Source organism: Halopseudomonas xinjiangensis, from assembly GCF_900104945.1.
GTDB lineage: Bacteria > Pseudomonadota > Gammaproteobacteria > Pseudomonadales > Pseudomonadaceae > Halopseudomonas > Halopseudomonas xinjiangensis.
The window spans coordinates 1,947,398-2,004,698 of sequence record NZ_LT629736.1; the positions used below are offsets into that span (position 1 = coordinate 1,947,398).

Below are 57,301 nucleotides of genomic sequence, written 5' to 3' on the forward strand. Positions count from 1 at the left end.
CCGGAGCCGCGCGTCGGCTGGGCCGCGCGTGCCCGCGCGGCGAAGAAGGCCATCCTGCCCCTGGGCTTTCCGGTGGTGGTGGTCGGCGGGATCTACGGCGGCTTCTTCAGCCCGACCGAGGCAGCCGCGATCGCGGTGCTCTATGCGCTGGTGCTCGAGATCGTGATATTGCGCGCTGTGAAGCTGCGCGAGCTGTGGGACGTTGCACTCTCGACCGGCCTGATAACCGCCGTCGTGTTCATCCTGGTCGCCGCGGGTACCGCCTTCACTTATGTCATCTCCTTTGCCGGCATACCGCAGGCTATCCTCGATCCGGTTATCGCCTCGATCGGCGACAGCCCGACCATGGTGCTCGGCCTGATTGCGATTTCCTTCTTTATAGGATGTATGTTCGTTGACCCGATCGTCGTCATCCTGATCCTGACGCCGCTGTTCATGCCCGCTGTGAATGCGGCCGGCCTGGATCCGGTGCACGTCGGGGTGATCGTCACGCTGCAGGCGGCGATCGGCTCGGCCACACCACCGTTCGGGTGCGACATCTTTACCGCCATGGCGGTGTTCCGCCGTCCGTACTTCGATGTCATCCGCGGGACACCGCCGTTCATCCTGATTCTGCTCTTTGCAACCGTGCTGCTTATCCTGTTTCCCCAGATCTCCCTCTGGCTACCCTCTCTGGCCGGCTAACCGACTATCCGTATAGGCCATTTTGCCGTGCAAAATGGCCGAAGAAGCCTATAGGGTTTTCCCCACCCCAGCCGATAACCTTGACGAGGAAAGGAATCTTCGTGTTCCGCCGTCAACGTACTCAACCTATAAAAACAGATATTTCGTCCCATGCGCATCGAGGGTAGACATGAACACCACGGAATTTTCGGTGAAGCCGACAGCCGCTCCGGCAGCTGCGGCCGTTTCGTCCAAGGGAATCTGGATGGCGCTGGTTGCCTGTCAGCTGTTTTTCGTCGGTAGCCTGCTCTGGCTGTCCGAGGGTCCACTATTGTGGATCGCTGCGCTACTGGCCCCCGCGACGCTGTTTCTGTCGTACCGTGCAGTCTCAAGGGGAGCGGGCAGCGGCTCACTCGAACAGCACCTGACTGATGCAAACGGGCCGCAGATCGATCTGCGTATACGCTGTCAGGCCGACACCGACCGGGACAAAAGCAGCGCCTTGTTCGATCAACTGAACGACCGCTTGCGCGCGGTTATGCTTGAACTGCAGAACAACAGTCTGCGGACCGCTCTCGCATCGGCAACCAGCCGCCTCCTGGCTGAGCAGGCCGCGCGCGACGCCACCCAACAGCAGCAACTTTCCGAACTGATCTTCCATGCCAGTGAACAGACCACCACGGCACTGCAGGATATTTCCTCTCGGGCCAGCGGCGTCACCGCAGTGAACGCGCGTAATCTGGAGGTCGCCCGCAGCTCCAAGGAGCAGATGGGCGATGCGCGCCAGAAAATGCAGCTGATCAGCCAGTCGATGGAAGGTTTCAAGAACAACGTCAACGCCCTGAACTCGACATCCGGCAAGATTCGCGACATCCTCACGACCGTCCAGGATTTTTCCGCGCAGACCAACATGCTTGCGTTGAACGCGGCCATCGAGGCGGCCCGCGCCGGGGAACAGGGCCGCGGGTTCGCTGTGGTAGCCGATGAAGTGCGCAACCTCTCCTTCAAGGTCGGCAGCGCGGCAGATCAGATCAGCCAGCTGATGGAACAGATGACCCAGGCCATGGCCGGTGCCGAGCAACAGACCCGCGGCATGCTCGAGCAAACCGAATCGACCGGTGCTGCGGTGAGCAGCGCAGCCGACCAGTTCGATGCAATGGTCGAGGATTTCCAGGGCGCCAACGATGATCTGCTGATGGTCAGCGCCGCGCTGGAAGAGCTCAGCGCAACCAATGCCGAGACCTTCAAGCATGGCGGCGAGATTCGCGAACTGAGCATCACCATCAGCAAGCACATGGAGCAGACCTTCACCCAGGCCGACTCTCTGCGTGACAACACCAATCTCACCCTGCGTTCGCTGGCTGGATTCCGTCTGGGTGAAGGCCAGATGGAGGCCGTTACCCAACTGCTGATGTCGCGTCGCGCCGAACTGGAAAGCCGCCTGAACGAACTGGCCGACACCGGCGTGGACTTTTTCGACCAGCGCTATACGGCCATCCCCAACACGAACCCGCCGAAGCACGACGTCAGCTGGGCAGATCCGTTCATCAAGCGTATCCGGCCACTGCTCGACGAATGGGACAAGGGCGGCAAGGATGGCATCGTCTACATGGCTGCGGTCAACGAAAAAGGCTATCTGGCGACCAGCCGCAGCGCATCGTCGCAGCCACCTACCGGTGATCCCAAAGTGGACGCCGCACGCAGCAACTACAAGCGCTTCGCCGTTAGCAATCAGGCCGATCTACGGATCATGTCCAGCTGCACCTATTTGAACCTGGGCACATTCGTCATGCCCGGCTCGACGGTGATCGTCTTCGTTCTGTATGTGCCGATCGAGGTGAAAGGAAGGCGCTGGGGCACCATGTCGGCTGCAGTGCTGCCGGCAGCCATGGGCTTGTAATCAGCGAAGCGTAGCTGTACAAAATCGAACGCTGGCGTCAGCCGCCTGCTCGACCAGTATCTGCTGGCTCAGACCGCTGGCCTTCAGCGGCCTGAAGTCATGATCACCAGTTTCCAGCCACTCGACCCGTACCTTCCCGCCCAACATATAGCCTGAGACTTCGTCGGGCTTGCCGAACGGGTCACGGGTGCCCTGCACTATCAGGGTCGGGGTGGCTATATGCTGAAGATGCTCGGTGCGCATGCGCTCCGGTTTTCCGGGGGGATGGAACGGGTAGCCGAAGCACACTATTGCCGCGGCACCGACCTCGTCGCCAAGCATGCTCGCGACCCGGCCTCCCATCGACTTTCCTGCCAGCACTACGGGACCGTCAAGTGAAGCGGCTGCCTCCCGAAACGCGTCCTTCAGTCGAGCCATGGGGTTCGGCGGGCGCTTGCGTCCATCCTGCCGACGATCGGCCATGTAAGGAAATTCGAACCGCGCTATTCTCATGCCTCGTTCGGCGAGCGCACTGGCGAGACTGTCCATGAAAGGGCTGTCCATCGGCGCTCCGGCACCATGCGCCAGCAGCAGGGTCATGCCGGCCGTGTCTCCCTTCGGCTCGTTGAATCGCAGCGAAATGGTCATTGATGCCTCGCCGGAAAAGATGCGACAAGATGCCACAGCCGTTCGCTCCGCTACAACTTCACATCAGCAGACCAGGGGATTACCCTTGCTGCTAGCCGGACCACCGCTGTAACAACTCCTATTAGGTTCGGCCGCTCGCCAGCAGTTTCCTGTCGGCAGGCTCCATTCTCGCACCATGTTTGATGCGCTATGTAATCCGCCCCAATTTGCCATTGGAGAGTTGGGAAACACGCGTCAAAAAGCGCGCTCCAGAGAGGCCCGAATGCACTGTTTCCATTGACTTGCGTCATTGCAAACGGACCGGTGTTTCCTCATACTTGCGGCCGTTTTGAACCCCTTAAACCCATTGCTATCCGTGGAATCTCGCATGAGCACAGCTACCACTCCGACAGCTTATAACTACAAGGTAGTACGCCAGTTCGCCATCATGACGGTGGTCTGGGGTATCGTTGGCATGGCCATGGGCGTCTTCATTGCCGCTCAGCTGGTCTGGCCTCAACTCAACTTCGATCTGCCCTGGACCAGCTTCGGACGCCTGCGCCCGCTGCACACCAACCTGGTCATCTTCGCGTTTGGTGGCTGTGCTCTTTTTGCCACTTCCTACTACGTGGTACAACGCACCTCTCAGGCGCGCCTGATTTCCGACAAGCTTGCTGCCTTTACGTTCTGGGGCTGGCAAACGGTCATCGCTTGTGCCGTAATCACTCTCCCGCTAGGTATGACTAGCAGCAAGGAGTACGCCGAGCTGGAGTGGCCGGTTGACATCCTGATCGCTGTCGTCTGGGTGTCCTATGCCCTTGTGTTCTTCGGAACCATCACCAAGCGCAAGATGAAGCACATCTATGTCGGGAACTGGTTTTTCGGCGGCTTCATCCTGACCGTCGCCGTGCTGCACATCGTTAACAGCATGGCCATGCCGGTAACCCTGTTCAAGTCGTACTCGATATATGCCGGGGCAGCGGATGCAATGGTTCAGTGGTGGTACGGTCACAACGCGGTGGGCTTCTTCCTGACCGCTGGCTTCCTCGGCATGATGTACTACTTCGTGCCGAAGCAGGCCAACCGTCCGATCTACTCGTATCGCCTGTCCATCGTGCACTTCTGGGCACTGATCTCCATTTACATCTGGGCCGGCCCGCACCACCTGCACTACACCGCGCTGCCAGACTGGGCGCAGTCGCTGGGCATGGTGATGTCTTTGATTCTGCTGGCGCCGAGCTGGGGCGGCATGATCAACGGCATGATGACCCTGTCGGGTGCATGGCACAAACTGCGCACCGACCCGATCCTGCGCTTCCTGGTGGTATCGCTGGCGTTCTACGGCATGTCGACCTTCGAAGGTCCGATGATGGCGATCAAGACCGTCAACGCGCTGTCACACTACACCGACTGGACCATCGGTCACGTCCACGCCGGCGCTCTGGGCTGGGTTGCCATGATCTCTATCGGCTCCCTGTATCACCTGATTCCGAAAGTGTTCGGTCGTGAGCAGATGCACAGCATCGGCCTGATCAATGCTCACTTCTGGCTGGCGACAATCGGTACCGTACTGTACATCGTCTCCATGTGGGTAAACGGCATCACCCAGGGCTTGATGTGGCGCGCCGTGAACGTCGATGGCACGCTGACCTACTCGTTCGTCGAGGCACTGGAAGCCAGCCATCCAGGCTTCGTGGTTCGCCTGATAGGTGGCGCATTCTTCCTGACCGGCATGCTGATCATGGCTTACAACGTCTGGCAAACCGTACGTCAGTCGAAGGCTGCTGAAGCCGACGCTGCCGCACAGATGGCCTGAGGAACATCTAGATGAAACACGAAATTGTAGAAAAGAACCTTGGCCTGCTTGTCGCGTTCATGGTCCTGGCGATCAGCTTCGGCGGCCTGACGCAGATCGTTCCACTGTTTTTCCAGGAAGAGACCACGACCCCGATAGAAGGCATGCGTCCTTACAATGCGCTGGAGCTGGAAGGTCGTGATATCTACATTCGCGAAGGCTGCGTTGGTTGCCACTCGCAGATGATCCGTCCGTTCCGCGCCGAAACCGAGCGCTATGGTCACTACTCGGTTGCTGGCGAAAGCGTATGGGATCACCCCTTCCTGTGGGGCTCCAAACGTACTGGCCCGGATCTGGCTCGTGTTGGCGGTCGCTATTCGGACGACTGGCATCGCGCACACCTGATCAACCCGCGGGACGTCGTCCCCGAGTCGAAGATGCCGTCGTACCCGTGGTTGCAGGAACAGGTTCTCGAAGGCGATCACACCGCCGGCAAGATGGAGGCGCTGCGTAAACTCGGCGTCCCCTACACCGACGAAGACATCGCCGGTGCCCGTGAAGCTGTTGAAGGTGTGGCCGAAATCGACGCCGTCATCGCGTACCTGCAGCACCTGGGTACTGCCCTGTCGGACCGCAGGTAAGACCATGGATATCAACACTCTCCGAGGCATAGCCACCATCTTCGTGATGCTGGCCTTTCTGGGTGTCGTCTTGTGGGCCTACAGCTCCTACAAGAAAAAGGACTTCGATGAGGCTTCTCAGTTGCCCTTTGCCGATGAAACCGAAAGCGAAAGAAAAGCCCGCGAGCAGAAAGAAGAAGACGCTAGGAGTAAGAAGAAATGACTAAATTCTGGGGCGGGTACATCATCCTGCTGACCCTGGTCTGCCTGGGTCTGATCGTCTGGTTGCTGTTCGCTACCCGCAAGGGACAGCGGCCTGACCAGACCGACGAAACCGTCGGCCACTCGTTTGACGGCATTGAGGAATACGACAATCCATTGCCGCGCTGGTGGTTCATGCTTTTTCTCGCCACGCTGGCTTTTGGCGCGGTCTACCTGATTCTGTACCCGGGTCTGGGTCAGTATCGCGGGCTGCTCGGCTGGACTCAGATTGATCAGTACGAGCTGGAAGTTGAGCGCATGCAGGAGCAGTTCGCGCCTATCTTCGCTCGTTACACCAGCATGCCGGTCGAGGAAGTTGCCAAGGATCCCGAGGCAATCCGCATCGGTCAGCGGCTATTCGCCACCAACTGCTCGGTCTGCCACGGTTCCGACGCCCGCGGTGCATTCGGCTTCCCCAACCTGGCGGACGATGATTGGCTATGGGGCGGTACGCCGGAGCGCATCAAGGAAACCATCACCCTCGGTCGTCAGGCAGCCATGCCGGCGTGGCTCGCGGTGGTTGGCGACAAGGGTGTACGCGACGTGTCCGGTTATGTGCGCAGCCTGTCCGGACGTGACAGCGAAAAGGCGGATCTGGAAGCAGGCAAGACCATCTTCCAGACCAACTGCGTGGCTTGCCACGGTCCCGAAGGCAAAGGCAACAACATGCTGGGCGCGCCCGACCTGACCGACGAAGTGTGGCTGTACGGCAGCAGCATGCTGCAGGTCCAGCAAACCGTCCGCTACGGCCGTAACGGCAACATGCCCTCCCAGGCCCATCTGGGCGAGGACAAGATCCACATGTTGGCTTCCTACGTCTACAGCCTGTCGCAGGAAGAAGGCGAAACCGTCGACGTCGGCGCCCACCGCAGCGAGCAGTAATCGCACCGCGACGCCAGGTCGCATGGTGTCACAAGGTCTACGCATATAGTCTTCATATGCGGCAATACTCCGGCCGGAGCTCTCCGGCCGGACTCCCTCCCCCCTCTTCTATGACCAAGGCTGCCATGAGCGAACAGATTCCTGTCAGAGATGTAACCCCGGGGACGGTCGAGACATACGACCTGTACGCCAAGCGCGAGAAGATTCAGACGCGCTCGTACAAAGGATTCTTCAAGAACATACGTCTGGCTGGCGTGGCCTTCCTGTTCCTGCTGTATTTCGGAACGGCCTGGCTGCAGTGGGACGGTCGCCAGGCTGTGCTCTGGGACCTGCCGGCCCGACAGTTCCATATTTTCGGCGCTACCTTTCAGCCGCAGGACTTCTTCCTGTTGTCCTTCCTGCTGATCATCTGTGCCTTCGGCCTGTTCTTCATCACGGTGTTTGCCGGACGCGTGTGGTGCGGCTACACCTGCCCGCAGACCGTCTGGACGTGGATTTTCATGTGGGCCGAACGGGTAACCGAAGGCGAACGCAACGCCCGTATCAAGCTGGACAAGGCGCCAATGAGCGCCAACAAACTCGCCCGTCGCACAGCCAAGCACTCCATCTGGATAGCCGTCTCGCTGGTGACTGCGCTAACCTTTGTCGGCTATTTCACGCCTATCCGTGGGTTGGTGGCGGACCTGTTTACGCTTGAGATGGGCGGTTGGGCGCTGTTCTGGGTGTTTTTCTTCACCGCTGCGACCTATATGAACGCCGGCTGGTTGCGCGAACAGGTGTGTACCCATATGTGCCCCTACGCGCGCTTCCAAAGTGTAATGTTCGACAAGGACACGCTGATCATTTCCTATGATGAAAAGCGCGGCGAGGATCGCGGCCCACGCAAGAAGGGTGTGGAACCGGCATCGGTTGGTCTTGGCGATTGCATCGATTGCAGCATGTGCGTGCAGGTGTGCCCGACCGGCATCGATATCCGCGAAGGGCTGCAGATGGAATGCATCAGCTGCGCCGCGTGCATCGATGCCTGCGACACCGTCATGGACAAGATGAACTATCCGCGCGGATTGATCAGCTACACCACCGAGCACAATCAGTCAGGCGAGAAAACACAATTTCTGCGTCCACGGTTGATCGGCTATGGCCTGGCCCTGATCACCATGATCGGCCTGTTCATCGCCACCGTCGCTGGCATGGCAGAGGTGGCTGTGGAGGTCGAGCGCGATCGAAACGTTCTGTATCGCGAGGCGCGTGGTGGCGACATCGAGAACGTGTATATCATCAAGATATTCAACAAGACGTCCGAGCCGCGCAGCTTCGATCTTGCGGTCGAAGGTCATCCGGAGCTTAATCTGGAGATGCCAGCCAATCGACTCGCCGTCGGACCCAATGGCATGTTGCAGCTTCCGGTAACCGTGCAGTTGGATCCAGCGTTCATCGAAGGGACCAACATGGCAATCGAGTTCCGCGTCACCGCAGAAGATGATCCCGACATCTCGGCTACGTCCGAAAGCCGGTTCATGGGCCCCACACTCAGGTAAACATATGCTCGAAGAAGACCAAGGCGGTCCCTGGTACAAGCAGATATGGGCATGGTTCATCATCGGCATTCTTGTCCTGTCGGTGGTGCTGGGCATCGGTTTGCTGATCGTCGCGATGAGCAATCAGGACAGCATGGTGCGCGACAACTATTACAAGGAAGGCCGGGCCATCAACATGCACCTTGGTCGCGACCAGCTCGCGCGCAAGTACAGTCTGAATGCCACGTTCGAAATCGACGACCTGACCGGCGAGATAAGGCTGGAGCTGGATGGGGATCTTGACGTACTCCCAGGCCAGCTGCGTCTGGACTTCATCTCGCCCAGCCATGCCGAGCGCGATCAGTCGGTAACCCTGGGCCGCGTTGGTCGTGAGCAGTACGCGGGCCAGCTCGAGTCCGGTATCACCGGCCGCTACTATCTCGATCTCAGCGATCCGCAGCAGCCTGGCGACGAAGGCTGGCGACTGACCGATGAGGCGCAGATAGCGCCTGGCCAGCAGTATCAGCTCACCCACCGCTGACATGCTCCAACCCACCCGTTGCTATCACTGCGGCGAGCCGGTCCCAACCGGTGCGCCGTGGACATGCGACATTCTTGGCCAGACCCGGCCAATGTGCTGCCCCGGCTGCCAGGCCGTGGCCGAGTCGATCGTCGCGGGTGGACTGGAATCGTATTACCGCCACCGGACTGAAAACTCTGCCAATCCCGAAGCGCTGCCGGCTGTCCTCCAGGACGAGCTGGAGATGCTCGATCGCAGCGACGTGCAGCAGCGTTATGTGAGTGCCAGCGGCGATCAGCGGGAAATACAGCTGCTGATAGAAGGCATATCCTGCGCGGCCTGCGGCTGGCTTATAGAGCAACGTCTGACCAAGCTGTCAGGCGTCAGTCACGCCAGCCTGAACCTGGGCAACCATCGCCTCAGCGTGACCTGGGATGCGAGCCAGACGCGCCTGTCAGCGGTAATGGCCGAGCTCAAGCGCATCGGCTACGGCGCGCACCCTTACGAAGCGGACAAGGCCAGCGCGCAGATCGCCAGGGAAAACCGCCAGTACCTGCGCCGTCTCGGGCTCGCCGGCTTGATGTTCATGCAGGTAATGATGGCAACCATGGGGCTGTATGAGGAGTTCAATCAGGACCTGACGCCGGAAATGGCAACGTTGCTGCGCTGGGCCAGCCTGCTCATGACTACCCCGGTGGTGTTCTACAGCTGTACGCCGTTCTTCAAGGGCGCTTGGCGGGATTTGCGCACACGGCGCCTGACCATGGACGTCTCCGTATCGCTGGCTATCGGCGGTGCGTATCTGGCGGGTATTTGGGCGACAGTGACCGATCAGGGTGAGGTGTATTTCGATTCGGTCACGATGTTCGCTTTCTTTCTACTGGCGGGCCGTTATCTCGAGCGCCGTGCGCGCCAGCGTACCGTCGAGAGTACTGCGCGGCTGGTCAATCTGCTTCCGCCAAGCGCCGTACGGCTCGATGCGGATGGCCAACGTCAGCGGATCATGCTCGAGGAAGTTCGCACCGGCGACGTGCTCGAGGTTCGCCCCGGTGAGAGCGTTCCAGCGGACGGGGTGATTACCGAAGGGGTCAGCAGCATTGATGAATCGGCGCTATCCGGTGAGTATCTGCCGCTGGCCAAGGTTGCCGGTGATCGCGTCGTCGCTGGCACGTTGAACGTCGAGGGGCCGCTGCGCATCCGAGTCGATGCGATAGGTGACGCTACCCGGCTGTCGGCTATCGTCCGTCTGCTCGAGCGCGCGCAGTCGGACAAGCCTCGTCTCGGCCGGCTGGCCGACCAGGTTGCCCAGTATTTCCTTGTATGCGTATTGAGCGCGGCAATCATTGTTGGCGCCGCCTGGTGGTGGTACGCCGGGGGTCAAACTGCGTTCTGGATCGTCCTGGCGATGCTGGTCGCAACCTGCCCCTGCGCGCTTTCACTGGCTACACCCACCGCTCTGACCACGGCGACCGGGAGCCTGCACAAGCTCGGCCTGCTGGTGACTCGCGGCCACGTACTGGAAGGCCTGACCAAGGTCGACAGCGTGATCGTCGACAAGACGGGGACGCTGACCGAGGGTCGCATGACCCTTGAGCGCATACAGCCATTCGACGGACACGACGCCGATCAGGCCCTGATCTGGGCGCGCATGCTTGAAGCTCGCTCGGAGCACCCGGTCGCCCGAGCCTTCGGCCGCTCGATCGAGCTTGCTGACACGGTGCAGGCCTACCCCGGTCAGGGACTGGAAGGTCAGTGTCACGGCAACACGCTGCGCATCGGCAAACCGGATTTCGTCTGTGCACTCTCGGGCCACCCGGTTGTCGATTACCCACAAGAGAGCGGCCAATGGCTGCTGCTTGGCGGCACTGGCGGCCCTATCGCCTGGTTCGTGCTGAACGACCGCCTGCGCGCCGATGCACGGCAGCTCATCGATGGCCTGAAGTCGCGCGGGCTCAAGGTCACGCTGCTTTCCGGCGACCACAGCAGTGTCGTCGCCAGCGTGGCGGCGAAATTGGGCATCGAGGAGGCAATAGGCAATGCCAGCCCCGACGACAAGCTTGCGATCGTGCAACAGCGCCAGGCTGAGGGCGCGACCGTGCTTATGCTTGGCGATGGGGTAAATGACGTACCGGTCCTGGCCAGCGCGGACATCTCGGTCGCCATGGGCGGCGCCTCGGATCTGGCCAAGACCAACGCTGACGCCGTGCTGCTTAGCGGGCATCTGCAGGTGCTGCTGGATGCGCTCGATGGCGCGCGCCGTACTCGTCGCGTGATGGTGCAGAATCTGTTCTGGGCCAGCGCGTACAATGCCGCTATTCTGCCGCTCGCCGCGCTCGGCCTGGTCACCCCCGCCTGGGCTGCGATAGGCATGTCGGCCAGTTCGTTGCTGGTCGTGCTCAACGCACTGCGGCTGGTTCGCGTTGCCCGCAAGCGCCCAGTCGCGACCCACCCTTCCCCCTTCGTGGAGGAACCCGCATGACGATTCTCTACGTTCTCGTTCCGGTCGCTATGCTGCTGGTGATCATCGCAATATGGGTATTTACCTGGGCGGTCAACAACGGCCAGTACGACGACCTCGACAGCCCTGCCCACAGCATCCTGTTCGACGATGAAGATCCGGCTCACCTCGCCGCGCAAAAAGGCGAAGACAAAGACGAGGCGGCACGGCCTGTGGCCGAAGCTGAGCCTGGCGACGATCGGCAGGAGCCGCCGCGCTCGTGAGTGAGCTCGTTCCGCTGTTACTGACCGCTCTGGCGCTGGGCCTGCTCGGCGGGGGGCATTGTATCGGCATGTGCGGCGGACTGATGGGCGCACTGACGCTGGCGATTCCGGCAGAGCACCGCCACGGCTGGCGGTTGTGGCGGGTGCTGATCGGTTACAACATTGGACGCATCAGCAGCTATACCGCCGCCGGCGCGCTGTTGGGCAGCCTCGGCTGGCTGGCCAGGGACGCGGGCCTCGGGCCTGCCCTGCGGGTGGTGGCCGGCCTGCTGATGATCTCCATGGGTCTGTATCTGGCCAACTGGTGGTCAGGTCTGACGCGTATCGAAGCGGTGGGCCGCGGTTTGTGGAAATACCTGCAACCTCTCGCCCGCCGGCTGATGCCGGTCAGTCGCATGCCACAAGCCATTGCGCTCGGCGCCGTCTGGGGTTGGCTTCCATGCGGGCTGGTCTACAGCACTCTGATCTGGGCCAGCAGCCAAGGCAGCGCGCCGCTGTCTGCCGGTCTCATGCTCGCTTTTGGTCTCGGCACGCTGCCGACGCTCCTGGCCACCGGCCTGGCTGCGCAAAGAATGCTCGCCTTGCTGCGCAAGCGCCCTGTACGCATCACCGCTGCGGTACTGGTCATCGTGTTTGGCATCTGGACCATCCCGGGACCGCACAACGCGTGGGTAATGGGCTCGGGTCACTCCGGTCACCAGCACGGTGATGTCGATTCGACGGCACCAGTCGTTCAGCCGGAAGACGCTACGCATCACCAACATTGACCGTGGCGGCGAGTGTCCTCCGAGACAATCTGACCTGTACAGGATGGAACACTTGTCACCCATCGGTTAACCTTGCCTCAACGAGTACCTGCTCCGGAACGCTTTCTCCCATGAACGATGCCATCAAACTTCGCGCGCTTCCCGAGGCGCATTGCAAGGATTGCTCACTATCGAGCATGTGCCTGCCCCTGGCGCTGCAAGCCGAGGAGATGGATGCGCTCGACGACATCGTCAAGCGTGGCCGCCCCTTGAAAAAGGGTGACATGCTGTTTCGTCAGGGGGATCCCTTTGCATCGATCTACGCCCTGCGTTCCGGCGCAGTCAAGACGTTCAGTCTGTCGGATTCGGGCGAAGAGCAGATCACCGGCTTTCATCTGGCCAGCGAGTTGATCGGCCTGTCAGGCATGGATGACAATGCCTACCCGGTCTCGGCCGTGGCGCTGGAAACTACCTCGGTGTGCGAGATTCCATTCGAACGACTGGATGATCTGACCGCAACCACGCCGCAACTGCGTAAGCAATTGATGCGCCTGATGAGCCGGGAAATCCGCGACGATCAGCAGATGATGCTCCTGCTTTCGAAGAAGACCGCAGACGAGCGCATCGCCACCCTGCTGATCAACCTGTCGGCACGCTTTCGCGCCCGCGGCTACTCGGCCAAGGCATTTCGCCTGGCGATGTCACGTAATGAAATCGGCAATTACCTCGGACTGGCTGTCGAAACGGTATCGCGCGTGTTCACCCGGTTTCAGCAACAGGGTCTGATCGCAGCGGAAGGCAAGCAGATCGAATTGCTCGACCACACACAACTTTGCGCACTGGCTGGCGGCCAGGGCGAATAAGACCAAGAGCCCGCACATGATTTTCGATGAGTACACCATCAAGTCTCTGATCCGTCCGGTACCGGATTTTCCCAAGCCGGGTATCGTCTTTCGCGACATCACACCGCTTTACCACTCGCCGCGAGCGATGCGCATGGTCGCCGACAGTCTGATTCAGCGCTACGTTGAATCGCCGGTCACTCACATTGGCGCAATCGATGCCCGCGGCTTCCTGCTCGGTGCGGTGCTCGCATACGAACTGAACAAGCCGCTGGTGCTGTTTCGCAAGGTCGGCAAGCTGCCCGCCGAAACCCTCTGCGAAGCCTACGAAACCGAGTACGGCGAAGCGCATTTGGAGGTCCACAAGGGAGCCCTTGGCGAGGGCGATCAGGTACTGCTGCTCGACGACCTCATCGCCACCGGCGGCACCTTCCTCGCTGCTGCAAGCCTGATCAAGCAGATGGGTGCCGAAGTGTACGAAGCCGCGGCGATCATCGATCTGCCGGATCTGGGCGGCTCACGAAAGATGCAGGACGCCGATATCCCGGTATTCACTCTGTGCGCCTTTGAAGAAAACGAGTAGCTGCACACGTATCGAGGCAGGCTCGGCAGATTACCGCAGAGCCTGCCTCGCATTGGTCGTCGCCTCGCTGGTCATCTTTGCCAATCTCTACGCCATCCATCCGCTTCTTCCGCAGATCGCCAGCGAATTCGGCGTCAGCGAACTGCAGGCCGGTAGCGCCTTCACCGTAACGAGTTTTACCCTCGGGCTCTCGCTGCTCATTCACGGTCCCGTTTCAGATGCCGTCGGACGGAAGCTGCCGCTGCTGATCGGTCTTGCCGGAACCAGCCTACTGACGTTGGCGATGGCCTTCGTCGAGGATTTCGCAACGCTGATCGCCTTGCGCGCCGCGCTGGGTTTCGCACTCGGCGTGCTACCGGCAGTAGCCATCGCATACCTTGGCGACACCATGACGCGAGCAGCGCTGGTCGGTGCGGTCGGCCTGTATATCAGCGGGAACACGCTGGGCGGCTCCGGTGGTCGCCTGCTCGGCGGCTTCATCGGCGATCACTTCAGCCTCAGCACGGTATTTGTCTGCATGGGCAGCGCCGGTCTGCTGGGGCTGATAATCGTTGCCCGGCTGTTACCAAAGGAAAGGGATTTCTCGCCCGGGCCGCTGTCGCTGGCAGGCAGCGTTCAGGGCTTCGCCATGCATATGCGCAACCCGGCGCTGCTGCCTGCGTTCGCCCTCGGCGGGCTCAACTTCATGATTTTTCTGAACCTGTACACCTACCTTACCTTCAGACTGAGCGGGCCGCCCTGGTCGCTTGGCTCGGGTTGGCTTGGCCTACTGTTCCTGACCTACCTCGCCGGCACCTTTTCGGCAACTCTGTCGGGCCGTGTGCCCTTTCCCAACATCATCCGCGGCATGGCGGCAGGCGTGGCGCTGCTGATCATCGGCAGTTTGATGACCCTCGGCACCTCGCTGTGGTTGATCATCGCCGGTTTGCTGTTGAACGCATTCGGTTTTTTCCTGACTCATTCGCTTGCCAACACCTGGGTCAATCAGAAAGCGGGGGCCGCGAAGGCCAGCGCAGCGTCGTTGTACTCCGTTTCGTATTACTTCGGCGCCGCGCTGGGCATTTATTACCTGGAAATCTTCTGGCAGGCAGGCCGATGGCCCGCTGTCGTTGCCGCCGGGGTTGTCATCCTGGCAATCAATCTGGGGCTTATCCGGTACATGCGCCGGCATCTGTGATCGACTTGCTAGAAAGGTTTAAGCGCTTGGCATATCATCGCGCGACATAACAAAAAAGCAGCTCTCCGCGACTGGCACTTCGCTGTGCGGAGGCATTTGCTCGAGGTCACCAGGCATGCCGATCCTGACCCTACCGCCGGACACCCGGTTGTTACTCATCGACGACCACCAGATCTACCTGGACGGGCTCAGCCTTACCCTGTCCAACCTGTGCAAGCAGATCACACTTGATCACGCGCACAATGCCGCTGAGGCCGAGGCGCTGGTAGCGCGACATACCTTTGATCTCATCCTGCTGGACCTGCACCTGCCCGACAGCAGTGGACTCGCGCTGCTCCAGAAACTGCGCGCGATCGACTCGCTGGTACCGATCGCCATCCTGACAGGGAGCACCAGCCCCAGCGACATGGATGCGGCTCTACAACTCGGCGCGGCGGGCTTTATCAGCAAGACCGCTGACGGGCAGATGCTGCTGGAAGCGGCCACCCGACTGTTGTTCGGTGAACAGGTAGTGATCGCCAGCGAAGGATCCCCCCTTGATCGACAGAGCAGCGCCAAGGAAATGGGCGTCACGCCACGTCAGCTGGAGATACTCGATCTGCTTGCCGAAGGGCTGCCGAACAAGGTCATCTGTCAGCGCCTTTCTTTATCGGAGGACACGGTAAAAACCCATCTCAAGGCCCTGTTCGCCGCCGTGAACTGCCACAACCGTACCGAGTGCGTCAGTAACGCCCGCAAGCTCGGCCTGATCAGCTTCTGACCAGCTCCGCCATCAGCTTCTGCAACGTTCGGCGCAACCGCGCCGGCAATACCGGTTTGTAAACCACCGCCACGTCAGCCAGGCGAGCTGCTTCGAGCAGTTCTTCGCTGGTGTCGGCGGTAACCAGTACCACTGGGCCAGCGAACGAGCGACGCTCACGTAGCGCCCGAATCAGATCCAGGCCATCCATCGAGCCCTCCAGGCGATAATCGCTCAGAAGCAGATCCGGGGCGGCCTCCTCTATCCCGTCAAATGCGGCCTCCGGCGAGGAATAACTGGTCACCTGGCAACCCCAGTGCCGAAGCAATGTTTCGGTCGCCTCTCGACTGATCTGGTCGTTTTCCACTATCGCGATCCTGCCACGCAACAACTCGCCGGACTGCGGCACGGCTGCGCGGGATGCATCCGTCCAATCCGCCGGAGGCACTTCGATCCAGAACCGCGCGCCCTGCCCCGGTGAGGACTGCACGCCGGAGGGATATTCCAGCAAATGCAACAACTGACGGCAGATGGAAAGGCCAAGGCCAACCCCCTTGTCAAGGGTACGGGCCGGGTTCCGCAACTGAGTGAACTCCTCGAAGATGCGTTCCTGCTCTTCCTTGCTCAAGCCGCAGCCATTGTCGACCACAGCCAGGCGGGTACGCTGCCCCAGACGGGTGACTTCGATTCGAACTTCGCTCGCTCCGGAGTGCATCAATGCATTGTTCACATAGTTTCGAATCAGGCGTTCGAGGAGCAGCGGATCGCTGTACACGGCGCTGTAGCGCGGGCAGATGAGGTGCAGGCGAATTCCTCGCTCCCGCGCGGAGGCTTCGACGCTGTCGATCATGCTTTGCAGCCATGGCAAAAGGTTTATCGGGCGTAGCTGCGGCCTGACCATGCCGACGCTCAGTCGGGAGATATCCAGCAGCGAATTGAGCATCGCCTGGAGCAGGTGCGTCGAGTCGGCCAGCCTGCGGACCGTATGCCGCGCCTCCCGGTCAGTCACCCGCTCGTCGAGGTGCTGAATGAACAATGACATGGCATGCAACGGCTGACGCAGGTCATGACTGGCGGTGGCCAGAAAGCGGGTTTTGCCCTGGCTTTCACGCTCGGCACGGATCCTTGCCGCTTTCAGCAAACACTCATTGAGATAAGCACCGCGCATCATGTGTTCGTAAATGTACGCACCGAAGCTGCCAATCATGGCGAAGGAACCGAGAAACAGGCCACTGGCGATGATCTGTATTCGCGGCGAGCCAACCGCCTGCTCGGCTATCAGGTAACCTGCCACGATCAACCAGGAACCGACGACCGCGTGTCGCGTCGGCAGCCCCACCAGAAAAAAACCCGACAGCAATACCAAATAGAGTCCATCATGCGTCACCGGTACACGCATGTCGGTCAAGCGCGTACCGGCGATGACTACTCCGACGAGGAGACCGGAACAGATATACGAGAAGGTCGCCGATATGAACGCTCGCCGCGCCGGCACTTTGTGTGGTCTTCCCGCATACCAGACTGTGCCACATATGAGTATCAGGGCGACCAGCCGAGCAGGAACGCTGTAGCGGGTCAGCTCCGGTGGCAGGTAGCGCAGGTCGATCAAGGCAAACAGCAGCATGAAGAAAGCAGCGATGAACGCGACCAATCGAGACCGGTCGGCCATCCGCTGATGCATGTAGCGAAGGAAACCCGGTTCGAGGGAGGGTTCGAAACGCAGCCTGCCAAACCCGCGCTGCTGCGCCAGGAGCGCGGGCTCGTCGAAGCTCTCAGGCTGCGGCGCTTTGCTATGGTCTTGCATGTGCCACCATCTTTTTTTTGTTATATCCGCGGGTAATATCCCAGCGAAACACGCACGGTAAACGTTTTAAAAACAGGGTTTTAGTTTTCCACTTTAGCGCTATGCTTCACATAACGCTTCCAAGCTCAGGATGTTATCGTGACAGCGAGTGCCATCACCCTTGCACCTTCCGATGTTGCTGACCTTGAACGATCCCCTCCGACGGCGCCCTCCGGGCTTGCCGGGCTGGTCCAGCCCCATGCTCTCAGGCTGGGCGTCATACGGCCGACTCTGACTTACCTCGGCGTAGAGTCCGACGATGCCGAAAGGTTGCTGCTCGGCACGCTGCTATGCCTCGGCGGCTTACCGCAAGCACGCCAGCCCCGACAGGGGCTCGGTCCGTACGCCATCAGCGAAGCCCTGCATACCCGATTATGGGACGAGCACCTCGCCCACCATCCTGACAAGGCCAGCCTGCTACGCGGACTCGCCAGCCAGCGCTGCTTCCTTCGCGATCCGCACGCTGAGCTCGGCTTCAACCTTGCCTACGCAACGGCGATGGCTTGGCTCGTCTACGAGACGCAAGGGGTGCGGCTTGGGACAGGTGCGAGCATCGGCACTCTGGCGCGAATCTGGCAACTAGCCTACCCCCATCGCAGCGGCCGAGCCAGCGACTTCGTCAAGGCCTGGATGCAGGCCCACCCCATGGGCGATGTGATCTCCGCCTGATCAATAGCCCCCCATCAGCCGTGCCCAGTCAGCTTGACCGGTGACTGGGTCGCTACCATGCTGACTCCCGGACCATCGACGCCAGGAGCCCCTCAATGCCGCAATCAGCCCACATCAACCGACAGATTCTGCTTGCCTCGCGCCCGGTCGGAGCGCCTACCGAAGCCAATTTCAAGATCGTCGAATCCGAGGTGCCCAAACCGGGCCCCGGCCAGATGTTGCTACGCAACCTGTGGATGTCCCTCGACCCCTACATGCGCGGCCGCATGAGCGATGCCAAGTCCTATGCCGAACCGGTACCGGTCGGTGGTGTGATGACTGCCGGCACGGTGGCGCGGGTCATGGAATCCAATCTGGAGGGTTATCAGCCAGGCGATCTGGTCATGGCCTACACCGGCGGCTGGCAGGATTACACCCTGTCCGACGGCAGCATGGTGTTCAAGCAGAACCCCGACATGAAGCGCCCGTCCCAGGCAGTGGGCGTGCTGGGCATGCCCGGTTTCACGGGTTATATGGGCCTGATGGATATCGGCCAGCCGAAGGCCGGCGAAACCGTAGTGGTGGCTGCTGCTACGGGCCCGGTGGGCGCGGTGGTTGGCCAGGTAGCGAAGCTGCAGGGGTGCCGCGTGGTGGGCATCGCCGGCGGGGCCGAGAAGTGCGGGTACGCAGAAGCTGAGCTTGGCTTCGATGCCTGTCTTGACCACAAGCGCGACGACCTTGCCGAACGGCTCGCCGCTGCCTGCCCCGACGGAATCGATGTCTACTTTGAAAACGTCGGCGGCAAGGTCTTCGATGCCGTCATGCCGTTGCTCAATGCGCATGCACGCGTGCCGGTATGCGGCCTCATATCGCAATACAACGCGACCTCCCTGCCGAACGGGCCGGACCGTATGCCGTTGCTGATGCGCTTGTTGCTGAGCCAGCGCATCCGCATGCAGGGATTCATTATCTTCGATAATTACGGGCCGCGTTATCCGGAGTTTCTCGAAGTCATGACGCCCTGGGTCGACGCTGGCAAGGTGAAGGTCAAGGAAGATGTCGTCGAAGGACTCGAGAACGCACCGCAGGCTTTCATGGGTCTGCTCGAGGGCCGCAACTTCGGCAAGCTGGTGGTGCATATCGCAGACTGACAGACGTCACCAGCGCCTGGCCTACGCCAGGCGCTGGCAATCTTCGAGGCTCGGTTTTTCGCCATGTCCCGTTTATTCGACGCTACGCACCGACTGGCACTCGCCGAGGTATTCGGCCAGCCGTGTTTGCTGAGCAGCATTGAGATGCAGCCCGAGCTTGCTACGCCGCCATAGAATATCTTCGCTGGTCACCGCCCACTCACGTTCACGAAGATATTTCACCTCGCGCTCGGTAAGCCCGCCACCAAACGCCTCGCCCAGGTCATCCGGCCCGCTGCACCCTCGCAGGAACGCCTGGCACAACGTGCCGTAGCTGCGGACATAGCGGCTCAGCTGTTCCTTGTCCAGCCACGGATATTGCCCTGCCAGGCTCTCCACCAGCAGTCCGGGTGACTCGAAGCTACCGCCCGGAAGCGCATGTCGGCCAGTCCAGGACGGCCCCATGTTTGTGAACCATGGCTTGAGCCGTTCCAGCGCCGATTCGGCAAGCCGACGATACGTGGTCAGCTTCCCGCCGAAAACACTCAATAGCGGAGCCTGGCCTTCCGAATCCTGAACCGTGAGGGTGTAATCCCGGGTGACCGCGGAGGGGTTGGCATCTTCGTCATCCACTAGTGGGCGCACTCCGGCATAGCGATGACAGATGTCTTCGGTGCGCAACTGACGCTTGAAATGCTCGTTCACCACAGCGATTAGATACGCCTCTTCTTCCTTGCTCGGCCGAACCTCAGAAGGCTCGCCCTGATACTCGCGATCCGTTGTGCCGATCAGTGAAAACTGTTGCTCGTATGGCAGGACAAAAACGATGCGATTGTCACTGTTCTGCAGAATGTACGCGCCTTCTCCCGAGCATATCCGCGGGACGACGATATGCGAACCCTGTACCAGTCGGACGCCGTGCGGAGAGCGAGCGTCGGCTACCCGCTCAATGACTCTCGCTGCCCAGGGGCCGGAAGCATTCACCAGGGCACGGGCTCGCACGGTTGTCGTGGTGTCGGTAGTGTCCTGAAGGTCGACATGCCATATGCCGCCCTGCCGGCGCGCTTTGGTGCAGCGCGTACGCAAATGTATGTCGGCGCCTAACGAACGCGCCTGCATGGCATTGAGGACCACCAGCCGGGCATCGTCGACCCAGCAGTCCGAGTATTCGAAGGCATGCCTGATCGAGGCCTGCAGCGGGCCTTGGCCGTTCAATTCCAGCGCCTGCGAGCCAGGCAGCGTGGTGCGTTTGCCGAGGTGATCATAGAGAAACAGCCCGGCACGAAGCATCCACCGGGGCCGCAGGTGAGGCCGGTGCGGGAGCACGAAACGCAACGGCCAGATGATATGCGGCGCTTTTTCCAGCAGCACTTCGCGCTCGCCCAACGCTTCGCGGACCAGACGGAACTCGTAATGCTCCAGATAACGCAGACCGCCGTGAATCAGCTTGCTGCTGGCCGAAGAGGTATGCGCGGCAAGGTCATGCTGCTCGCACAACAACACCTTCAATCCGCGACCGGCCGCGTCGTTGGCAATGCCGACGCCATTCACGCCGCCGCCGATCACCAGAATATCGTATACAGTGTCCTGCTCCGCAACGGTCTCCCGTCCAGCCTCCTTCGGATGCGCTTCAAGCACGTGGCCTCTCCCCCTGGCATGGCAATCTGACTTGATTAGATCATAGATCGACAGCGAGAATTCAGCGGGTACATCGAAAGAGAGCATTCCATGACGCCGGCGACCAAGCAGCTTGACCAGGCCAAAGTCTCCTACCGCCTGCACCGCTACGAGCATGATCCGAAAGCCGAATCCTATGGCACCGAGGCCGCCGACAAGCTTGGACTCGACGCCGCTCAGGTTTTCAAGACGCTGCTCGCTGCGAGCGAAACCGGCGAATTGCTGGTCGCCATCGTGCCGGTCAATGGCAAACTAAACCTGAAAAACCTGGCCAGCGCCGCCGGCGTGAAGAAGGCTGCCATGGCCGATCCCGCGGCAGCACAGCGCAGCACGGGCTATCTGGTGGGTGGCATCAGTCCGCTGGGCCAGAAGAAACGCTTGCGTACCTACCTGGACGAAAGTGCCGGGATATTCGAGACAATTTTCGTCAGTGGCGGCCGACGCGGGCTCGAGATTGAACTGGCCCCGACTGATCTGGCCAAACAGACACAGGGCAAGTTGGCCGATATTGGTCGAAGTGAGTAAGCGCAGCACAATAATAAGAGGACGTCATCGCAATGAAACGCCACATCCTTGCCATCGATCAGGGTACTACGAGTAGCCGGGCGATCGTTTTCGACGACCAGGCGCAGCCGATGGCCAGTGCCCAGGCGGAATTCCCGCAATACTTTCCGCACGATGGCTGGGTCGAGCACGACGGTGAAGAAATCTGGAATAGCACGCTTGCAGTGTGTCGACAGGCGCTCGAGCAAGCCAGACTGAACGCGTCAGATATTACTGCTATCGGCATAACCAACCAGCGCGAGACAACGCTGCTCTGGGACGCGAGCAGCGGCGAACTGGTCCACCGCGCCATCGTCTGGCAGGACCGGCGCACCGCGGAGTTCTGCAAGGAGCTCAGGGAAGCCGGTCACGAGTCCAGGGTAACCGAACGCACCGGGCTGCTGATCGATCCCTATTTCTCCGGCACCAAACTGCGCTGGCTGCTGGACAATGTCGAAGGCGCGCGGGAACGGGCCGAGCGTGGCGAACTGCGCTTCGGCACCGTGGATACCTTCCTGCTGTGGCGCCTGACTGGTGGCAAGGTGCATCGCACCGACGCGACCAATGCTTCACGCACGTTGCTCTTCAATATTCATACCCAGGACTGGGACGATGACATGCTCGCCCTGCTGGACATCCCACGCGGCGTGCTCCCGGAGATCATGGATTGTGCCGCTGACTTCGGCACCACCGATCCGGAACTGCTCGGCGGCCCGATTCCGGTAGCCGCCATGGCCGGTGATCAGCAGGCAGCACTGGTGGGGCAGGTCTGCTTCAAGCCGGGCATGGTCAAAAGCACCTACGGCACCGGTTGTTTCATGATCATGAATACCGGCGATGCTCCAGTGAGTTCAAGCAATCGGCTGCTGACCACTGTCGGCTACCGGCTGAATGGCAAGCCGACCTACGCACTGGAAGGCAGCATCTTCGTGGCCGGCGCGGCGATACAGTGGCTGCGTGACGGTCTCAAGCTGATCCAGCATGCCGGCGAGACCGAGGCACTGGCCGAGCAGACAGGCGAACAATGCGGCGTCTATCTGGTGCCCGCGTTCACCGGGCTCGGGGCACCTTACTGGGACCCAAAGGCGCGCGGCGCCATTTTTGGTCTGACGCGCGACACCGGAATCGGTGAAATCGTTACTGCCGGGCTGCAGTCGGTATGTTTCCAGACCCGCGATCTGCTTGATGCCATGACCAGCGACGGGGGCAATAGCACCGCCGCCCTGCGGGTGGACGGCGGCATGGTGGTGAACAACTGGGTGGTGCAGTCTTTGGCTAATATTCTCGGTGTGCAGGTGGACCGGCCCCGGATCACCGAAACCACTGCTTTGGGCGTCGCCTACCTTGCCGGGCTGCAAGTGGGAATCTTCGATTCCCTGGAAGCCATTACTCAGCGCTGGGAGCGCGAGCGTAGCTTCGATCCGGTCATGCCGGAACCCAAGCGTGAAGCCTTGTATCAGGGCTGGGTCGACGCAGTCAGACGAGTACGGGACTAATCGTGCCGCGGTTCGATTCCGGTTGAAAAAGAGCTCGGTGGCGCATCAGAAGCGACTGCTTCGAGCCGCCAGATCCACTTGGCTGCGCGGCTCAGGAGATACAGAAACAGCAGCGGCAGAACCATGGTTCGAAGCACGAACAGCGCCATGACGGTGACGACGTTCATCGATAGCTCTTCGAGGGTCTGCTGCATTTCCCTGTAGGCCTGCGGATCGCCGAGCCGGGCCATTTTCGCCCGCAGTCCGGTATCCGCTGCGCCGACGCCTGGCTGGTCGATCAACTCTATCTCGGTGGAGACCGAGCCCAGCACCGCCAGTTCGGCACGAGTCTGTTCGGCTATGTAGACCCGGTCGACCAGACCGTTGAGTGCGACCGCCAGAACCAGGGCGAAGCGCAGAAACATCAGCAACGCGAACGCCTTCATCAGCCAGTTGGTCCAGCCTGCCAAGCGCAGCAGAATGCTGACGACCAGCAATCCTGCGGACACGCTCAGCAGAATCTTGAACAGCGCGTCGGAGACGATATCCAGAAGGACCTTCTGAATCACCAGCGATCCGACGGCCAGCTTCATCACCGTGGAATACTGCTCGATCAGATCGTTGAACGGATCGAGCAGCTCGCCCAGCGTCACCTGCACGCCGGCAAACAGACTGAAGCTCAACGTGGTCGACTGCATGACGGATATCAGCGCATTCAGACCGCGCGCGGTGGCAAAGGCCAAACCGGCCTGGAGCAATGAGCCATCGACGTATTCCGAAGACTCGCTATCGAGCACGCCGAGCCAGGACAGGGCAACGCATAGCGCGATTACCGCCACCAACAACCAGCGCGTGCCAGGACGGCTCAGATCGATCATGCCTTTCACGCTGTACCCCGTTTGCGCCCGTCGTCATTCACCTGAGCGTACCCGCCGACCAGCCTGCAACGCAACGGCGAGCCTGATCAGCGCTTGGCCTGCACTGTCTCACTACCCTGCCATCCGCCGCCCAGAGCCTTGAACAGGGTGACTTCGCTGGTCAGCTGGCTGAGCCGGTCGACAATGAGCTGCTGCTGGGCGCCGAACAATTGCCGCTGCGCGTCGAGCAACACCAGATAGCTGTCGACGCCCGCGCGATAGCGTCGCTCGGCGATGCGGTAGTAGTTTTCACTGGTGGCCAGCAGGTCGCCCTGCGCCTGGACCTGCTGCACGTATGTCTCGCGCGCGGCCAGACCGTCGGCGACTTCCTGAAACGCGGTCTGAATGGCTCCTTCGTAGGCCGCGATGCGCATGTCCTTGCGGATCTCAGCCGCGTCCAGGCTGGCGGACAACCGACCGGCCGAAAACACTGGCAGGCTGATGCTGGGAGAAAAACTCCAGTAACCGGAGCCGCCATCGAACAAGCCTGACAGATCGGTGCTCGCGCTTCCGGCAGCACCCGTCAAGCCGATGCTCGGAAAGAATGCTGCCCTTGCTGCGCCAATGCTGGCGTTCGCCGCGCGCAATTGGTGTTCGGCCTCGAGCACGTCCGGACGATTGGCCAGCAGTTCGGAAGGCAGACCAACCGGCAGATTGGCCAGCAATGGCTCGTTCAGCACTCGTGACACCATGGCTCGCGCTGGCAGATCCTCGCCCAACAGGCGCACCAGGGCATTGCGGTCCTGCGAGACCAGACGCGTGTAATACGCCAGACTGCTGCGCGCCGTCTCCACAGCAATGCGGGCCTGGGTCAGCTCCAGAGTCGAGGCGACTCCGGCATCGAAGCTGCGCTGCGTAATACCGAGGCTCTTCTCATAGGTCTCCAGGGTCTCCCGCGTGACGTACAGCAGTGCCTGGTCCGCCTGCAGCGTCAGCCAGCTGTTGGCAACACCGGCAATCAAGCTGATCTGCACGCTGCGCCGGGCGGCATCGCTGGCAAGATATTCCTGCAAAGCCTGCTCGCTAAGACTCGCCAACCGGCCAAACAGATCCACTTCCCAGCTTATTCCAAGAGTTGCGCTGTATTGGCTGGATTCCGCTGCCCCGCCTGCCGGGTTAAGCGCGGCCGGCGTCCGGCTGCGGCTGCCTGCAGCGTCTGCACTCAGCTGCGGCGCCGCGGCGCTGCGCTGAACGCGATACAGCGCGCGAGTGGCCTCGGCATTCAATGCAGCGACACGCAGGTCTCGGTTGTTTTGCAAGGCAACTTCGATCAGCTCGCGCAGAACCGGATCGGCAAAAAAGGTCTGCCATTGCAGTTCGATCGGCAATCGGTTCGCGTCAACCGAACCGGCAGGTCCCGGCCAGGCAACTGCTACCGGTGCAGCTGGTTGCTGGTATTGCGGAGCCAGCGAACAGCCGCTGACCAGCGCCAGCACAGTCAGCGCCAACATGCTGTGTTTCATAGCGCGCCCTCCATCGGTTCGGCAGGCAGAATCGCGGCGGCCTTCTTTTTCTTGCTGCCGAACACCGATGAGACCATCACGAAGAACAACGGCACCCAGAAGATGGCGAGCACGGTTGCGGTGATCATGCCGCCAATCACGCCTGTACCGATGGCGTGCGAGCTGCCGGCGCCTGCACCACTGGCCAGGGCAAGCGGCACTACCCCCAATGTGAACGCCAGTGAAGTCATCACGATCGGGCGCAGCCGCATGCGGCAGGCTTGCACCGCGGCATCAAACAGACTCATGCCTTGCTCGTGCAGATCCTTGGCGAACTCGACGATCAGAATCGCATTCTTCGCCGTCAGGCCAACCGTGGTCAGCAGACCCACCTGGAAGAACACGTCGTTGGACAACCCGCGCCCCAGCGTAGCGAGCAGCGCGCCGATCACCCCAAGCGGCACGACCAGCATGACCACCAGCGGAATCGACCAACTCTCGTACAGCGCCGCAAGGCAGAGGAAGACCACCAGCAGCGACAACGCATAGAGCATCGGCGCCTGGTCGCCCGAGAGACGCTCTTCGAAGGACAACCCCGTCCAGGCGACCCCTACGCCTGGGGGCAGTTGCGCAGCTAGTTCCTCCACAGCAGCCATGGCATCACCGGTGCTGAAACCTGGCGCCGGCTCACCCATGATCTCCATCGATGGCAGACCGTTGAAACGGGACAGCTTTGGCGAGCCATATACCCATTCGCCGGAAGCAAACGCCGTCATCGGCACCATCTCGCCCTGGTCGTTACGTACGAACCACTTGTCCAGATCTTCAGGGTTCATCCTCGCGCTGGCTGCGCCTTGCAGATACACCCGCTTGACGCGGCCTCGATCGATGAAATCGTTCACGTACGCCGAGCCCCAGGCAATCGATTGAGTCTGGTTCACGTCGCTCAACGAAACACCGAGAACGCGCGCACGCTCGTCGTCGATCAACAGCTGATACTGCGGCTCGTCGTCCAATCCGTTGGGCCGCACCGCGGTCAGCGCCGGGTGCTGCGCAGCCATGCCGAGGAACTGGTTCCGCGCGGCCATCAGCGCATCGTGCCCGATGCCGGCATTGTCCTGCAGATACAGGTTGAAGCCGGACGCATTACCCAGTTCCATCACCGCAGGCGGCGCGAAAGCCATGACGCGGGCGTCGCGTAAGGTATCGAAGTAGCCTTGCGCACGCTCAGCGAGCGCAAACACGCTCTGCTCCGGGTCCGGACGCTCGTCCCACGGCTTGAGGCCGATGAAGGCCATACCGGAATTCTGTCCCCGACCGGCGAAGTTGAAGCCGGTAACGGTAAATACCGAATTGACCACGTCCCCTTCTTCTTCAAGCAGATAGACGCGCATCGCATCGACCACTCGCTGCGTGCGCTCCGCAGTCGAACCAGCCGGTGTCTGCACCTGCGCGAACAGCACGCCCTGGTCCTCGCCCGGCAGGAACGCCGAAGGAATGCGCGTGAACAGCACGACCATGACCGCGACGATAACCAGATACAGCAACACGAACGGCGTCTTGCGCTTGAGCATGCCTGCCACGCCGCTTTCGTAACGCGACACACCACGATTGAACGTACGGTTGAACCAGCCGAAAAAACCACGCTTTTCGTGATGATCACCCTTGGCGATCGGCTTGAGAATGGTCGCGCACAGCGCGGGCGTGAACACCAGAGCAACGAGCACCGACAGGGCCATGGCCGAGGCGATGGTGATCGCAAACTGCTTGTAGATGACCCCGGTCGAGCCGCCAAAGAAGGCCATCGGAACGAACACGGCGGAGAGGACCAAGCCGATCCCGACGAGCGCTCCCTGGATCTGTCCCATCGACTTGCGGGTCGCCTCGAGTGGTGACAGGCCTTCTTCGACCATTACCCGCTCGACGTTCTCCACCACGACGATGGCGTCGTCGACCAGCAAGCCGATCGCCAGCACCATGGCGAACATGGTCAGGATATTGATGGTGAAGCCAAAGGCGGCCAGCACACCAAAGGTGCCGAGCAGCACGACCGGCACCGCCAAGGTCGGGATAAGCGTAGCGCGGAAGTTCTGCAGGAACAGATACATCACCAGGAACACCAGCACCACTGCCTCCAGCAGTGTGTGCACTACACCCTCGATCGAGGCCGAGACCACCGGGGCTGTCTCGTAGGGATAAACCACCTCCATGCCCGCCGGAAAGAAGGGCTCGAGACGGGAAATGGTCTCCTTGACGGCCTCGGCGGTCTTCAGCGCATTGGCTCCTGTGGCCAGCTTCACTGCGATACCGGAAGCCGGCATGCCGTTGTACTGCGCGGAGATACTCGCCGACTGAGCGCCCAGCTCGACCTGCGCGACGTCCCCGAGACGCACCTGCGAGCCATCAGGATTGACTTTCAGCAGGATGGCGCTGAACTGCTCCGGGGTCTGCAGCCGTGTCTTCCCATTGATCGTCGCGCTGAGCTGCTGGCCCGGCAGCGCCGGCAGCCCCCCAAGCTGGCCGGACGAAATCTGCACGTTCTGCGCCCGGATAGCATCACTGACATCAACCGGGGTGAGCTGAAAGTCGTTCAGCTTAGCTGGGTCCAGCCAGACACGCATCGCATAGGGAGCGCCGAATACCTGGAAATCGCCCACCCCACTGGTTCGCGAGAGCGGGTCTTGGATGTTGGATACGATGTAGTCGGCGAGGTCGTCCCGGTTCATACTGCCGTCGGTCGATACCACACCGATCACCATCAGGAAGTTGCGCACGGCCTTGGTCACCCGGATACCCTGCTGCTGGACCTCCTGCGGTAACAACGGCGTAGCCAGCTGCAACTTGTTCTGCACCTGAACTTGGGCGATATCCGGATCGACCCCCTGGTTGAAGGTCACGGTGATGCTCATGCTGCCGTCAGCGTTGCTCTCCGAGGTGACGTAGCGCAAGCCGTCGATACCGTTGAGTTGCTGCTCGATCACCTGCACGACCGTGTCCTGCACCGTCTGCGCCGAAGCGCCAGGGTAATTGACCGAAATGCCGATAGCCGGGGGCGCGATGCTGGGATACTGGTTGACCGGAAGCTTGAGCAGCGAAAGGCCGCCTACGAGCATGATCACCAGGGCGATAACCCAGGCGAATACCGGTCGGTCAATGAAGAATCGTGACATGGAATCAACCTTCCTTCGCGGCAGTGGGCGCCGCGGCGGTTACGTTCTGTGCGGGTACCGCTTTCACCTGGGTGCCTGGCTGAACGAACTGCAGACCCTCGGTGACCAGCCGATCACCAGCCTGCAGGCCTTCGCTGACCAGCCAGCGACTACCCACGGTGCGGTCAACGGTCACCTGCCGCAGTTCGACCACATCGTCCTGATTCACCACCAGCGCCGTCGCGGTGCCACGAGGCGTGCGCGTAATCCCCTGCTGCGGCGCCAGAATGGCCTCGTCTCGCGTGCCGGCCACCAGCTGCGCACGGACGAACATGCCCGGCATCAGCACGCGGTCGGGATTGGGGAATACCGCGCGTAGCACCACTGACCCCGTACCGGCATCGACCGATACTTCAGAAAACTCAAGCTCCCCGGCATGACCGTAGGCACTCCCGTCTTCCAGCTCCAGCGTAACCCGAGCGGCGTTGTCGCCCGCGCGTTGCAGCCGTCCTTCATTGAGGTCACGACGCAGGGCGAGCAGGTCACGAGCCGGCTGTGTCACGTCAACGTAGATCGGGTCAATTTGCTGGATGGTTGCCATGGCGGTCGCCTGACCGATGCTGGCTAGCGATCCTTCGCTCGCGGCAGACCGGCCAATCCGGCCGGAAATCGGAGCAAGTACTCTGGTGTAGCGCAGGTCGATCTGTGCCCGCTCAAGACTTGCCTCGGCCTGCAGTTTCGCAGCCCGGGCTTCGTCATAGGCCTGGCGGCTGACTGCCTGTTCCTTGATCAACAGCTCATAGCGATCGGCCAGCGACTTGCTCGACAGCTGCTGTGCCTGGGCACTTTTCAGCGCTGATTGATAGACGGCGTCATCGACCTGATACAGCTGTTGCCCGGCGGCTACGTCGCTGCCTTCACGGAAAAGTCGCTTCTGGATGATGCCGTTCACCTGTGGGCGGACCTCGGCGACGCGGTACGCCGCGGTGCGGCCCGGGAGCTCGCTGGTCATGGTGAAAGGTTCGGCTTGCAGGGTCACCACGCCCACCACTGGCGGGCCTTGCTCTGCCGCCGGAGGACTCGCCTCACTCCGGCAGCCGCCCAGCCCCAGGGCAGCGGAAACGAAAAGCGGAACGAGCGCAGTCCGAGCGAAGATCGGCGACATAAACACCTCATGCATTTGAACGGTCCCGGCCATCAGCGGCCGACGATGCGCCAAATATACTTACGTTCATGCATGTTTGTAAATGACAAAGTGTCAGGGTATGATCCGGACTTCCCACCGGACGCTATGGCTCGTACGCTTGCGTCATAAAAACGTAAAGAGCACACCCATGGTTAGACGTACCAAAGAAGAGGCACTGGCGACTCGCAGCCAGATCATCGACGCAGCGGAGAAGTGCTTTCACAACAAGGGGCTGTCCCGCACTTCACTGGCTGATATAGCCAGCGCCGCCGGCGTCACCCGTGGCGCCATCTACTGGCACTTCCAGGACAAATCCGAACTGCTCGAGGCCTTGCTCGAGCGCGCCACAATGCCGTTGCAGCCACTGGAAGAAGCCAGTCTGAACAGGAACGAGGTGGACCCGCTGGCGCGCATGCGCGACCTGATCATCGAGATCTTTCGCGGCGTGGCCACCGACTCGGATATCCGCCGGATCAACGAGATTCTTTTGCACAAGTGCGAGTACACCGACGAGATGTGCGACCTGCGCAAACGCATGGTGTTGTTTCGTCGGAGCTGCGACGACAACATCGCCGCAGGGTTGACCAATGCCATCAGCAGGCAGCAGTTGCCGGCCGATCTCGATGTGCCGTTGGCGGCGCGCTGCGTACACAGCTTCATCGTGGGCACCATCGACCAGTGGCTGATGTGCCCGGGCCACGTGGACCTGGCGGCCCAGGCCGGTTCACTGGCCGACGCGGTGCTGGACATGGTCAGACTGAGCACTGCACTTCGGCGTAGCCAGTAGCACCAGAAATGCAGAATGCAGAAACGAAAAAGCCCGCATTTGGCGGGCTTTTTTTCGGCTTGCTGAAAGGACAGCACCCGGGAATGTGGTCGGAGCGACTGGAATCGAACCAGCGACCTTCTCGTCCCGAACGAGACGCGCTACCAGGCTGCGCTACGCTCCGTGGTGAGGCGGCATTTTACCGAAAAGACCGATCAGCACAAGGGTCTGCTTCAAAAATCTTCGGGTTTCCGCGGAGTTAAACGAGGCCGGTCCAGGGACCTTGCGCAACCCTGCGGCTTCACGACCCGGTATGCGTCTCGGCAGGCCAGTCGCCTGGTGTATTGGCGTTATGAAGTCGGGGGTCGTCCGGAGGAAGCTGGAGTACGCCGTGCGCCTCGCTCAACATCCAGCGCAAAGGACTACGCTGACCATTCGCCCAGGCTGCGGCCAGCGACGCTTGCGACGCGATGGGAATGACGCTGATCAAAGGTTGCCAGCTCTCCCCCGCCCTTATCAACCAGACCCGCTCGGGCTGGGAGCGCGCCCGGGCCACCAGTTCTTTCAGCAGCTCGACTGGTAGTTGTGGGACGTCACAGGGAATCACCAGCAGATGACTCGTCTGGCAGGTCGCCAATGCACTGACGATGCCTGCGAGGGGACCGGGGAACCCGGGATCGGCATCGTTCACCAGGGCGTCCCCCCACTGTCTATACTGATGTTCGTTACGATTGCAGCTGATCACTACCGGATAAGCCACATGCCGCAAGCGCAGAACAAGTTGTTCCGCTACGGGCCGGCCCTGCCAGTTCATGAGTCCCTTGTCGCGCCCGCCGAGCCGACTGCCCTGGCCGCCAGCAAGCAGCACGGCACTGAGCGTGAAGCTGTCTATCTCGGTCATTGCGTCCTCCGGTTCGCGCTGGCCATTGTGTTATAACACTGCCTGCTTTCTGCAGCCAAAGGATCCACTCGATGGCCCACAATACCGGCGACTTTTCGCCTCTCAACATCGCCGTTCTTACGGTCAGCGATACGCGCACTCGAGACACCGATACCTCCGGTCAACTGCTGGTCGACAGCATCAGCGAGGCCGAGCATCGAGTCGTGGACAGGCAACTGGAACCTGACGACATCTATCGAATCCGCGCCGTGGTATCGGCCTGGATCGCCGATTCCGACGTACAGGTGATACTGATCACCGGCGGCACTGGCTTCACCGGTCGCGATAGCACGCCCGAAGCGATAGCCCCGCTACTGGACAAGACCGTCGATGGTTTCGGCGAGTTGTTCCGCCATGTCTCCTGGGAGGAGATCGGCACGTCCACGTTGCAGTCGCGAGCGCTCGCAGGCCTGGCCAACCGCACGCTGGTGGTCTGCATGCCAGGCTCGACCGGTGCCTGCCGCACCGCCTGGAATCGCATCCTCAAGGAGCAGCTCGATAGCCGCACCCGCCCATGCAACTTCGTGCAGCACATCGCCCCGGCACCTGCCTGCGAGACCCGCTCATGAGCCTGATGCCGGTATCCGAAGCATTGCGCAAGCTGCTGCATAGCGCCGCTGGCGAACCGCCACGCCCTTGCGAGACTGTCGAGTTGGCCGCTGCACTGGGACGCGTACTCGCCGACCCGGTTATTGCCAGTGCCGATGTGCCGCCCTGGGACAACAGCGCCATGGACGGTTACGCACTGCACACGCGCGACCTCCCGCGAGCCATCGACAGCGGGCTGCCTATCAGCCAACGGATCACTGCCGGCATGGCGCCAGAGCCGCTGCAACCAGGCACATGCGCACGCATCTTCACCGGTGCCCCGCTTCCGGCCGGCGCCGACTGTGTCGAGATGCAAGAGAATATCCGCGAAGAAGACGGCACAGCGAGGTTCGCCCAGGCCCTGCGCCCGGGCCAGAACGTTCGACCGCGCGGGCAGGATCTGACCGCGGGCTCGGTAGTACTCGGCGCTGGACACGTCCTGCGACCTCAGGATCTCGGCCTAATCGCATCGGTCGGCATGGCCCGGGTGAAGGTTTGTCGCCCCTTGCGGGTGGCTGTGCTGTCGACCGGTAACGAACTGGTCGAGCCGGACCAACCTCTGGGTCCGGGACAAATATATAACAGCAACCGTTTTACCATCCGCGCGGCTCTGCAGCGGCTCGGCCAGGATGTCATCGATGCGGGGATTCTTCCGGACGACGCGCAGCAAACCCGTGAGTGCCTGGAGCAGCTGGCTAGCGATGTCGACGTGATCATTACGTCCGGCGGTGTGTCGGTCGGCGAAGCGGACTACCTCGGCCAGGTGTTGCGGGACGAGGGACAGGTCGATTTGTGGAAGCTGGCGATCAAGCCGGGCAAGCCCTTTACCCTGGGGCAGATCGCTGACAAACCGGTGCTCGGCCTGCCGGGTAATCCGGCCGCCTCACTGGTGACCTTCGTACTACTGGTCAAGCCGTATCTGTTAAGCAGAATGGGGGTCAAACGCACCACGCCGCTGGCGTTGCCGATCGCTGCGGATTTCACTTGGGACAAACCGGGCGGACGCGATGAATATGCCCGCGTACGAGTTGGCGAAGGGCGTTTGCAGCTGTGCGGTAGCCAGAGCTCCGGCATGCTGAGCACTGCCAGCCAGGCCGACGGCTTGGCGCTGATCCCGGCTGGCTCGATTGTCGAGGCCGGTCAACTGCTCGACTTCTATCCGTTCGAAGGGCTGTTCGACTGACCAGTTCGAACGGACAGGAGCCATCAGGCAGGCAATAAAAAACCGCGCCGGATCACTCTGGCGCGGTTTTATTCAAGCCGGATTACTGTTCGGTGGCAGTCGCCGACTTGATCATGGTCTGCAGCTCACCCGACTCGTGGAGTTCGAGGATGATGTCGCTGCCGCCTACCAGTTCGCCGTTGATCCACAGCTGCGGAAAGGTCGGCCAGTTCGCGTACTTGGGCAGATTGGTGCGGATGTCCGGGTTTTGCAGAATGTCCACATAGGCGAACTTTTCGCCGCTTGCCATCAACGCCTGAACAGCACGCGCAGAAAAACCGCACTGCGGAGCATTCGGGGCGCCTTTCATGTAGATCAGCACCGGGTTGTTGGCGATCTGTTCTTTGATGGTATCGATGATATCCATGACACTCCTCGTAAAGACGCGGTCCGGCAGGCCCGGAACGGAGCCTGCAAAAAGCCGATAGTGTACAACAAAGGTCGGGGCTATGCTGCCACCCGCTCTACTGTGACCCCATGGCGCTGCTGCTTTTGCGTCGCTGGAGCGGAAAACCGATGGTCGGTCGCCACCCCTCGCCTGAGGCCCGCTCGGACTAGCTTCCGACAATACTTGGCAAGCATTTGCCTTTTGCCGGATTTTACCGATAAGATCGGGCCTTCTCTTTTTTCGGACAAGCCTCACCGGGCCGTCAGGCCACGGTACGGCTCACTGTTTCCGGTCGTCAGCCGACCGAAGTAACCAGGTAGCATCATGACTGTACGGCATTTCCTTTCGTTGATGGACTGCTCCCCTACGGAGCTGACCAGCCTGCTCAAGCGGGGCATCGAGCTCAAATCTCTGCATCGCCAGGGCGTCGTTTACGAGCCGCTGAAAAACCGCGTGCTCGGGATGATCTTCGAAAAGGCCTCGACCCGTACCCGCGTTTCCTTCGAAGCCGGCATGATTCAGCTTGGCGGGCAGGCGATCTTCCTGTCGCCGCGCGATACCCAACTTGGTCGTGGCGAACCGGTCGATGATTGCGCACGGGTGCTCTCGAGCATGTGCGATGCGATGATGATCCGCACCTTCGCCCATGAGACCTTGGAAACCTTCGCCAGCTACTCCCAGGTCCCGGTAATCAATGGCCTGAGCGATGACCTGCATCCCTGCCAGCTGCTGGCCGACATGCAGACGTTCCTCGAACAGCGTGGTTCGATCCAGGGCAAGACAGTGGCATGGGTCGGTGATGGCAACAACATGTGCAATACCTTCGTCCAGGCTGCGGTCCAGTTCGACTTCCAGCTGCGTGTAGCCTGCCCCGAGGGTTACGAGCCGGACCATAAGTTTCTCGATCAGGCCGGCGATCGCGTGACTATCACACGGGACCCGCGCGAAGCGGTGGCTGGTGCGCATCTGGTCAATACCGACGTGTGGGCATCGATGGGCCAGGAAGACGAAGCCGAAGCACGCCTCAAGCGCTTCAAGCCCTACCAGGTCACACCTGAACTGCTCGACGCCGCAGACGAATCGGTACTGTTCATGCACTGCCTGCCTGCACACCGGGGCGAGGAAGTCGACGCTGACGTGATGAACGATCCCCGCTGCGTTGTCTGGGACCAGGCGGAAAACCGGCTGCATGCGCAGAAGGCTCTGGTGGAATTCCTCCTCGTCGATTAACGGAAGCGTGCATGGCCGATAACGGCATCATCCTCGAGCTCAATCGCCTGGGGTGCGGGTACGACGGGCACAAGGTCGTTTCCGATCTGAACATTCACTTGCGCGCCGGCGACATCGGCTGCCTGCTCGGTCCCTCGGGCTGCGGCAAGACCACGACATTGCGTGCAATCGCCGGCTTCGAGCCGATCAGCGACGGCGAGATCCGTCTGGATGGCGAGGTCATTTCGTCCCCCGCCCGTCGGCTCCCCCCGGAGCAGCGCCGCATCGGCATGGTGTTCCAGGATTACGCGCTGTTCCCGCACCTTTCGGTTCAGGACAATATCGCATTCGGAATCCATCGCGATCCAGCTCGCAAGCGGGTGGTGCAGGAACTCCTCGAGATGGTCAAACTCTCGCACTTCGGCAAGCGTTATCCGCACGAACTGTCAGGCGGTCAGCAGCAGCGCGTCGCGCTCGCCCGCGCTCTGGCACCCGACCCCAAACTGCTGCTGCTCGACGAACCCTTTTCCAACCTCGATGGTGAGCTACGCAGACGGCTGTCCAGCGAAGTACGGGACATACTCAAGCAACGCGGCACCAGCGCCCTGCTCGTCACCCATGACCAGAACGAGGCGTTTTCCGTTTCCGATCACGTTGGCGTGCTCAAGGACGGTCGCCTGCAGCAATGGGATACACCATACAATCTTTACCATGAACCGATCACACCATTCGTGGCCAGTTTCATCGGACAGGGCTATTTCATTCGCGGGCAGCTGCTGACACCGGATACCGTTCAGACCGAACTGGGCATCATCCGTGGCAACCGCGCCTACCAACTGCCTGCTGGCAGCGCAGTTGACGTCCTGTTGCGGCCAGACGATATCGTCGGTGATGAGGACAGCACCCTGCGCGGGACTGTGGTCGCCAAGACGTTCCTTGGCGCCGCCACGCTATACCGGCTTCAGTTGCCCACCGGAAGCGTGCTGGAGGCGATCTTTCCGAGTCACGCTGACCACGCGTTGGGCGACGCAGTCGGCATTCGCGTGGCGGCAGACCATTTGGTGATCTTCGCCGCCCAGGGCAGCGTCAACGTGCATGCTCAGCTACCGCTGGAGCAGGTTCTCGATCCCGGCTCGACCGACTCCATCTGATTGATGGGTCGGTCGAGCCGCGTAGGTCGGGCCGCCCAGGTCGGCTCGCACAGGCCGGGCCGCACGGCTCGGGGCTGGCGGTCTTATTCGGCAGGCGCGAAAAGAATCCGGCTTACCGTGTTATGCACCACCCTTGAGTGCTGATAATCGGTGTTCTGCATCATGCCCAGGGTGATGATCCGATTCTCCGGGTCGATCCACATCCAGGTTCCCTGAATACCCCACCACCAGTACGTGCCCTCCGGCAGGTAACCGGCCTTCTCGCTGTCGGTAACAACCGCGACGTTCAGACCGAAGCGGTTGCCCGGCGCCCAGTTCGGGCCGTCGACGCCCTCTGGGAGTTGATCGCTTCGCATCATCCGCACCGTTTCAGGTTTCAGCAGACGAACGCCATCGACTTCGCCTTCACCTAGCAGCATCCGCGCGAAACGCAGATAGTCGGTCATGCTCGAAACCAGTCCGCCGCCACCGTTGAGAAATTGCGGCTTGGTCAGGAAAGGCTCGTTCGGCATCGGCTGCAACCCGTTCTCGCTGGGCCGATAGCTCGTTGCGAGACGATCGACCTTGTCTTCTGGGACGTAGAAGTCAGTGTCGTTCATGGCCAGGGGCTGAAAAATGCGTTCCTTGAGGAACACATCGAATGGCTTGCCGGACAGAATCTCGACCAGGCGAGCCTGGATATCCACCGATACGCTGTAGTGCCATTGCGTACCGGGTTGCTGACGCAGCGGGATATCTTTGAGTTTCTGAATCATGTCCGCCAATGTCGAGTTCGGATCGAGCACCTCGGCTTCAACGTAAAGACTGTCAACCTGGGACTGGGAAAACCGACCGTAGGTGAAGCCACCGGTATGGGTCATCAACTCGCGGATGGTTACCGGGTGGTCGGCGGCTTCGGTCACGGGCCGCCCGTCAGGACCGTCGTCCTTGGCTACCTGCATGCCCTTGAATTCGGGAATGTATTGTTCGACCGGATCGTCCAGCTGGAACTTGCCCTCCTCGTACAACATGAGCAAAGCGGTACCGGTAATCGGCTTGGTCAGCGAGAAGATCTTGTACAGCGTGTCTTCGGTCAGTGATGCCTCGTCAGCCAGGTTTTTGTAACCGGTAAGCTGGCGGTGTACCACTTCGTCGTCATGGAAGATCAGTGTGTCGACGCCGGCCAGCTTGCCATCGGCAACCTGTTTCTGCATGGCCTGGTCCAGTTGCGCGAAGCGCTTCGCGTCGATGTGGGTGGCGGTCTCCGCCATGGCAATATGACTGACGAGCGCACCGGCGATCAGCAGGCAGCCCAGATGCAGCCGGTGAACGGCCGGGAATCGTGAACGGAGCATGTTTGTTCTCTGTTATTGTTGGGAGTCGCTACGATACTGGCTGATACGCCTTCGCGCCAGTCAACGGGAGGCCTGGCAGAAAAGGCTTGAAATGATCCGCTTGTAGTAATTCCACACCACAAGCCTATTCTGGACATCTCACGCTTTGGGGACCCCCCGGATGAATCGTCGAATATTTCTCACTGGGCTACTGGCAATACCTGCAGCGCCCATGATCAGCCGCATCAGCCTGGCTCAGCATCAGCCCGAGGAGACGTCAGTGAACGTGCGACCGCTGGATGTCCCGCATAGCTATTGGCGCGACAAAGTCAGTAGCGAGGCTTACGAAGTGCTCTTCGAAGAAGGCACCGAGCGCGCCGGCAGCAGCCCCCTGGATAAAATCTACCAGGACGGCACCTACGTCTGCGCCGCCTGTCACCTGCCGCTGTTCACCAGCGAGGCGAAGTTCGATAGCGGCACCGGCTGGCCCAGCTTTACCCAGCCCATCGAAGGTGCCATGGAACAGAAACAGGACTACCGGATGATCTGGCCGCGCACCGAATACCACTGCGCGCGTTGCGGCGGACACCAGGGACACGTATTCAACGACGGACCGCCACCGCGCGGCGAGCGCTGGTGCAACAACGGGGTAGCCCTGCGCTTCGTCCCCACAACTGACGCCCTGCCGGAGCTACGCGGATGACTCTGTTTCGCTGGACGGCCAGCGCAGCACTCGCCGCCATCGCTACGTTCGCCTCCGCCAATGATCCCCTGGGCAAAGGACCGGAAGGAACCGAAATGGCGGTGTTCGCTGGCGGTTGCTTCTGGTGTACCGAGGCAGACTTTGACAAGGTACCCGGCGTGGTCGATACCGTATCCGGCTACATCGGTGGCGAAGCCACGACGGCTACCTATGAGCAGGTTTCAGCGGGCGGTACCGAACACATCGAAGCGGTGGCCGTCTTCTATGACCCGGATGAGACCAGTTACGACACACTGGTAGAAGCCTTCTGGCCGACCATCGACCCACTGACGCCTAACGCACAGTTCTGTGATCGCGGTCGTCAATATCGAAGTGCATTGTTCTACGCGAACGAGGCGCAGCAGCGAACGCTTCAGGCTTCCGTGAGCGCACTCGGATCCTCTGGGCAATTCGATCAGCCGATCGTGACCGAATTGTTGCCGCGGACAGCGTTCTTTCCTGCCGAGGACTACCATCAGGACTACTACCAAAAGAATCCGATACGCTACAACTTCTATCGAAGCCGTTGCGGCAGGGACGCGCGTCTGGCTGAGCTGTGGGGCGAAGACCGCTAGCGAGCCATGGAAATCTGCGCAGCAAGGCTGGATAATGCCCGCCTCGATTTGTTGCCTCAGCGGACCATCACAATGAAGATTGCCAGCAATACCGTCGTTCAGTTTCACTATGCCGTTTCAGACGCCAACGGCGAGATCGAAAATTCCCGCCAGTACGAGCCCGTTCTGTATCTTCACGGCCAACCGGGATTACTCGACGGCCTGGTCTCCGCCATGGAAGGTCACGAAGCCGGCGATGTATTCAGCGTCAGCCTCAGCGCCGATGAGGCGTACGGCCCGAAGCAGGAAAATGCCATTCAGAAAGTCCAGGTCAAGCATCTGCAAGGTGCGAAGAAATGGAAGCCGGGAATGATCGCCGTGATCCAGACCGAGGAAGGCCCACGCCAGGTGACCGTGATCAAGGTCGGTCTGTCACAGGCAGAAGTGGACGCCAACCATCCTCTGGCTGGCCGCGACCTGACCTTCGACGTCGAGATTCTCGACGTACGCGAAGCCACCGAAGAAGAACTCGCCCATGGTCACGCCCACGGCGCCGGTGGCCACCACCACTAACGGTCAAGCTCCCGAGCCGCCGAACCCACCGCGAGGAATGGGGCCGGCGTAGCGGGTCAGAACGGCTGTACGGTTGGTCGCACCACGATTTCGTTTACATCCACTTCCGCAGGCTGGGCAATGACGTAGGCCATGGCACGAGCGATGGTTTCGGCGGGCAGTGCCGTCTTGTACGCCTCTTCCAGCCGCTTGAGCGTTGCCTCGTCGGATGTTCCGGCGGGCAGTTCGGTATCGATAGCGCCGGGAGATATCAGCGTACAGCGGATCGCTCCGGATTCCTGGCGCAGTCCTTCGGTAATCGCCTTCACCGCGAACTTGGTGCCGCTGTACACCGCTCCGCCGGGAGCCACTTTATGCGAAGCAACCGAGCCGACGTTTATTACATGGCCGCTCTGCTGTTTCTGGAAAACAGGCAGAACCGCGGCGATGCCGTTAAGAACGCCCTTGATGTTGATATCGATCATGCGCTCCCACTCATCGGTGCGCCCTTTCAATATCGAACCGACGGCCATCAGGCCGGCATTGTTGATAATCACGTCCACCCGTCCATAACGCTCGACTGCATGAGCCACCAGCGCTTCGACATCGCTCAGCCGCGTCACGTCGGTGGCGAGCATGCTCGCCGCCCCGCCATTTGCCTCGCTTCCTGCTGCGGTCAGCTCGGCGACGATTGCCTCGAGCCGCTCTACCCGCCGCGCACCGAGCACCACCTTCGCACCCAGAGCCGCCAGATGACGCGCAGTCGCTTCGCCAATGCCGCTACTGGCTCCGGTGATTACCACTACCTTGCCTGCAATGTTATCGCCCATACGCCTTTCCCCTTGTCATCCGCGCCAGAAAGCTGCCTCGATGCGGCTACGACCACGAGCGGGACTGGTAGTTACCAGCCCCGAGGGGGTCAAGCGTGCTCGCCAGCTAATTCCAGACGAGCGTTGCGTCGCAAGACCCATTGATGGATTCGTTCCTGGCGCTCCGAGGTGAGTGGATACTTCCAGGCGATGGCAAAGGCGGTCATGTACAACGCAACAGGTCCCAGAATGTACAGCACGCGCAACGCCAGGAGTTGCTGATCCGTGTGTACTGCTGCCTTCGCATCGAAGCCCACCATGGAAAGCAAGCCCAGCGAGAGCCCGAGTCCAATCGCCATTGCGAGCTTCTGGGCCATACCTGACATGGCGAAGAACAGGCCTGTCCTGTGTTCCTTGCTGCGAGCCGTATCGAGATCGACGATGTCGGCGAGCATGGACAGCGGCAGGAACTGGAATGCGGCGAAGCAGAAGCCCTTGATCGCGAACATGATCGCAAAGGGCACGAGCTGGCCGGCCTGCAGGAAGAACATGCCAAGAATGCTCGCGCTGGACACGCCGACCGCCACGCAGAAAGCCTTATGCTTGCCGATCTTGCGCCCGAGGATCAGCCAGAACGGTATGCCGAGAATGCCCACGCCGAAATACACCAAATACATCATGCCGATATGCGCCTGGATCTGCAGAACGTGTTGCATGAAGAAGACCGACAGCGCATTGCGGAAGGATTCCCCGGTGACGATGATCAGCAGCATGAGCATCATGCGCTTGAACGGACCGTTGTTCTTCAGCACGCGCAGGCCCTTCTTCCACTCGGTGCGCTGAACCGACTTCGGCGGCGCTTCCTTGACCATGGTTACGACCATGAACACGGTCAAGGGCAGCAGAATCAACAGCAGCCAGGCCATGGCGGCGAGAATCGGACCGTAGCCGATCCCCAGTTCACCGTCACGTCCAAGTAGCCAGACAGCGAAATTCATGACTGCGCCGTCGGTATCGCCGGCCTGATAACGCTTGCCAAGCGCCTGCACCAGAGCGGGAGCCAGCGCGGCCAGAAACAGCCCGACCAACACGAAACCCTCACGCGATGCGGTAACACGGCTACGTTGGTGGTACTCCGGTGACAACTCGGCGCCCCAGGCTCCATAGGGCAACGTCACCATCGTCCAGCCCAGATACATGATCATGGTCCACAGCAACAAGTGCCCGACGCCTACCCCGGCCGGCGGCATGAAAATCATCACCGTGCCCGCCAGCATCAAAGGCACGCCCATCAACAACCAGGGCTTGCGGCGGCCGATTCGAGTCTGCCAGCGATCACTGAGCGTACCGATCAGCGGATCGGTAATGACATCCGAGAACCGGGCGATGACCAGCACCATCGCCATCAACGCCATATTCAAGCCGACTTCCTGGGCGTAGAACGGCGGCAGATAGACGACCAGCGGGTAACCGATGATAGCCAGAGGCATGCCCACTGAACCGTGAACAAGAATGGTGGAGCGCTTAAGAACGCCGGACTGACTCATGCTTCTCTCCCGCTGAGAACCGTGCAAGCTCCCGTAGGGCCTGCCTTGTTGTATTTATCACGTCTCTTTTCAAGCTGGCACCGCACTGATGTCGGCGAGGTGCCAGTCGATTCTATTCCAGGGGCAAGGCTTTACAAGCGCCGTATCGAGCCATTCACACACCGTGTTACAGACGTGCGTCGCATCTCCTCGACGACGAATGCGTAAGCCAGAAGCCACGCGGCCTCCAGCAATTATCAAAGCAACGCATGTACACCATTCAGGACCATGATTCATGCTGGTGGCTTCTGTGCAGCCGATCACAATCAAAACCTTCAGCCTGGATGTGGGTTCGCTGAGCTTCGGTTATCATCGCGCCAACCGCGCCTGTCGCGCTGCGGCCGCCCGAAGGAGAACGACCATGAACCGGCATCGCTATGCAACCTTGTCCCTGATCCTGCTCACCGCGTTTGCAGGGGCCACCGTCCATGCTCAACCTCCCCGTGACAAGCCGGGCAAAGAACACGGGCACGGCGCCGCAGAGCATCGTGATGCGGATCACGACCGATCGCCATCAATCAGCGAGGCTGTTATCCGCGATGTGCTCCGCGATTACGGCGTGCACGATGCTTCGACTGACAAGTTGCCCCCTGGCATCCAGAAAAAGCTCCAGCGGGGCAAGCCATTGCCTCCGGGCATCGCTAAAAAGCTGGACCCACAGCTAGCCGACAGATTGCCGGACTATCCGGGCTACGAATGGCGCCAGGCAGGCCGCGATCTGATCCTGGTGGCGGTCACGACCGGTATCATCGAAGCGATTCTGGGCGAAGTTTTTTAAGCTGAAACGCTTTGACAACCATTCTCATTCCTACTACGATGCAGCCATAACGACGTTTTCCTGCGGGAGGCTGCATGTATATCTGTCTTTGCAAAGGCGTGACCGACCATCAGATTCGCGAAGCTATCGCCGAAGGCGCCTGCAGCATGCGCGACCTCCGCGCTGCCCTCGACGTCGCCAACCAGTGCGGCAAATGTGGGCGCGAGTGCAAGTCACTACTCAACGAGGGTCTGATGAATAATCAGGCAACTGGCATGGCCCAGCAATGGGTGGCTGCGTAAGCCACCCATTTCTTACTGATAATCGTTATTACTCCTTTCTCATCAGACACTTACCTGCCCGACCGTATTTGACAGTCGCCCACCTCGGGACCAAACTGACCGATTGAAAAGCGGACCTTGAGGATTGCAGTCATGAAAGGCGACAGAACGGTCATCCAGCACCTGAATACCATCCTCGGCAATGAGCTGGTTGCCATCAATCAATACTTTCTCCACGCACGCATGCTGCAGGACTGGGGTCTCGACAAGCTAGGCGACCACGAGTACCACGAGTCGATCGACGAGATGAAGCATGCGGATCTGCTTACCAAGCGCATCCTCTTTCTCGAAGGTCTGCCCAACCTTCAGGATCTGGGCAAGCTGCTCATTGGTGAAAACACGCGAGAAATCCTCGAATGTGACCTTAAGCTCGAGATGAAGGGTATTCCCGACCTGAAGGTGGCGATCGCTTACTGTGAAAGCGTCGGTGACTATGGCAGTCGCGAATTGCTGGAGAAGATCCTCGAGTCCGAAGAAGAGCACGTCGACTGGCTGGAAACACAGCTAAGCCTGATCGACAAGATCGGTCTGGAAAACTACCAGCAATCCCAGATGAGCTGATCCGTCCAGCGCGCCTTCCCGCTTTGCGCGGGAAGGCTTTTCTCTCTCAATTGAAACCCGTGATTCGCGTCAGCGGTGTCGCTTGCAGAACTGCGCGCCTCAGCACGTTGCCAGGATAGCTTCGAGCGCGTTGGCCGGATTGTCGGAGCGGGTAATCGGACGACCAATAACGAGGTAGGAGCTACCGTTCTCGATAGCCTGGGCGGGCGTCACGATGCGCTTCTGGTCGTCTGTGTTGGATTCCGCCGGTCGGATGCCCGGGGTCACCAGCAAAAAATCATCCCCCAACGCCCCACGCAACGCGCGCGCCTCGCGTGCCGAGCAGACCACGCCGTCCAGACCACTTTCCTGAGCGAGGCGTGCCAGCCGTTGTACCTGGACCATCGGCTCGATATCCAATCCGATCTCCTGCAAGTCGCTCTGCTCCAGGCTGGTCAATATCGTCACAGCAGTGAGCAGCGGTCGATTGCCCGGATAACGCTCGAGCATCTCCCGGCAGGCACCCATCATGCTGCGACCGCCACTGGCATGCACGTTGACCATCCAAACCCCTAGTTCAGCGGCGGCTTTCACCGCATTGGCAGTGGTGTTCGGTATGTCATGAAACTTGAGATCCAGGAAGACCTCGAAGCCCTTGTACTGCAGGCTCTCGACCACGGATGGGCCGCAGGCAGTGAACAGTTCCTTGCCGACCTTCACCCGACAGCGTTGCGGATTCAAACGGTCAGCTAGTGCGAGAGCCGACTCGGCATCGGGGTAATCCAGCGCGACGATAACGGGACTTTCAAACGGCATACTTCTTTCCTGTCTAAATGTGCTCCGGCTTGCCTGCCGGAACCGGGCCCGGCTTCAACGGCCGGATCGTGGACCACCCATGGCAGGTCGGGCATTGCCAGTGCAAACGCCGGCCGGAAAAGCCGCACGCCTGGCAACGAAAGTAATGCTTGTCCTGCAATAAACCTTCGACAACCTGACGCAGGATAAGCAGATTGTCTTTCCCTCGCGATCCAACCAGCCCGCTGTGTAGATCGATCAGGTAAAGCAGGCCGCGCAGGGAGGGCTGCTGCTGGAGACTCGCTACCACGTAGCGGCTCGCGTCGCTGACGCCATTCTCCCGTTGGTACTGGTCCGCTCGTGCCAGGACGGTTTCTACCTGAGCTGGTTGAGTGTTACGAATAACGTCATCCAGGTACGCATTCAGATCAAGCTCACCATTATCAGCGCAGCGTCTGGCAAGCGGCAAGACCTGCGGAACGAGATCACCGTCATGCTGCGCCAGCTGGCGCAGCCATCGAGCGACTTCGGCAGCATTGCCCTGCCCTTGCTCCAACTCAGCGAGCATGATCATGGCCCTGGGGCTCGACCGGTGCGCCGACAGCGCTTCCTGGAGATGACGTCGAGCCTGCTGAGTCTCGGCCCGCCGCAGCGCGCTCTCAGCCAACTCGCAATGATAATGAGCCAGCGTGACCGAAAATCCCGGTCGCTCTTTGACCAGGCGACGTCCCACCTCGACCGCGTTCGCCCAGTCGCGCTCTCGCTCATAGATTCTCACCAGATCAGCCAGTGCTTCGGCGCGCAAAGGCGACTTGGCATCAATCAATTCTTCCAAGAGGCGCTGCGCCCGGTTGTGCAAACCCACCGCAAGATAATCGCGCGCTAACTCGAACTGAACCCGGTCCCCTTGCTCCCGGGTAAGATTGGGCCTTGCGAGAAGGTTTTGATGGACCTTGATAGCGCGCTCGACATCGCCTCGCTGGCAAAACAACTTGCCGATCGCAATGTGCGTTTCCACGGTCTCGGGATTGACTTCAAGCGCACGGATGAACGTCTCGATCGCCTCGTCCGGCTGCTCATTAAGCAGATGGTTGAGTCCGATAAAATACTGACGATCCAGTGCGCTCCCGTGAGGTTGAAGCATAAAGCCAACCTTGATCGCTTCACGACGCCCCAGGAACCAGCCGATCGCCAGCGCAGCCAAGAACAGGCCGAAGAACAGCAGTTCCTGCATGGATCAGCCTTGTATTGCCTGAGTCCGCAGCTTGTCGATTTCTTTACGGTAGCGGTTCAGCTCGTTGTTCTGCGCCATCAATCGAAGCCGCAAACGCGTAGTGACCAGCCAGCCGACGAAAATACCCAGCAAACTACCGAGGATGAAGGCAACGATGATGAACAGCGAAAGAGGGAGAGCCGGAGATTGGGCTTCGAGGAATTGCAGAGTGACGTCGTTCTGGTTCTCAAGCATGAAATCCAGAGTCGCCAAAGCCACGATCAGAAGAACGATGATCAGCGCAGCGCGCTTGAACCAATGCATGCACACACTCCAATCCGTCAATTGATCTGGAGTATAGCGCAGCCGTACCGCAGCGTGTTACCGAGTCAGGCGTTTTCCAGCGACTCGTTGACCCGATCGCGCAGTTCCTTGCCCGGCTTGAAATGCGGGACATACTTGCCTTCGAGTTCCACAGCGTCCCCGGTCTTGGGATTCCTTCCGACACGCGGGGCGCGATAATGCAGCGAAAAGCTGCCGAACCCGCGAATTTCGATCCGTTCGCCGGTCGCCAGCGCCTGCGACATATGCTCGAGCATGGTCTTGATGGCCAGTTCGACATCCTTGGCCGACAACTGTCCCTGTTGTTCCACAATGCGCTCGATCAATTCCGACTTGGTCATGGTTTTTCCTTTTTTTTCAAGCGGCTAGATCCGTTTTGTTTGGTTTTACCATGCTTGACAGTCGCAAGCAACCAGGTTCAACCGAGAACACCCGGAGGATATCCACTCAACCGCTGCCTCGGCACCAGCGGGTTCGCTTGAGAGAGGCGCTTGTGCATTTTCGCCGGGCACAAAAAAGGGCGACCGAAGTCGCCCTTTTTTCTGGTTCACAAAGGCAGGAATCAGTTGCCCTTGTTCTCCATCTGCTGCTTGATCAGATCACCAATGGTGGTCGGACCAGCGGCTGCCATTTCCTGCTGACGCAGGCCCTGGATAGCTTCCTTCTCGTCTTCGACGTCCTTGGCCTTGATCGACAGGCTGATGACACGGCTCTTGCGGTCAACGCTGATGATCTTGGCTTCGACTTCGTCACCGACGTTCAGAGCGTTACGCGCGTCTTCGACACGGTCACGGCTGATTTCGGAGGCCTTCAGGGTGCCTTCGATGTCGTCACCCAGGGTGATCACAGCGCCCTTGGCATCGACTTCTTTGACGGTACCGGTAACGATGGTGCCTTTCTCGTTCAGCGACACGAAGTTGGAGAACGGATCGTCTTCCAGCTGCTTGACGCCCAGGGAGATGCGCTCACGCTCCGGATCGACAGACAGGATGACGGTTTCGATCTCGTCGCCCTTCTTGAAACGACGTACAGCTTCTTCGCCAGTTTCGTTCCAGGAGATATCGGACAGGTGAACCAGACCGTCGATGCCGCCGTCCAGGCCAATGAAGATACCGAAGTCGGTGATCGACTTGATCGAGCCGGAGATCTTGTCGCCCTTGTTGAACTTGCTGGAGAACTCTTCCCACGGGTTCATCTTGCACTGCTTGATGCCCAGGGAGATACGACGACGATCTTCGTCGATGTCCAGAACCATGACTTCCACTTCGTCGCCGACCTGAACGACCTTGGACGGGTGGATGTTCTTGTTGGTCCAATCCATTTCGGACACGTGTACCAGGCCTTCGACACCCTCTTCCAGCTCGGCGAAGCAGCCGTAGTCGGTGAGGTTGGTGACCTTGGCATTGACACGGGTGCCTTCCGGGTAACGACCGGTGATAGCGACCCATGGATCTTCGCCCAGCTGCTTCAGACCCAGCGATACGCGGTTACGCTCGCGATCGAACTTCAGGACCTTGACGTCGATCTCGTCACCAACGTTGACGATCTCGGAAGGATGCTTGATGCGCTTCCAGGCCATGTCGGTGATGTGCAGCAGGCCGTCTACGCCGCCCAGGTCGACGAACGCACCGTAATCGGTGAGGTTCTTGACGATACCTTTGACGACCTGACCTTCCTGCAGAGTTTCGAGCAGAGCTTCACGCTCGGCGCTGTTCTCGGCTTCGAGCACGGCGCGACGGGAAACGACAACGTTGTTGCGCTTCTGGTCGAGCTTGATGACCTTGAATTCGAGTTCCTTGCCTTCCAGGTGGGTGGTGTCGCGCACAGGGCGGACATCGACCAGCGAACCCGGCAGGAACGCGCGAATGGTGTTGACGTCGACGGTAAAGCCACCTTTGACCTTCCCGTTGATGACACCCTTGACGATTTCTTCTGCGGCGAAAGCTGCTTCGAGGACCTTCCAGGATTCGGCGCGCTTGGCCTTCTCACGGGAGAGCTTGGTTTCACCAAAACCGTCTTCGACGGCGTCCAGTGCAACATGTACCTCATCACCCACGTTGATGGTCAGTTCGCCCTGATCGTTCAGGAACTGCTCGCGTGGAATGACACCCTCGGATTTCAGGCCGGCGTGGACAGTGACCCAGTCAGAGTCGATGTCCACAACGATACCGGTGATGATGGAGCCCGGCTCCATATCAAGGGTTTTCAGGCTTTCTTCAAAAAGTTCGGCAAAGCTTTCGCTCATTTGGATTCCTGTAAAAAAGTAAAGAGGCAGCCACCGCCTGGCCGCTAAATCGCGCGCCCTGCAGCCAACTCGCCCGCCACGCTACCAGCTTGCGTGGGTTGATTATGCAAAACACCCCCGCCGGTGCGCTGGTTACCCGGTGGGGGACTACTTAGCCCAGCAGATCGCGCTTAAGCGCTTCTGCATGGACACGTTCTAGGACTTCTTCAATGCTCATGCTTGTCGAATCGATCAGGATGGCATCGGCAGCAGGCTTCAATGGAGCCACGCTGCGGTTCATGTCCCGCTCGTCTCGAGCAACAATCTCATCAAGAAGACTCGCCAGACTAGCAGGTTGCCCTTTTTGCAGCAACTGCTTGTGGCGCCGTTCGGCGCGTTCCTGGGAGCTTGCGGTCAGGAATACCTTCAATCCAGCATCGGCAAAGACCACGGTTCCCATGTCGCGCCCGTCGGCGACCAGACCCGGCGCTTCACGAAACGCACGCTGCCGTTCGAGCAGCGCGTCACGTACGGCCGGGAGAGCGGCAACCTGCGACGCGCCGGCACCCATCTCTTCCCCGCGGATGGCCCGGGTTACATCTTCTCCCTCGAGCACGATGTGCTGCTCATTGTCGTCGCCAGCAACGAACTGGACATCCAGATGAGCGGCCAGCCGCTTCAGAGTTTCTTCGTTGGTGTAGTCGACGCCATGATTGCGCGCAGCAAAGGCCAGCAGCCGATACAGCGCACCGGAGTCGAGCAGATTCCAGCCCAGGCGCCTGGCCAGCAGGCCGGCAATGGTGCCCTTCCCCGAGCCGCCAGGTCCGTCAATGGTGATGACTGGTATTGGCTGATCGTTCATGCGCCCTCCTCCATCCGCACCTTGATGCCGACCGACTGGGCAAGCCCCACGAAATCAGGGAACGATGTTGCGACATTGGCACAGTCGGTGATGATGATGTCACCCTTGGCGCGCAGCGAAGCCACGCTGAATGACATGGCGATACGATGATCTCCATGGCTGTCGACTTTCCCGCCGTGAATAGCCCCACCGTCGATGACGATGCCGTCGGCGGTCGGCTCGGCGCGCACGCCCAGCGCCTGCAAACCGTCAGCCATGACCTGAATGCGGTCCGATTCCTTGACCCGCAGCTCTTCCGCGCCCCGCAATACAGTGCGCCCTTCGGCACAGGCTGCGGCAACGAACAGCACTGGGAATTCGTCGATGGCCAGGGGAACCTGATCTACCGGGATGTCGATGCCCTTGAGCGGTGCGTACCGGATCCGCACATCGGCTACCGGCTCCCCACCCACTTCCCGTTCGTTCTGCAGGGTAAGGTCAGCGCCCATCGCGCGCAGAATATTGATCACACCGATCCGTGTGGGGTTGATTCCCACATGTTCCAGGACCAGGTCCGAACCTTCGGCGATGCTCGCCGCGACCATGAAAAACGCTGCAGAGGAAATATCGGCAGGTACGTCGATCTTGCACGCGGTGAGCTTGTGTCCCGGCTCTATGGTGACCGTCGAGCCATCAACGCGAACCGGGTAACCAAAACCGCGAAGCATCCGTTCGGTATGGTCGCGGGTCGGTGCAGGCTCGGTAACCGACGTGCTGCCGGCGGCATACAGGCCGGCCAACAGCAGGCATGACTTGACCTGCGCGCTGGCCATCGGCATGACGTAGTCCATGCCCATCAATTTATGGCCGCCCTTTATACGCAAGGGCGGACGACCCTCCGCCGCGGTGTCGATTTCCGCGCCCATCTCGCGTAGCGGCTTTGCTACGCGCGCCATCGGACGCTTCGAGAGCGACGTATCGCCGGACAGGGTCGTATCGAACGACTGCGCTGCCAGCAATCCCGACAACAGGCGCATGGAAGTACCCGAGTTCCCTACATACAGTGGGCCGGGCGGCGCCTGGAGACCATGCAGACCGACACCGCTGATGGTCACTCGGCCATGGTGCGGCCCTTCGATTACCACGCCCATGTCACGGAATGCCTGCAGCGTTGCCAGGCTGTCTTCACCCTCCAAGAACCCCTCTACCTCGGTGACGCCATCGGCCAGCGAGCCGAGCATGATCGATCGGTGGGAGATGGATTTGTCCCCGGGTACTCTGGCGGTGCCCTGCACTCGGCCACCGGGACTAGCGATGAAGCTGATCGATTGAGTCTGCATAGGTTCCATATAGGCCCTTCTGGCCAGTATCGTACTGAAATGTTCACGCGCCGACTTGGCTCGGGTAAACACGCCGAGCAAGGTATTGGCGTCTCGTTCGGCTACTGCCTCACGCAACCTGTCCAGATCGCGGGTGAACGCATCCAGGCTGCGCAATACGGCGTCGCGGTTGGCGAGAAACACGTCCCGCCACATCACCGGATCGCTGGCAGCAATACGTGTGAAGTCGCGAAATCCGCCTGCCGCGTAGCGGAATATTTCCATGTTTTCGCTGCGCGCCGCCAAGGTGTCGACCAGCGAGAACGCCAACAGATGCGGTAAATGACTTGTCGCTGCCAGGACTTCGTCATGGTCCGCAACGGTCATCGCCTCGACGTCGGCGTCGAGCGCCCGCCACAAGCGAGTGATGAGTGCGACAGCCTGTTCGCTGGTGTGTTCCAACGGCGTAAGAATCACTTTGTGTCGGGCGAACAGATCGCCCCGCGCGGCCTCGACGCCACTTTTCTCTGAGCCAGCGATCGGGTGACCGGGCACGAAGAGGGCCGGTACGTCGCCGAACGCTTCCTCGACTGCCCTGACCACGGCACCCTTGGTGCTGCCCACATCCGATACCACGGCCTGACCGAGGTCGAGCGACGCCAGTTCCGCAAGCACCGGCTCCATCGCCAGCACCGGCACGGCGAGCATGATCACATCGGCGTCGCGCACCGCCTCAGCGAGGCTATCGGTGACACGGTCGACCACACCCAACGGCACAGCCAGTCGCCGCGTCAGCGGATCAGGATCGCAACCGACTACCTCACCGCATAGCCCGCTCGCCCGCAGCCCCTTGGCGAAGGAGCCACCGATCAGGCCAAGTCCGACGACAGCAAGGCGACCGATTATGCTCTGGTGAGGTGACAGGTTATTTACGTCAGTCACTGGCGAGGACCTTGGTCAGTGCCTCGAGAAAGCGCTGATTCTCTCGCTTCAAACCGATCGTGACGCGCAGGTGGTTGGGCATTCCGTAGTTGGCGACGGGACGCACGATCACGCCTTCACGCAACAGAGCCTGGAATACCGGAGCAGCTTCCCGGCCCAGGTCCACCGCAACGAAGTTTCCGCGGGACAGGATCCAGCTGAGTCCCATGAGCTGGAGGCCTTCTTCGAGCTGCAACATGCCCTGCCGATTGGTCAGACGACTCTCGGCAAGATAGTTCACGTCGCCGAGCGTTGCGACCGCAGCGGCAAGCGCCAGGCTGTTGACGTTGAATGGCTGCCGGACCCGGTTCATGGCGTCAGCGATAGCGGGATTGGACATGGCATATCCGACCCGCAGCGCAGCCAGCCCATAAGCCTTTGAGAATGTGCGCGAGACCAGCAGATTCGGCCGACCGGACAGATAGTCCAGCCCATTGGGCATGTCGCTGTCTTCTACATACTCGGTATAGGCCTCGTCCAGTACGACGATGACCTCCTCCGGAACGCGCTCGAGGAAGGCTTCCAGTTCACCGCGGCCGATCCATGTGCCGGTCGGGTTATTCGGATTGGCAATGAAGACCAGCCGCGTCGCGGGGGTAATCGCCTCGGCCATCGCTTCGAGATCATGTCCCCAGTTTCTGGCAGGCACGACCACCGCCCTGGCGCCCACAGCCTGGGTGACGATCGGATAAACGGCAAACGCATGCTCGCTGAAAACCACCTCGTGCTGCGGCCCAACGAAGGCACGCGTGATCAGCTCGAGGATGTCATTGGAGCCGTTGCCAAGGGTAATCATCGCAGGCGACACGTCGAACCGTTCAGCCAGTGCCTGTTTGAGCGTGAAGCCGTTGCCGTCCGGATAGCGGGTTAGCTCCGGCAACGCAGACTGAATAGCCTGGATGGCCAGAGGACTCGGACCCAGGGGATTCTCATTGCTGGCAAGTTTGACGATATCGGCCGGATCAAGGCCAAGTTCGCGCGCCAGTTCTTCAACCGGCTTGCCAGGCACATAGGGTGACAGCTTCTGCACGCCCGGCTGGGCCAGGGCGAGGAAATCACAACTCATGACACGAGCCTCGAGCTTGAAGCTTCAAGCGCAAAGCGACCCGGGCTGCGCATGGCAGCGAATCGCCTCTCGCCTGAAGCTGCGTTTCAGAGTACTGCTTTCGGGTAAGAACCGAGAACCTTCAGCGCTACGGATTCGTCGTTGATCTTTTCCAGCACATCCTTGATCAACGGATCGGCGTGATGGCCGAAGAAATCGATGAAGAACACATACGTCCACTTGCCGCTGCGTGAAGGACGGGTCTCGATTCGCGACAGGTCGATGCCATTGGTATGAAATGGCTGCAACAATGAGTGCAAGGCGCCCGGCTTGTTGCGCATCGACACGATGATCGAGGTCTTGTCATCCCCCGTCGGCGGCACCGACTGGCTGCCGATGATGAGAAAGCGGGTGGAATTGTCGGGGCGGTCCTCGATCTTTTCTGCAATCTTGCTCAGACCGTAGAGTTCGCACGCCATATCGCCTGCGATGGCCGCCGAGTTCCATTCGCCCTTCACCCGCCGTGCAGCGTCTGCGTTGCTGCTGACAGCGACTCGTTCGACATTGGGGTAATGCGCGTCCAGCCACTTGCGACACTGGGCCAGCGACTGGGCGTGGGAATAAACGCGGGAAATCTTGTCGGTCTTGGTGTTCTCGCCGATGAGCAAGTGATGGTGAATACGTAGCTCGACTTCGCCACAGATCACCATGTCATGCTCGAGAAAACTGTCCAGCGTATGGTTTATCGCGCCTTCGGTGGAGTTCTCCACAGGCACCACGCCAAACTGCACGGCACCGGCCGCTACCTCGCGGAAGATCTCATCGATCGCAGCCATCGGCACGCTGATGACCGAATGGCCGAAGTGCTTGATGGCAGCCGCCTGGGTAAAGGTCCCTTCCGGGCCGAGATAGGCGACGCGCAGCGGCTCCTCCAGAGCCAGGCACGCCGACATGATCTCGCGGAACAGACGCGCCATTTCCTCGTTGTCCAGCGGCCCCTTGTTCAGCTCCATGATGTGCTTGAGCACCCAGGCTTCACGTTCGGGACGGTAGAACACCGGCTTGGTGCCTTCGGGCAGGGATTTCTGTTTGACGTGGGCGACCGTCTGAGCACAGGCGGCACGCTCGCTGATCAGCTCCATGATCTTCTCGTCGATCGAGTCGATGCGATTACGCAGAGCCTTGAGTTGAGCTTCGTCTGACATAGCGATCAACCGTGCTGCTTTTCGAATTCGGCCATGTATTCAATCAGCGCATCGACAGCGCTTTCCGGCACGGCGTTATAGACTGACGCACGCATACCGCCGACCGAACGATGGCCCTTGAGGTTGAGCAGCCCGCGCTGCTCTGCACCAGCGAGGAATGGCTTATCCAGACGATCGTCAGCCAGGCGGAACGGGATGTTCATCCAGGAGCGGTCGGCTATGTTGATCGGGTTGCTGTACAGCTCGCTGGAATCGATGGCTGCGTACAGCTTGCGCTGCTTGGCCTGATTGACCCGCTCCATCCCTTCCAGACCACCCTGCTCCTTCAACCATTGGAAAATCAGGCCGGAGAGATACCAGGCGAAGGTCGGAGGGGTGTTGTACATCGAACCATTTTTCGCCGCGACGCTATAGTCGAGCATGGTCGGGCAACTGGCGCGGGCGTTGCCGAGCAAGTCTTCCTGCACGATGACCACCACCAGTCCGCTGGGGCCGATGTTCTTCTGTGCGCCGGCGTAGATCAGACCAAACCTGGATACGTCCAGCGGACGCGAAAGGATGGTAGAGGACATGTCCGCGATCAGCGGCTTCTCGACATCAGGAATCCAGCCGAACTCCAGCCCGCCAATGGTTTCATTGGGTGTGTAATGAACGTAGGTGGCCTTCTCGGACAGCTGCCAGTCGTTCTGGCCGGGAATCGCGAAATAGTCCATCGACTTGGCCGAGGCGGCGACGTTGACGTGACCATACCGCGAGGCCTCCTCGATCGCTTTCGCCGACCAGATACCCGTGTCGATGTAGTCCGCGCTGCCATCTTCAGGCAACAGGTTCAGCGGAATCTGAGCGAACTGCTGGCTGGCACCACCCTGCAGAAACAGCACCTTGTAATCCGAGGGAATGGTGAGCAGGTCGCGCAGATCCTGTTCGGCGCGCTCGGCTATGCTGACGAATTCGTCGCTGCGATGGCTCATTTCCATCACCGACAGGCCCTTGCCCTGCCAGTCCAGCAGGTCCGCCTGGGCACGTTGCAAAACAGGCTCCGGCAAAGCCGCCGGACCCGCGCAGAAGTTGTACAGTCGGTTGCTCACGTCAGAGTTGCTCCTGGTCCTGATCATCGGCCGCAGGCGCATCGTCGCCCGCGTCGATCATGCCTTCATCGTCAAGTGCCGGCGCGCCTTCATCCAGCTCGCCAACCACTTCGATCACATCGCCCTCTTCAAGCTCGGACGGCTCCTGCACACGCTCAAGCCCAACCAGCTTCTCGCTGGGAGCCAGCTTGATCAGCGTGACGCCCTGCGTGTTTCGACCCATCACGCGGACCTCGGATACCCGGGTCCGGACCAGGGTCCCTTGATCGGAGATCAACATGATCTCTTCGTTCTCGAGGACCTGCGCTGCGCCGACCAGGTTGCCGTTACGCTCGTTGGTCATGACCGCGATGATGCCCTGGGTACCGCGGTTTTTCTTGGTGAACTCTTCCAATGGTGTGCGCTTGCCGAAGCCACGCTCGGTAGCCAGCAGGATCTCGCCCTGGTCGGCGACGATCAGCGACACCACCCGAGCCTCTTCAGCCAGGCGGATACCGCGCACGCCCGCGGCGGTACGACCCATGGAACGCACCTTCGCCTCGTCGAAGCGAGCCGCCTTGCCGTTGGATGCGAACAGCAGTACATCGCTGTTACCGTCGGTGAGTGCGACCTTGACCAACTCGTCACCATCGCTCAAGCGGATGGCGATCTTGCCCTTCTGCAGCTGGAACGCGAATTCCTTGAGCGGGGTCTTCTTCACCGTGCCGCAGGCAGTCGCCATGAACACGAACGGGCCTCGGGTCTTCTCGATCGGCGCGACGGTGTCATCAGCCTCTTCGCCTTCTACTTCAAGCACGACGGATGCGGCGTCGGTTTCGTCTCCGGCGGTACCTTCTTCTTCGGCCTGCTTGATCAGAGCGTCAATATCGACCGGCAGCATGGTCGTGATCCGCTCGCCTTCCGAAAGCGGCAACAGGTTGACCAGCGGTCGGCCGCGGGCGGTGCGCGAGGCTTCCGGAATCTCGTACGTCTTCAGCCAGTACACCTTACCCTTGCTGGAGAACAGCAGCAGCGTGGTGTGGCTGTTGGCAACCAGCAGGTGCGAAACGTAATCCTCGTCCTTGACGCCGGTTGCAGCCTTGCCTCGACCGCCGCGGCGCTGGGCCTGATAGTCGGCCAGGCGCTGGCTCTTGGCATAGCCGCCGTGAGAAATAGTGACAACGCGATCTTCTTCGGTGATCAAGTCAGCCAGAGTCAGATCGAGGCGTGAAGCGACAATTTCGGTACGACGTGCATCGCCATAATTGTTCCGGATCAACTCGAGCTCTTCGACGATCACTTCCATCAGCCGTTCCTGGCTGTTGAGGATGCGCAGCAGCTCGCCGATCTGAACCAGAATCTCTTGGTATTCGGTCAGTAGCTTTTCGTGCTCCAGACCGGTCAGGCGATGCAGACGCAGCTCAAGGATGGCCTGGGCCTGCTCGGGAGACAGGTAATACTTGCCTTCGCGCAGGCCGAACTGCTCATCCAGCCCGTCCGGACGGCAGGATTCGGCACCAGCGCGCTCGACCATCTCGACCACCGCACCCGGCTCCCAGGCGTGGGCGATCAGCCGTTCCTTGGCTTCGGCGGGAGTGGGCGACTGCTTGATCAGCTCGATCACCGGATCAATATTCGACAGCGCGACCGCCTGACCTTCCAGGATATGGCCACGTTCGCGCGCCTTGCGCAGCTCGTAAACGGTACGACGCGTGACGACTTCGCGACGATGACGGATGAAAGCGTCGAGCAGTTCTTTCAGATTGAGAATCTTCGGCTGACCGTCAAGCAGCCCGACGATATTGATGCCGAACACGTTCTGCATCTGCGTCTGGGCGTACAGGTTGTTCAGCACCACCTCGGCCACTTCGCCGCGGCGCAGCTCGATCACGACCCGCATGCCGTCCTTGTCGGACTCGTCACGCAATTCGCTGATGCCTTCGAGCTTCTTCTCCTTGACCAGCTCGGCGATCTTTTCGATCAGGCGCGCCTTGTTCAGCTGGTAAGGCAGTTCGCTGATGATGATCTGCTGACGGCCGCCGACTTTGTCGATGTCTTCGATGGCACAGCGGGCGCGGACATAAATACGGCCGCGACCGGTCTTGTACGCCTCGACGATGCCTGCACGGCCGTTGATGATGCCCGCGGTGGGGAAATCCGGGCCGGGGATATGTTCCATCAGTTCGTCGATGGTCATGTCCGGATTCTTGATCAGCGCCAGACAGCCACTGATGACCTCGGTCAGATTGTGCGGCGGAATGTTCGTCGCCATACCCACGGCGATACCGCTGGAACCGTTGATCAGCAGGTTCGGGACCTTGGTCGGCAGTACCGCAGGAATCTGCTCGGTGCCGTCGTAGTTGGGCACCCAGTCGACCGTTTCCTTGTCCAGATCGGCAAGCAGCTCATGGGCGAGCTTGGTCATGCGAATTTCGGTGTAACGCATCGCTGCGGCGTTATCACCATCGACCGAACCGAAGTTGCCCTGACCATCTACCAGCAGATAACGCAGGGAGAAGGGCTGGGCCATGCGCACGATGGTGTCATACACCGCCGAGTCGCCGTGGGGGTGATACTTACCGATCACGTCGCCGACGACACGGGCCGACTTCTTGTACGGCTTGTTCCAGTCGTTGTTCAACTCGCTCATGGCGAACAGGACGCGACGGTGAACCGGCTTCAGGCCGTCACGCACATCCGGCAGCGCGCGCCCGACGATGACGCTCATGGCGTAGTCGAGGTACGACTGCTTCAGTTCATCTTCGATATTGACTGGAAGGATTTCTTTGGCCAGTTCACCCATGAAACGGCATTCCTTTTATTGTCGGCAACCTGACGCTGCCCATAGCGATTGTGCGGCGCATGCGACCCCTCGGGAGGGGTCCGGTCAAAGCGGGAAATGATACCACACAGAGTGCCGCGGAGGGAGCCGCATGACAGGTGGAAGCGTAGCTCCCGCGGCACCGGAAACGCCCGCAGGATGCGCTCAGTGGAGGTGCCGATGACTCATCAGATCGGCAATCTTGCCCGCGTCGGGCCGCTCGACGACGCCCTTCTCGGTGACGATGGCGTCCACCAGGTCAGCCGGCGTGACATCGAAGCCGCAATTGAACGCCGGCACGCCCGCATCCAGACGTCGATTACCGACGATCAGCAGTTCGTCTGGATCGCCCTCTTCGAGCGGTGCATCGTCACCTACCTCGAGGGCCAGGTCGATGGTGGAGCTCGG

54 protein-coding genes and 1 tRNA gene (2 of these 55 cut by a window edge) are annotated in these 57,301 nt (G+C 60.5%); 30 read left to right on the forward strand and 25 right to left on the reverse strand.

Translation table 11 applies throughout. The features are described from left to right. Both BLT85_RS08895 and BLT85_RS08900 read left to right on the forward strand, forming a co-directional pair. On the forward strand, positions 1–684 hold the 3' portion of the coding sequence (locus tag BLT85_RS08895; RefSeq protein WP_093393449.1) for a TRAP transporter large permease. It extends 597 nt beyond the left edge of the window; the window shows 684 of its 1,281 coding nt (coding positions 598–1,281); its start codon lies beyond the left edge, outside the window; its stop codon occupies positions 682–684. Between the two features lie 169 nt (positions 685–853). Further along, positions 854–2,563, forward strand: a complete 1,710-nt coding sequence (locus BLT85_RS08900) for a methyl-accepting chemotaxis protein (protein WP_157718156.1) — start codon at positions 854–856, stop codon at positions 2,561–2,563. Here the strand turns inward: BLT85_RS08900 and BLT85_RS08905 are convergent, their stop codons facing one another. Next, entirely contained in the window at positions 2,564–3,190 is a 627-nt protein-coding gene (locus BLT85_RS08905) for an alpha/beta fold hydrolase (RefSeq protein WP_172829824.1), read from the reverse strand. Between the two features lie 367 nt (positions 3,191–3,557). Between BLT85_RS08905 and ccoN the strand changes: the two genes are divergently transcribed. The 13 genes from ccoN (at position 3,558) to BLT85_RS08970 (ending at position 15,593) form a co-directional block, all read left to right on the forward strand. Beyond that, entirely contained in the window at positions 3,558–4,985 is a 1,428-nt protein-coding gene (gene ccoN, locus BLT85_RS08910) for a cytochrome-c oxidase, cbb3-type subunit I (RefSeq protein ID WP_093393454.1), read from the forward strand. 11 nt (positions 4,986–4,996) lie between these two features. Further along, complete coding sequence (gene ccoO, locus BLT85_RS08915) at positions 4,997–5,605, forward strand: cytochrome-c oxidase, cbb3-type subunit II (RefSeq protein WP_093393458.1); 609 nt, start codon at positions 4,997–4,999, stop codon at positions 5,603–5,605. 4 nt (positions 5,606–5,609) lie between these two features. Continuing rightward, a complete protein-coding gene (locus tag BLT85_RS08920) occupies positions 5,610–5,807 on the forward strand; it encodes a cbb3-type cytochrome oxidase subunit 3 (protein WP_093393461.1) in 198 nt (65 codons plus the stop codon). Continuing rightward, on the forward strand, positions 5,804–6,727 hold the full coding sequence (gene ccoP, locus BLT85_RS08925) for a cytochrome-c oxidase, cbb3-type subunit III (protein ID WP_093393464.1): 924 nt from the start codon (positions 5,804–5,806) through the stop codon (positions 6,725–6,727). Before BLT85_RS08920 ends, ccoP begins: the two co-directional genes overlap by 4 nt. 125 nt (positions 6,728–6,852) lie before the next feature. Beyond that, positions 6,853–8,265, forward strand: coding sequence for a cytochrome c oxidase accessory protein CcoG (gene ccoG / locus BLT85_RS08930; RefSeq protein WP_093397568.1), 1,413 nt, complete (start codon positions 6,853–6,855; stop codon positions 8,263–8,265). 4 nt (positions 8,266–8,269) lie between these two features. Continuing rightward, positions 8,270–8,785: a FixH family protein gene (locus BLT85_RS08935; RefSeq protein ID WP_157718157.1), complete on the forward strand. Its 516-nt coding sequence runs from the start codon at positions 8,270–8,272 to the stop codon at positions 8,783–8,785. A gap of 1 nt (position 8,786) precedes the next feature. Further along, positions 8,787–11,243: a heavy metal translocating P-type ATPase gene (locus BLT85_RS08940; protein WP_093393470.1), complete on the forward strand. Its 2,457-nt coding sequence runs from the start codon at positions 8,787–8,789 to the stop codon at positions 11,241–11,243. After that, a complete protein-coding gene (ccoS, locus tag BLT85_RS08945; protein ID WP_093393473.1) occupies positions 11,240–11,485 on the forward strand; it encodes a cbb3-type cytochrome oxidase assembly protein CcoS in 246 nt (81 codons plus the stop codon). The genes BLT85_RS08940 and ccoS overlap by 4 nt, the downstream gene beginning before the upstream one ends. After that, positions 11,482–12,252: a sulfite exporter TauE/SafE family protein gene (locus tag BLT85_RS08950; RefSeq protein WP_093393476.1), complete on the forward strand. Its 771-nt coding sequence runs from the start codon at positions 11,482–11,484 to the stop codon at positions 12,250–12,252. Before ccoS ends, BLT85_RS08950 begins: the two co-directional genes overlap by 4 nt. A gap of 110 nt (positions 12,253–12,362) precedes the next feature. Next, complete coding sequence (gene fnr, locus BLT85_RS08955; RefSeq protein WP_093393479.1) at positions 12,363–13,094, forward strand: fumarate/nitrate reduction transcriptional regulator Fnr; 732 nt, start codon at positions 12,363–12,365, stop codon at positions 13,092–13,094. 16 nt (positions 13,095–13,110) lie between these two features. Further along, positions 13,111–13,656, forward strand: coding sequence for an adenine phosphoribosyltransferase (locus BLT85_RS08960; protein ID WP_093393482.1), 546 nt, complete (start codon positions 13,111–13,113; stop codon positions 13,654–13,656). Then, positions 13,640–14,833: an MFS transporter gene (locus tag BLT85_RS08965; RefSeq protein WP_197673840.1), complete on the forward strand. Its 1,194-nt coding sequence runs from the start codon at positions 13,640–13,642 to the stop codon at positions 14,831–14,833. The genes BLT85_RS08960 and BLT85_RS08965 overlap by 17 nt, the downstream gene beginning before the upstream one ends. Before the next feature lie 115 nt (positions 14,834–14,948). Next, positions 14,949–15,593: a response regulator gene (locus BLT85_RS08970; protein WP_093393485.1), complete on the forward strand. Its 645-nt coding sequence runs from the start codon at positions 14,949–14,951 to the stop codon at positions 15,591–15,593. Here the strand turns inward: BLT85_RS08970 and BLT85_RS08975 are convergent. After that, positions 15,583–17,376: a hybrid sensor histidine kinase/response regulator gene (locus BLT85_RS08975; protein ID WP_093393488.1), complete on the reverse strand. Its 1,794-nt coding sequence runs from the start codon at positions 17,374–17,376 to the stop codon at positions 15,583–15,585. The two genes, BLT85_RS08970 and BLT85_RS08975, sit on opposite strands and share 11 nt — an antisense overlap. A 138-nt stretch (positions 17,377–17,514) precedes the next feature. Here BLT85_RS08975 and BLT85_RS08980 point away from each other — a divergent pair, with 138 nt between their 5' ends. Further along, a complete protein-coding gene (locus BLT85_RS08980; RefSeq protein ID WP_231701452.1) occupies positions 17,515–18,084 on the forward strand; it encodes a hypothetical protein in 570 nt (189 codons plus the stop codon). 95 nt (positions 18,085–18,179) lie between these two features. Then, complete coding sequence (locus BLT85_RS08985) at positions 18,180–19,214, forward strand: NADP-dependent oxidoreductase (RefSeq protein ID WP_093393491.1); 1,035 nt, start codon at positions 18,180–18,182, stop codon at positions 19,212–19,214. A gap of 72 nt (positions 19,215–19,286) precedes the next feature. Here the strand turns inward: BLT85_RS08985 and glpD are convergent, their stop codons facing one another. Beyond that, positions 19,287–20,831, reverse strand: coding sequence for a glycerol-3-phosphate dehydrogenase (gene glpD / locus BLT85_RS08990; protein ID WP_231701453.1), 1,545 nt, complete (start codon positions 20,829–20,831; stop codon positions 19,287–19,289). Between the two features lie 90 nt (positions 20,832–20,921). On the opposite strand from glpD, the gene ybaK reads away from it, so the two are divergent. Then, positions 20,922–21,395: a Cys-tRNA(Pro) deacylase gene (gene ybaK, locus BLT85_RS08995; protein ID WP_093393497.1), complete on the forward strand. Its 474-nt coding sequence runs from the start codon at positions 20,922–20,924 to the stop codon at positions 21,393–21,395. 32 nt (positions 21,396–21,427) lie between these two features. Beyond that, a complete protein-coding gene (gene glpK / locus BLT85_RS09000) occupies positions 21,428–22,909 on the forward strand; it encodes a glycerol kinase GlpK (protein ID WP_093393500.1) in 1,482 nt (493 codons plus the stop codon). Here the strand turns inward: glpK and BLT85_RS09005 are convergent. The 4 genes from BLT85_RS09005 to BLT85_RS09020 all read right to left on the reverse strand — a co-directional run bounded on the left by BLT85_RS09005 (position 22,906) and on the right by BLT85_RS09020 (position 29,561). Then, positions 22,906–23,775, reverse strand: a complete 870-nt coding sequence (locus BLT85_RS09005; protein ID WP_157718158.1) for a hypothetical protein — start codon at positions 23,773–23,775, stop codon at positions 22,906–22,908. The genes glpK and BLT85_RS09005 overlap by 4 nt on opposite strands. Positions 23,776–23,852: 77 nt before the next feature. Further along, positions 23,853–25,268, reverse strand: a complete 1,416-nt coding sequence (locus tag BLT85_RS09010; RefSeq protein ID WP_093393506.1) for an efflux transporter outer membrane subunit — start codon at positions 25,266–25,268, stop codon at positions 23,853–23,855. Then, positions 25,265–28,417: an efflux RND transporter permease subunit gene (locus BLT85_RS09015; RefSeq protein WP_093393512.1), complete on the reverse strand. Its 3,153-nt coding sequence runs from the start codon at positions 28,415–28,417 to the stop codon at positions 25,265–25,267. Before BLT85_RS09015 ends, BLT85_RS09010 begins: the two co-directional genes overlap by 4 nt. A gap of 4 nt (positions 28,418–28,421) precedes the next feature. Next, a complete protein-coding gene (locus BLT85_RS09020; RefSeq protein ID WP_093397578.1) occupies positions 28,422–29,561 on the reverse strand; it encodes an efflux RND transporter periplasmic adaptor subunit in 1,140 nt (379 codons plus the stop codon). A gap of 169 nt (positions 29,562–29,730) precedes the next feature. On the opposite strand from BLT85_RS09020, the gene BLT85_RS09025 reads away from it, so the two are divergent. Then, positions 29,731–30,369, forward strand: coding sequence for a TetR family transcriptional regulator (locus tag BLT85_RS09025; protein WP_093393516.1), 639 nt, complete (start codon positions 29,731–29,733; stop codon positions 30,367–30,369). A gap of 86 nt (positions 30,370–30,455) precedes the next feature. Here BLT85_RS09025 and BLT85_RS09030 read toward each other — a convergent pair. Next, a tRNA-Pro gene (locus tag BLT85_RS09030) sits at positions 30,456–30,532 on the reverse strand. 117 nt (positions 30,533–30,649) lie between these two features. Further along, the gene (gene mobA, locus BLT85_RS09035; protein WP_093393519.1) at positions 30,650–31,249 is read right to left on the reverse strand and encodes a molybdenum cofactor guanylyltransferase MobA; all 600 of its coding nucleotides are present in this window, start codon (positions 31,247–31,249) and stop codon (positions 30,650–30,652) included. Between the two features lie 71 nt (positions 31,250–31,320). On the opposite strand from mobA, the gene moaB reads away from it, so the two are divergent. After that, the gene (gene moaB, locus BLT85_RS09040; RefSeq protein WP_093393522.1) at positions 31,321–31,857 is read left to right on the forward strand and encodes a molybdenum cofactor biosynthesis protein B; all 537 of its coding nucleotides are present in this window, start codon (positions 31,321–31,323) and stop codon (positions 31,855–31,857) included. After that, complete coding sequence (locus BLT85_RS09045) at positions 31,854–33,059, forward strand: molybdopterin molybdotransferase MoeA (RefSeq protein WP_231701454.1); 1,206 nt, start codon at positions 31,854–31,856, stop codon at positions 33,057–33,059. Before moaB ends, BLT85_RS09045 begins: the two co-directional genes overlap by 4 nt. Before the next feature lie 82 nt (positions 33,060–33,141). Here BLT85_RS09045 and grxD read toward each other — a convergent pair whose 3' ends face one another. After that, the gene (gene grxD, locus BLT85_RS09050) at positions 33,142–33,465 is read right to left on the reverse strand and encodes a Grx4 family monothiol glutaredoxin (RefSeq protein WP_093393525.1); all 324 of its coding nucleotides are present in this window, start codon (positions 33,463–33,465) and stop codon (positions 33,142–33,144) included. Between the two features lie 345 nt (positions 33,466–33,810). On the opposite strand from grxD, the gene argF reads away from it, so the two are divergent. Together argF and BLT85_RS09060 are read left to right on the forward strand one after the other, a co-directional pair. Next, positions 33,811–34,716, forward strand: a complete 906-nt coding sequence (gene argF / locus BLT85_RS09055) for an ornithine carbamoyltransferase (RefSeq protein WP_093393528.1) — start codon at positions 33,811–33,813, stop codon at positions 34,714–34,716. An 11-nt stretch (positions 34,717–34,727) separates the two neighbouring features. Next, positions 34,728–35,846 (forward strand): ABC transporter ATP-binding protein, encoded by a 1,119-nt coding sequence (locus BLT85_RS09060; RefSeq protein WP_093393531.1) that lies wholly within the window; start codon positions 34,728–34,730, stop codon positions 35,844–35,846. Between the two features lie 83 nt (positions 35,847–35,929). Here BLT85_RS09060 and BLT85_RS09065 read toward each other — a convergent pair whose 3' ends face one another. Then, the gene (locus tag BLT85_RS09065) at positions 35,930–37,180 is read right to left on the reverse strand and encodes a serine hydrolase domain-containing protein (RefSeq protein ID WP_093393534.1); all 1,251 of its coding nucleotides are present in this window, start codon (positions 37,178–37,180) and stop codon (positions 35,930–35,932) included. 160 nt (positions 37,181–37,340) lie between these two features. Between BLT85_RS09065 and msrB the strand changes: the two genes are divergently transcribed. The 3 genes from msrB (at position 37,341) to BLT85_RS09080 (ending at position 39,028) form a co-directional block, all read left to right on the forward strand. Then, positions 37,341–37,862, forward strand: a complete 522-nt coding sequence (gene msrB, locus BLT85_RS09070) for a peptide-methionine (R)-S-oxide reductase MsrB (protein ID WP_093393540.1) — start codon at positions 37,341–37,343, stop codon at positions 37,860–37,862. Continuing rightward, positions 37,859–38,476, forward strand: a complete 618-nt coding sequence (gene msrA / locus BLT85_RS09075; protein ID WP_093393544.1) for a peptide-methionine (S)-S-oxide reductase MsrA — start codon at positions 37,859–37,861, stop codon at positions 38,474–38,476. Before msrB ends, msrA begins: the two co-directional genes overlap by 4 nt. A gap of 72 nt (positions 38,477–38,548) precedes the next feature. Then, positions 38,549–39,028 (forward strand): FKBP-type peptidyl-prolyl cis-trans isomerase, encoded by a 480-nt coding sequence (locus tag BLT85_RS09080; protein ID WP_093393546.1) that lies wholly within the window; start codon positions 38,549–38,551, stop codon positions 39,026–39,028. A 56-nt stretch (positions 39,029–39,084) separates the two neighbouring features. Here the strand turns inward: BLT85_RS09080 and BLT85_RS09085 are convergent, their stop codons facing one another. Beyond that, positions 39,085–39,837, reverse strand: a complete 753-nt coding sequence (locus tag BLT85_RS09085) for an SDR family oxidoreductase (RefSeq protein ID WP_093393548.1) — start codon at positions 39,835–39,837, stop codon at positions 39,085–39,087. Positions 39,838–39,926: 89 nt separating this feature from the next. Next, positions 39,927–41,363 (reverse strand): MFS transporter, encoded by a 1,437-nt coding sequence (locus BLT85_RS09090; protein ID WP_093393549.1) that lies wholly within the window; start codon positions 41,361–41,363, stop codon positions 39,927–39,929. Positions 41,364–41,637: 274 nt separating this feature from the next. Here BLT85_RS09090 and BLT85_RS09095 point away from each other — a divergent pair, with 274 nt between their 5' ends. The 3 genes from BLT85_RS09095 (at position 41,638) to bfr (ending at position 43,061) form a co-directional block, all read left to right on the forward strand. After that, positions 41,638–42,180: an anti-virulence regulator CigR family protein gene (locus tag BLT85_RS09095; protein ID WP_231701455.1), complete on the forward strand. Its 543-nt coding sequence runs from the start codon at positions 41,638–41,640 to the stop codon at positions 42,178–42,180. A 74-nt stretch (positions 42,181–42,254) separates the two neighbouring features. Next, positions 42,255–42,461, forward strand: a complete 207-nt coding sequence (locus BLT85_RS09100; protein ID WP_093393551.1) for a bacterioferritin-associated ferredoxin — start codon at positions 42,255–42,257, stop codon at positions 42,459–42,461. Between the two features lie 132 nt (positions 42,462–42,593). Next, positions 42,594–43,061: a bacterioferritin gene (gene bfr / locus BLT85_RS09105; protein WP_093393555.1), complete on the forward strand. Its 468-nt coding sequence runs from the start codon at positions 42,594–42,596 to the stop codon at positions 43,059–43,061. 99 nt (positions 43,062–43,160) lie between these two features. Here bfr and pyrF read toward each other — a convergent pair whose 3' ends face one another. The 12 genes from pyrF to mtnA all read right to left on the reverse strand — a co-directional run. Beyond that, positions 43,161–43,856 carry an orotidine-5'-phosphate decarboxylase gene (gene pyrF / locus BLT85_RS09110; protein ID WP_093393558.1) on the reverse strand — a complete coding sequence of 232 codons (696 nt, stop codon included), beginning with the start codon at positions 43,854–43,856 and terminating at the stop codon, positions 43,161–43,163. 13 nt (positions 43,857–43,869) lie between these two features. Beyond that, positions 43,870–45,069 carry a lipopolysaccharide assembly protein LapB gene (gene lapB, locus BLT85_RS09115; RefSeq protein WP_093393561.1) on the reverse strand — a complete coding sequence of 400 codons (1,200 nt, stop codon included), beginning with the start codon at positions 45,067–45,069 and terminating at the stop codon, positions 43,870–43,872. 3 nt (positions 45,070–45,072) lie between these two features. After that, positions 45,073–45,372, reverse strand: coding sequence for a lipopolysaccharide assembly protein LapA domain-containing protein (locus BLT85_RS09120; RefSeq protein WP_093393565.1), 300 nt, complete (start codon positions 45,370–45,372; stop codon positions 45,073–45,075). A 65-nt stretch (positions 45,373–45,437) separates the two neighbouring features. Then, the gene (ihfB, locus tag BLT85_RS09125) at positions 45,438–45,731 is read right to left on the reverse strand and encodes an integration host factor subunit beta (protein WP_083726708.1); all 294 of its coding nucleotides are present in this window, start codon (positions 45,729–45,731) and stop codon (positions 45,438–45,440) included. Between the two features lie 221 nt (positions 45,732–45,952). Then, on the reverse strand, positions 45,953–47,635 hold the full coding sequence (gene rpsA, locus BLT85_RS09130) for a 30S ribosomal protein S1 (RefSeq protein WP_093393568.1): 1,683 nt from the start codon (positions 47,633–47,635) through the stop codon (positions 45,953–45,955). A 151-nt stretch (positions 47,636–47,786) separates the two neighbouring features. Beyond that, positions 47,787–48,476 carry a (d)CMP kinase gene (gene cmk, locus BLT85_RS09135; RefSeq protein ID WP_093393571.1) on the reverse strand — a complete coding sequence of 230 codons (690 nt, stop codon included), beginning with the start codon at positions 48,474–48,476 and terminating at the stop codon, positions 47,787–47,789. Beyond that, positions 48,473–50,716 (reverse strand): bifunctional prephenate dehydrogenase/3-phosphoshikimate 1-carboxyvinyltransferase, encoded by a 2,244-nt coding sequence (locus tag BLT85_RS09140; protein WP_093393574.1) that lies wholly within the window; start codon positions 50,714–50,716, stop codon positions 48,473–48,475. The genes cmk and BLT85_RS09140 overlap by 4 nt, the downstream gene beginning before the upstream one ends. Next, on the reverse strand, positions 50,709–51,821 hold the full coding sequence (gene hisC / locus BLT85_RS09145) for a histidinol-phosphate transaminase (protein ID WP_093393576.1): 1,113 nt from the start codon (positions 51,819–51,821) through the stop codon (positions 50,709–50,711). The genes BLT85_RS09140 and hisC overlap by 8 nt, the downstream gene beginning before the upstream one ends. 86 nt (positions 51,822–51,907) lie before the next feature. Further along, on the reverse strand, positions 51,908–53,005 hold the full coding sequence (gene pheA, locus BLT85_RS09150; protein ID WP_093393578.1) for a prephenate dehydratase: 1,098 nt from the start codon (positions 53,003–53,005) through the stop codon (positions 51,908–51,910). A 5-nt stretch (positions 53,006–53,010) separates the two neighbouring features. Further along, the gene (serC, locus tag BLT85_RS09155; protein WP_093393580.1) at positions 53,011–54,093 is read right to left on the reverse strand and encodes a 3-phosphoserine/phosphohydroxythreonine transaminase; all 1,083 of its coding nucleotides are present in this window, start codon (positions 54,091–54,093) and stop codon (positions 53,011–53,013) included. A gap of 1 nt (position 54,094) precedes the next feature. Next, positions 54,095–56,875 (reverse strand): DNA gyrase subunit A, encoded by a 2,781-nt coding sequence (gene gyrA, locus BLT85_RS09160; RefSeq protein ID WP_093393582.1) that lies wholly within the window; start codon positions 56,873–56,875, stop codon positions 54,095–54,097. Positions 56,876–57,058: 183 nt separating this feature from the next. After that, positions 57,059–57,301: the 3' end of an S-methyl-5-thioribose-1-phosphate isomerase gene (gene mtnA, locus BLT85_RS09165; RefSeq protein ID WP_093393584.1), read on the reverse strand. 837 nt of this gene lie beyond the right edge of the window; 243 of the gene's 1,080 nt are visible here — the last part of the coding sequence; its start codon lies beyond the right edge, outside the window — the gene reads right to left on this strand; it ends in the stop codon at positions 57,059–57,061.

What these genes read in the sequence shown, in the direction of transcription:
- BLT85_RS09100 (WP_093393551.1), top strand. Translation starts at nt 42,255, where the DNA reads ATGTATATCTGTCTTTGCAAAGGCGTGACCGACCATCAGATTCGCGAA.
- rpsA (WP_093393568.1), bottom strand. Translation starts at nt 47,635, where the DNA reads ATGAGCGAAAGCTTTGCCGAACTTTTTGAAGAAAGCCTGAAAACCCTT.
- BLT85_RS08985 (WP_093393491.1), top strand. Translation starts at nt 18,180, where the DNA reads ATGCCGCAATCAGCCCACATCAACCGACAGATTCTGCTTGCCTCGCGC.
- fnr (WP_093393479.1), top strand. Translation starts at nt 12,363, where the DNA reads ATGAACGATGCCATCAAACTTCGCGCGCTTCCCGAGGCGCATTGCAAG.
- ccoO (WP_093393458.1), top strand. Translation starts at nt 4,997, where the DNA reads ATGAAACACGAAATTGTAGAAAAGAACCTTGGCCTGCTTGTCGCGTTC.
- BLT85_RS09060 (WP_093393531.1), top strand. Translation starts at nt 34,728, where the DNA reads ATGGCCGATAACGGCATCATCCTCGAGCTCAATCGCCTGGGGTGCGGG.
- gyrA (WP_093393582.1), bottom strand. Translation starts at nt 56,875, where the DNA reads ATGGGTGAACTGGCCAAAGAAATCCTTCCAGTCAATATCGAAGATGAA.
- ccoP (WP_093393464.1), top strand. Translation starts at nt 5,804, where the DNA reads ATGACTAAATTCTGGGGCGGGTACATCATCCTGCTGACCCTGGTCTGC.
- mobA (WP_093393519.1), bottom strand. Translation starts at nt 31,249, where the DNA reads ATGACCGAGATAGACAGCTTCACGCTCAGTGCCGTGCTGCTTGCTGGC.
- BLT85_RS09015 (WP_093393512.1), bottom strand. Translation starts at nt 28,417, where the DNA reads ATGTCACGATTCTTCATTGACCGACCGGTATTCGCCTGGGTTATCGCC.
- BLT85_RS08920 (WP_093393461.1), top strand. Translation starts at nt 5,610, where the DNA reads ATGGATATCAACACTCTCCGAGGCATAGCCACCATCTTCGTGATGCTG.
- BLT85_RS08940 (WP_093393470.1), top strand. Translation starts at nt 8,787, where the DNA reads ATGCTCCAACCCACCCGTTGCTATCACTGCGGCGAGCCGGTCCCAACC.
- BLT85_RS08900 (WP_157718156.1), top strand. Translation starts at nt 854, where the DNA reads ATGAACACCACGGAATTTTCGGTGAAGCCGACAGCCGCTCCGGCAGCT.
- hisC (WP_093393576.1), bottom strand. Translation starts at nt 51,821, where the DNA reads ATGAGTTGTGATTTCCTCGCCCTGGCCCAGCCGGGCGTGCAGAAGCTG.
- BLT85_RS08975 (WP_093393488.1), bottom strand. Translation starts at nt 17,376, where the DNA reads ATGCAAGACCATAGCAAAGCGCCGCAGCCTGAGAGCTTCGACGAGCCC.
- bfr (WP_093393555.1), top strand. Translation starts at nt 42,594, where the DNA reads ATGAAAGGCGACAGAACGGTCATCCAGCACCTGAATACCATCCTCGGC.
- BLT85_RS09065 (WP_093393534.1), bottom strand. Translation starts at nt 37,180, where the DNA reads ATGCTCCGTTCACGATTCCCGGCCGTTCACCGGCTGCATCTGGGCTGC.
- ihfB (WP_083726708.1), bottom strand. Translation starts at nt 45,731, where the DNA reads ATGACCAAGTCGGAATTGATCGAGCGCATTGTGGAACAACAGGGACAG.
- BLT85_RS09095 (WP_231701455.1), top strand. Translation starts at nt 41,638, where the DNA reads ATGCTGGTGGCTTCTGTGCAGCCGATCACAATCAAAACCTTCAGCCTG.
- BLT85_RS08935 (WP_157718157.1), top strand. Translation starts at nt 8,270, where the DNA reads ATGCTCGAAGAAGACCAAGGCGGTCCCTGGTACAAGCAGATATGGGCA.
- glpK (WP_093393500.1), top strand. Translation starts at nt 21,428, where the DNA reads ATGAAACGCCACATCCTTGCCATCGATCAGGGTACTACGAGTAGCCGG.
- ccoG (WP_093397568.1), top strand. Translation starts at nt 6,853, where the DNA reads ATGAGCGAACAGATTCCTGTCAGAGATGTAACCCCGGGGACGGTCGAG.
- BLT85_RS09020 (WP_093397578.1), bottom strand. Translation starts at nt 29,561, where the DNA reads ATGTCGCCGATCTTCGCTCGGACTGCGCTCGTTCCGCTTTTCGTTTCC.
- BLT85_RS09120 (WP_093393565.1), bottom strand. Translation starts at nt 45,372, where the DNA reads ATGCATTGGTTCAAGCGCGCTGCGCTGATCATCGTTCTTCTGATCGTG.
- lapB (WP_093393561.1), bottom strand. Translation starts at nt 45,069, where the DNA reads ATGCAGGAACTGCTGTTCTTCGGCCTGTTCTTGGCTGCGCTGGCGATC.
- BLT85_RS08970 (WP_093393485.1), top strand. Translation starts at nt 14,949, where the DNA reads ATGCCGATCCTGACCCTACCGCCGGACACCCGGTTGTTACTCATCGAC.
- cmk (WP_093393571.1), bottom strand. Translation starts at nt 48,476, where the DNA reads ATGAACGATCAGCCAATACCAGTCATCACCATTGACGGACCTGGCGGC.
- BLT85_RS09080 (WP_093393546.1), top strand. Translation starts at nt 38,549, where the DNA reads ATGAAGATTGCCAGCAATACCGTCGTTCAGTTTCACTATGCCGTTTCA.
- grxD (WP_093393525.1), bottom strand. Translation starts at nt 33,465, where the DNA reads ATGGATATCATCGATACCATCAAAGAACAGATCGCCAACAACCCGGTG.
- BLT85_RS08960 (WP_093393482.1), top strand. Translation starts at nt 13,111, where the DNA reads ATGATTTTCGATGAGTACACCATCAAGTCTCTGATCCGTCCGGTACCG.
- msrB (WP_093393540.1), top strand. Translation starts at nt 37,341, where the DNA reads ATGAATCGTCGAATATTTCTCACTGGGCTACTGGCAATACCTGCAGCG.
- ybaK (WP_093393497.1), top strand. Translation starts at nt 20,922, where the DNA reads ATGACGCCGGCGACCAAGCAGCTTGACCAGGCCAAAGTCTCCTACCGC.
- BLT85_RS09045 (WP_231701454.1), top strand. Translation starts at nt 31,854, where the DNA reads ATGAGCCTGATGCCGGTATCCGAAGCATTGCGCAAGCTGCTGCATAGC.
- BLT85_RS09085 (WP_093393548.1), bottom strand. Translation starts at nt 39,837, where the DNA reads ATGGGCGATAACATTGCAGGCAAGGTAGTGGTAATCACCGGAGCCAGT.
- BLT85_RS09010 (WP_093393506.1), bottom strand. Translation starts at nt 25,268, where the DNA reads ATGAAACACAGCATGTTGGCGCTGACTGTGCTGGCGCTGGTCAGCGGC.
- BLT85_RS09090 (WP_093393549.1), bottom strand. Translation starts at nt 41,363, where the DNA reads ATGAGTCAGTCCGGCGTTCTTAAGCGCTCCACCATTCTTGTTCACGGT.
- msrA (WP_093393544.1), top strand. Translation starts at nt 37,859, where the DNA reads ATGACTCTGTTTCGCTGGACGGCCAGCGCAGCACTCGCCGCCATCGCT.
- pheA (WP_093393578.1), bottom strand. Translation starts at nt 53,005, where the DNA reads ATGTCAGACGAAGCTCAACTCAAGGCTCTGCGTAATCGCATCGACTCG.
- BLT85_RS08905 (WP_172829824.1), bottom strand. Translation starts at nt 3,190, where the DNA reads ATGACCATTTCGCTGCGATTCAACGAGCCGAAGGGAGACACGGCCGGC.
- BLT85_RS09025 (WP_093393516.1), top strand. Translation starts at nt 29,731, where the DNA reads ATGGTTAGACGTACCAAAGAAGAGGCACTGGCGACTCGCAGCCAGATC.
- argF (WP_093393528.1), top strand. Translation starts at nt 33,811, where the DNA reads ATGACTGTACGGCATTTCCTTTCGTTGATGGACTGCTCCCCTACGGAG.
- moaB (WP_093393522.1), top strand. Translation starts at nt 31,321, where the DNA reads ATGGCCCACAATACCGGCGACTTTTCGCCTCTCAACATCGCCGTTCTT.
- ccoN (WP_093393454.1), top strand. Translation starts at nt 3,558, where the DNA reads ATGAGCACAGCTACCACTCCGACAGCTTATAACTACAAGGTAGTACGC.
- pyrF (WP_093393558.1), bottom strand. Translation starts at nt 43,856, where the DNA reads ATGCCGTTTGAAAGTCCCGTTATCGTCGCGCTGGATTACCCCGATGCC.
- ccoS (WP_093393473.1), top strand. Translation starts at nt 11,240, where the DNA reads ATGACGATTCTCTACGTTCTCGTTCCGGTCGCTATGCTGCTGGTGATC.